This is a genomic window from Gabonibacter massiliensis (assembly GCA_001487125.1).
GTDB classification, from domain to species: Bacteria; Bacteroidota; Bacteroidia; order Bacteroidales; family Marinifilaceae; genus Gabonibacter; species Gabonibacter massiliensis.
In genome coordinates this window covers 173,014-230,684 of the sequence record LN913013.1, presented here as the reverse complement: position 1 = coordinate 230,684, position 57,671 = coordinate 173,014, and the positions used below count along the sequence as shown (strand labels likewise).

The window sequence follows — 57,671 nt, the reverse complement described above, 5'->3', positions numbered from 1 at the left end:
CATAAAAAGAATCGGGAGTTACGTTCAAAATCCCCATTACCACAGGTTCTGCCAAATTCAACTTCCGATCGCCGATTTCAATTAATTTTTTCATACTCATGCTAATTTTCAGCTTTCCGTTTTCAACTTTCAACTATTGTCCCTATTTTTACACATCAAAATAACAATTAGTTTTTTTAATATCATAATTTAAAAAATAGAACGAAGATGTCGGATACAACCCAACAATATGATAGAGTGATAGATACCTGTCAAGATATTTTTGTAAAAAAAATGCAAGACTATGGAACAGCCTGGAGAATTCTCAGACCGACATCCATCACGGATCAAATATATATTAAGGCCAACCGAATTCGCAGTATCGAGCAAAAAGGAATCTCGAAAGTAAACGAGGGTATCGTTCCCGAATTCATTGGTATTATAAACTATGCTATCATGGGACTTATACAGCTGGAGTTAGGTCCGGGGAATCGTAGCTCTCAGGAAGAGATACTCCGGCTTTATCAAGCCTATTTCCAAAAGGCCAAAGCATTAATGTTAAACAAAAACCACGATTACGATGAAGCCTGGAGAGCAATGCGTATCAGTTCCTATACCGATTTGATCCTGATGAAAATAAACCGTACGAAACAAATCGAGGATCATCAAGGAAATACCATTATCTCGGAAGGAATAGATGCGAACTATTACGACATGATCAACTATGCCGTATTCGGTCTGATTCGCCTTGTTGTTGAAAAAGAGATATGAAAATTATTCGAAACTGTTGCAGAATCATCGTCGGAATTGTATTTATCTATTCCGGATTTGTAAAAGGTATCGATCCTTTAGGATCGATGTACAAATTCACGGACTATTTCAATGCTTTTGGAATCGGGTGGGCAAGCACATGCTCTCTTTTTCTCTCCTTCGTGTTATCTCTCGCGGAATTTTTAGTGGGTACGGCATTACTATTCAACGCGTGCACGCGATGGGCTATAAAAGGAGCTCTTATCTTCATGGGAATATTCACCCCGCTAACTCTCGTTCTGGCCTTAACAAACCCGGTCAGCGACTGTGGTTGTTTCGGAGATGCGATCGTGTTAAGCAATTGGGCAACATTTTGGAAAAATACCATTCTCCTCCTTTTAACCCTCACGCTATTTCTAAATAGAAAACGATTTCACTCTTCGCTTCACTGGTTTAAGCAACTCTCTCTTCTTTTGCTATCAGGAGGAATGATGCTCTTTCTTTCATTGCATTGTTACCTGTATCTTCCCATATTGGATTTCCGTCCTTACGCCGTCGGAAAAAACATAACGGAAGGTATGCTGTTACCGGAAGGAGCAGAACCGGATCAATACGAAGTTATTCTGAAATACAAAAATAAGCAGACAGGCGAGATCAAACCGTTTACGGAACAAAATTATCCGTGGCAAGACACCCTTACCTGGGAATACCATAGCTCTTCCGAACGTTTGGTAAAAAAAGGATACACTCCTCCCATTCACGATCTGCTTATCGATCATCCCGATTTAGGAGAGATTACAGAAGAAATTCTGCAAGACAATAACTATACCTTTTTAGCCGTCCACTACAACATCAACCTGAGTTCCGCAAAACATCAGGAGGCAATTAACGAATTGGCCCGGTATGCCCGGGAGCAAGGCTACCGCTTTTACGGATTGACCTCCTCCTCTCAAGAAGAAGTCCGAACCTACAAGAACCGTTATAAGGTTCCCTACGACTTTTGTACGGCCGACGAGATCCAGTTAAAGACGATGATCCGTTCCAATCCGGGCCTTATTTTATTAAACAAAGGAACCATTTTAGGTAAATGGTCAAAAAATGATATTCCCCAAACCGATGAATTAAAAAATAAGGATCTGACAGCATTCTGTGTCTACAAACAACAAGAATTAAAGTCTAAATATTTGGTTTACTCCTTAATCCTTCTTTTCTTTGTAATGTATTTCCTATTTCTCGGAAAAAAAAAGAAAAAAGGCAGATCATACACATTTCAAAATATTAAATTTAAGATATGAGAAAGAAAATCGTAGCAGGCAACTGGAAAATGAACAAAACCTTTGCCGAAGGTATCGAATTGGCAAGAGAGGTAAACGACTATGTACGTTTCAAAGAGGGCGCAGAAGGTGTAACTGTCATTTTAGGTACTCCTTTCATTCATCTGGCAAAGGTAGCCAATAATCTGACAGAGCCCAGTATTTCGGTTTCAGCTCAAAACTGCGCCACGGAAAAAGCCGGAGCATACACGGGTGAAATATCTGCCGACATGATTGCTTCGACAGGAGCCAAACATGTCATTTTGGGACATTCCGAAAGAAGATCTTATTACGGTGAAACCAGTCCCGTATTGGTAAAAAAAGTAGCTCAAGCCTTAGATAGCAAATTGAATATTATTTTCTGTGTCGGAGAAGTACTCGAAGAGAGAGAACGTAACAAACATTTCGAGATCGTGAAACAGCAATTAACCGACGGGTTATTCAATCTTACCCCCGAACAATTCGCACATGTAGTTATAGCTTACGAGCCGGTATGGGCGATCGGAACCGGTAAGACGGCGTCCCCGGATCAAGCCCAGGAGATGCATGCCTTCATTCGCTCCGTTATCAAAGAGAAATACGGGGAAAGCATTGCCGACGAAACCTCTATCCTTTACGGAGGAAGCTGCAATCCTAAAAATGCAGACGAGATTTTTTCCCAACCCGATGTAGACGGAGGATTAATCGGAGGTGCTTCTCTAAAAGCTTCTGATTTTTTTGAAATTATCAAATCTCGTGCAAGACATTAATAGTAAAATATTTAATCTTTACAAATCTGTGTTTTCCAAGAAAGCACAGATTTTTTTTACAAAAAAATTCCATTTTGATGCAGCAAATTTTACTATTTGACGTCATATAGACAGAAGAGCACGATATGAGCGATTATAAAACAATATTACAACGCTGTCGAAAACGGGAAAAACGGGCCCAACTGGAATTTTATTCACTGTTCTATAAAAGTGTTTATAACAGTTGCCTTCGTATCTTGAGAAATCCTCAAGAGTCGGAGGAAGTCATGCAAGAGACCTTCTTAAAGGTCCTCGACAAAATAGAAAATTACGAAGGAGAAGCAGAAAACATGGAAAGAATCCTCAAAAGAATCGCGATCAATCATGCTATCGATTTATGCCGGAAACGAAAAATCCGGTTTGTGGAGATAACGGAAACAACAGATTGTTGCGAAGAGGAAGAGGAAAACAAGGGAGAGACAGAGTTACAATTAGAGGTTATCCACCGGATGATGCAACAACTTCCCCAGGGATACCGGATGATACTTAATTTGCATCTTATCGAAGGTTTCGATTACAACGAGATTGCAAATCAATTGGAACTCTCTCCTTCCACGGTTCGCTCTCAATTTGTCAGAGCAAAACAGAAATTAATCGAATTAATTAAAAAGAATTATTACTATGAGTCATTCGCTGGATGAACAAATTAAAAAACTTAAAGAAAACTGCGACGGAGCCTTGCCTACTCCCGGGCATTTCGAACGTTTTGAACAACGTTTGGAGCTTCACCGGAAAAACAAAAGAAAACTCCGCACCAGATGGATAACCGTAAGTACGGTTGCTGCCGGCACGATATTGTTTTTTTTAGCGCATCATTTTTATTTCCTCCAGCCTATCGATGATTCTCAGGAATCCATCGCGGAAGTTGCAGCTTATTATTGTCAACAACTGGAAAAAGAGATTGAAAAAATCGAACAACAAGCAAGCGATATGGACGAATCCGAACGCCAACGTTTGTTAGAGGACATCCAGAAAATGAAGAAAGAATCCTACAAACTGGAAAAAGAGGTCACGCTGATGTCGCACGAGGAACACATTGCACAAATCGTTCAATGCTATAACTTGCAAATAAAATCATTACAATCCATACAAGAGATTCTTGCAAAGGTCATGAACCCAATTAAATATTAACCGCTATCATTATGAAAACAAGATTCATTTTACTGACAGGCTTTATACTGCTATTCTTTATCGGCACCGTAAGTGCCAGGGACAGGGTTGAAAAACGAACGATTGAAAAACGCTTCAAAACAACCGGAGAAACCCATCTGCAAATCGATAACAAATACGGCTTTCTTGTCATCCAGGAATGGGATAAAGATGAGGTGGAATTTGCCATAGAAATCGTCTGTAGGGGCAAGAATCAAAAAACGGCAGAAGAGATGCTCAAGCGGACCAGTGTAAAACTCGAGCAATCCGATGATAAGATCTTCGCTACAACAAATTTCGCAACCAGTCCGAGCGAGAGCAGCAAAGGAAGCAGCACCACCGTAAATTATCTGATCAATGTTCCCACATCGACCTACCTTCATCTAAAAAATAAATACGGGAATATACAATTGGATTATGTTTCAAAGCCCATAGAGATCGAACTTGAGCACGGGAACATATACGCCCACCGTCTGGAAGGAGATAACAATAAAATCAGTATAAACTACGGAGTTATACAGGTTCTGAAATCCGGAAGCATGGAGCTGAACATGAAAAGAGGTGAAGCTCGCATTGACCAATTACCCGATCTTAAATTAACCGGTTACTATACTTCTCTATTTTCAAATATAATTAACAATCTTCAAGTAACATCAACGAAATACAGTCAATTAAAACTGGGAAGAGTCAACACCGTAAATTTCGGTTTCAGTACCCTATGGACGAGCATCGACATTCGACAACTCGAGCAAAAATTCGAAGGTGCCAGATTGCAGTATTGTACGGTTTCGATCGATACGATTTCTCCCAACTTCTCATCCATAGATATCGATGCGATGCATTCCAAGGTGACTCTGGGCATCAATCAAAAACACAATACAAAAATCGATCTCTCGGCACCTTACGGAGATATCGTTCTAAACGGGTTAAAAATAAATCATGCCGCTCGGAGTCATAATTCCCAAAATCCCTATCCCCTACAGACTACAGGATATATAGGAAGGACATCAAATCCGAGAGCCAAAATCAAAATATCGACTTCTTACGCAACTATTACGTTCAAAAATAAAGTTACCGATTAAACACCCAAACCTTTCAAACCTTTCTATCGAAGCGCTGTCTCTTACTTCTCAGGACAGCGCTTTTTCGTGTCCATACCGTATCTCAACATCTGTGACAGAAAATCATCCGGGTAATCAACAGTTACATCCGTGATCTTTCCCTCTTCCTCCACCAACGTGTATTCCGGATTGATAAAGCCTGCATAGGGAGCCACATTCAATTTCTGATAACGCTCCAAAACCTCCCGATGCAAATCCCGGTCAATGACAACCCCGTACCTCTCCACGAGATATTTAGCCCCCTCGTAATCACCTTCCGATTTTACCCGCTGTATCTCCGCCAACAACTTCCCGAACAAAACGCGCAAAGCATCGAAATCCCGGATCACAAAATAAGTCTTCCCTTCTTTATTTATTTTTTCAATCACACCATCCGCTTTTCCTTGTTCATACACCCACGAAGCAATCAACTGACGATTACGCATATGCGACTCTTCCAAATTACTCCCTAACTTTACCCGGGTCAATTGTACAAGCAAGCCGTTACGAATGTAACTGCAATACTCGCTTTTAGCCACCTCCAAGGAAGGAATAATTCCCAACTCTACCAATTGGGGGTCCATAATATAATAAAGAGCGAATAAATCCGCTCGTGTCTCCTCTATCGTTGAATAGTAATTTTTCAAAGCCTCCTGTCCGACTCCCGGTAACATCTTACCGGAACCGTGTCCTAAACACTCGTGCAGGTCCGTATGCACGTTACTCCCCTGATAACCGTATTCTTTAGCCAACATTTTTTCCTCGTCGGAATAGGTAAACTCATCCACCACTCCGGATCCCAAAGAAGCCATATGATAAGCATAAGTAATATTATCCAACGTGACGGATTTACTGCCGTACCGTTCGCGAATCCACTCAGCATTCGGCAGATTAATCCCGATAGGGGTAGCCGGATGACAATCCCCTCCTAACATGGCCACCTGCATTACCCGAGCTATTATTCCCGAAACCTCTGTTTTTTTGAAACGGTCGTCAATAGGCGCATGTTGTTCAAACCAAAGGGCATGTTCGGCCAATTTACGCGTACGTTCGCAAGCCTCCTCGTCCACAATTTGCACGACAGACTCCCAGCTCGCTTTATAAGCCAACGGATCTCCATAAACCTCGATAAAACCGTTGATAAAATCTATTCGAGCCCGATGTTCTTTCAGCCATTCGATGGAATAAACGTCAAAAGTAGCCAAATCTCCCGTCCGGTAAAATTCAATCAGTTTTTCAACGACTTTATGCTGCTGCTCGTTACCGACATACGCTAAAGCTTTCTGCAAATATTCCACAATACGTCCGATAATTTCCCCGTATTTTCCATTTACATACCAAACTTCTTCTTCCAGCTCCCCCTTACTGTTTTTTACTAACGTCGAATTCAAGCCGTAACTCACCGGATGTTTCTCCGAGCCTTTCATAGCTCCGTAAAAACGTTCGACCTCCCTCTGGGACACCCCTTCGTAATAATGATTAGCCGACGCCTGAATCAAATCCTTTCCTTCGTCCAACACAACCCGTTTAGACATGTACGCGGGATCGAATATAATTCGCTGCAATCCCTGAAATTCATTTTCCAATCCGACATCTTTCAACAATAACCGGAAATAGCATTCGGAGAAAGAAGGACTAAACTTCTCCATGGAATAGTGATGGTGAATGCCATTGGCAAAAAAAACTTTTTTGGCATAGATCACAAAAGACCGGTATTCCTCGCAAGATCGATCTCCCTTGTACTCCGTCAATATTTTCTCTAATACTTTTCGAATCCTAAGATTGTATTTATTATTCTGATCCCACAATATATCACGCCCGGCAATGGCAGCCCGACTCAAGTAATAGACAAATAATTTTTCTTTTAGAGGTAATGTCTCAAAAGCAGGAACCTCATAACGTAGTATCTTTATATCGTCAAATTGCTCAGAAAAAAACTCAAATGCTTTCATGCTACCTTCCTTAATAATGAATTACAAATATACGCTCATCTCTGTTTTTTGTTGGCATACTCCGCTATATATTATTAAGAATTAAAACGTTCCAATATTTGAGCGGAAGCTTTAACAGCATGTTTATACCAAGCAAACAAAACCCTGTACCGTTCCTCTTCCGGCATATGCCATTCGATATCACTCTTTCGAAGCCTTTGCACGACACTGTACATCAGCAATGCCGCACATACGCTAACGTTATAACTTTCGGTAAAACCGTAAATAGGTACCTTCACAAATTCATCCGCCTCAGCCAACACCTCATCAGATAAACCCGTCAATTCCGTTCCGAAGAAAAAAGCCATTTTCCCTTTATGCAGATCCATATCATCTATCAACTGATCTTTTTCATGAGGCGTCGTAGCCACGATCCGATAACCTTGCTCTCTCAACGCCCGAATAGCCGACATCGTATTATCCCTTGTATTACGGTAACGATGCAAGGTCAACCATTCCATAGCCCCCACGGATATCTCGGAGTTATCCTCAAATTTATTCTCATTTTCAATCACATGAATATTCTGAACGCCAAAACAATCACACGAACGTAAAACGGCACTACAATTATGCTGCTGATACAAATCTTCCAAAACGACCGTCAGGTAGCTCGTACGCTCCATACTCAAACGCCGGAATAAATCGTTCCGGTAATCTGTCACAAACCGGCTTAAATACTCTACTTGTTCTTTGACCGTATGCATATATTTTCCACTCTAAAACAAAAAAAGGGTGCTGAATCCAACACCCTTCTTTTTATGGTTCTCAATAATTATAAGCTTTCTGCCAATTCTGCACCAGCTTTAAATCTTACCACTTTCTTTGCAGGAATCTGAATTGTTTTTCCAGTTTGAGGATTTCTTCCACTCCGGGCACTTCTCTCCGATACAGAGAATGAACCGAAACCTACTAACGCAACCTTTTCGTCATTTTTCAAAGATTGACCAACTGTTTCAACAAAAGCTTCCAAAGCTTTTTTGGAATCTGCTTTACTTAAACCTGCTTTTACTGCAATCGCATCTATTAACTGAGCTTTGTTCATAACAAAAAATTTTAGGATTAGAATAATAATATAATCTTTATGTTTCGACAAATGTAGGTAATTTCTGCAGGAATACAAATTTTCTGATAAAAAAACAAAAGACTTTTAGTGTTAACCTGTTAATATATACTAAAATCGCCCTATTTAGAGAGTAAATACATCTACACATCCCTCCCCGTCCATAGCCGCAGATACGATCCCCCCGGCATACCCCGCCCCCTCTCCGCAAGGATAAAGACCTTCAATCTCCGGATGGACCATCCGTTCAGGCAATCTGGGAATTCTGACCGGAGCCGATGTTCTGGTTTCAACACCCAAAAGAAGGGCATCTTCATGAATAAATCCCCGGGATTTTCGCCCGAACTGTTCCAAACCGGCAAGCAAACGTCGATATACCGGTGAAGGAAGCCATTCCCTGAATAGAGTTGGCCGTAATCCGGGTTTATAAGAAGATTTAGGAAACGAAACACTCTCCTTATTCGTCATAAAATGAGTCAACCGCTGGGCGGGAGCTACTAATTTTCCCCCTCCCTCTTCCCAAGCACGATATTCTAAATCGCTCTGAAACTCCATACCTCCAAAAAGGCCGGTATACCGCAACTCTTTCAACTCTTCTTCCCCAATGGAAGTGACAATAGCAGAGTTCGCCCAAGCCGTATTCCGGCCCGAGGAAGACATTCCGTTCACTACCTGTTGTTCGGGTCCCGTACAAGCAGGAACAACAACACCGCCAGGACACATACAAAAAGAGTAAACACCCCGGCCGTTGATATTAGTCACGAAACTATATTCTGCGGCCGGTAAAAAATCACCGCGTCCGGCAGGATTATGATATTGAATCCGGTCTATGACCTCTTGAGGATGTTCCAAACGAAGTCCGACGGCAAATTCTTTGGTGAGCATTAAAACAGAACGAGCCTGCAACATACGATACACATCCCGAGCGGAATGTCCCGTTGCCAAAATAACCCGGTCTGCCAATACCTCACCCTCGTCAATCAAAACCCCCTTCATCTTATTCTCCTCGATCAAAATATCTTTTACACGACAATTAAAACGCACTTCTCCGCCGTATCGTTCAATGGTTTTACGAATATTAACAATTACACCGGGTAGTTTATCCGTCCCGATATGAGGATGAGCATCAATCAATATAGACTCAGAAGCACCATGATATACTAAAATCTCCAATATACGATTTACATTTCCCCGTTTCCTGGAACGAGTGAATAATTTACCATCCGAAAAGGTACCGGCTCCCCCTTCTCCAAATCCATAGTTAGAATCCATATTTACCGATCCTGTCCTATAAAGCTGATTCAAATCCTTCTTTCGTTCCTCCACACTTTTTCCTCTTTCCAACACGATCGGACGCAAACCTTTTTCAATCAACCGCAAGGCAGCAAAAAGACCGGCGGGGCCGGCTCCCACCACAACGACGGGACGAGCTTTCGACACGTCCTTGTACATCGGTATAAACTGGCGTTCACGCTGCTCCACTTCATCGATAAAGACCCTCAGCTTTAACTGCATCATCACTCGCCTCTGTCGCGCATCGATAGACTTTTTAATCACCTCGGTATGCTTAATCCGTACACGTTCCACATGCAACGTTCTTACCAACAAATAGAGTATCTTTTCCTTGTCGCAAGCCTCTTCCGGTGTTACCCTCAATTCTACCTCTTTATACATACATTATCCTATAAATGACCCAAACACTGAAGGTACGAAAATAGATATTTTATAACGAGAAACTTTCATAAAACTTTAAAAAAATCATACCTTCGCATAATTAAAACAAATATATACAATATATCATGAACAAAATAGCATTAATCACCGGAGCCACTTCCGGGATTGGAAAAGCAACCGCCGTAAAATTAGCAGAAACAGGTTTCGACCTTATTATTACCGGACGGAGAAGCGATCGTTTACACGCTTTGGAAGAAGAATTGCAAAAGAAAGGTGTTCAAGTAATATCGCTCCATTTTGATGTCCGGAATCAGATGGAAGTAAAACAAGCCATTTCCTCTTTACCGGAAGCATGGAAAAATATAGATGTACTCGTGAACAACGCCGGACTTGCCGTAGGAACCAATCCTATTCAAGACGGTTTGATGGAGGATTGGGAAAGAATGATCGATACGAATATCAAAGGTCTGCTTTATGTGACCCGTGAAATTGCACCCCTTATGATAAAGAATCAAAAAGGACATATTGTAAATTTAGCCTCTGTAGCGGGGAAAGAAGTATACCCCGGAGGTAACGTATATTGTGCTACCAAGCATGCCGTAGACGCTTTGTCTAAAGCGATGCGGACCGACATGTTAAAACACAACATCAAAGTAACCAATATAGCACCGGGAATGGTAGAAACGGAGTTTTCCATTGTACGTTACAAAGGAGACGAAAAAGCAGCCCAAAACGTATACAACGGGATGACACCTCTGACAGGAGAGGATATAGCGGATACAATCGTATTCGCGGTCACGCGCCCCGCTCATGTATGCCTAAACGACATTATGATTATGCCTACCGCCCAGGCAAATTCCAGGGATGTAAACAGAAAATAATAGAATCCCCGTAAAATAAAACGGGCCCTCTTTTTCTCGACATAGCCCGTTTTATTTTTTACAATATCATAAATTTTCGTCACCTTTTACGACATAAAAAGGTTGACGCAAAGTATTTCCAACCGCATCGACCAAATATAGGACATGATAACCGGGAGTTACATTAATTTCTATCTGGTGTTGGTTACGAGTCATTCCAACGTATTCGTCATCGATGTGCCAATACACTTTCATCGAAGGTTCCCGGTGAGCGATCTCGAAAACGACCCCTTTGGATTTTCCTCCCAAATCCTTAGGAATAAAAACCCTTAACCCTTTTTGCGGATAGATCATCTCCATCATTTCATCCTCCGACTTACAATCCCCTCGCTTGGGAGGCATCCGGAGATAATCCGCATGAGTTTGGGAGTAATACCACTCCTGAGCCGGAGAAAGCACGAACCAGGGGACCGTTTTCATTCGGTACACGGGTTCGCAATCGGCATCTACCCGAAAAGTCCCCGTCCGATCTAAATGAATCAATCGATGGTATGGACACAGGACGGTTTTCATCCCGTTTTCGTTGATCCACACGGTATCAACTTCCGGACATACATCGGATGCCCGGTAGCCGCTCTTACGACACGTAACAACAGGCATCATCTCCTCCAGCGGTTTATAAAACCGGGCTGAACTCCGCAATAAGGCTGCAACCTCGAATAGAACGGGAGCTGCAGTTCGTACCCCGATCAAACCGGCGCGACCTTCTCCGTCAGCATTCCCTACCCAAACCCCGACAACATAATCCGGCGTCACGCCTACCGCCCAAGCATCGCGAAAACCGAAACTGGTACCTGTTTTCCAAGCTAATGCCATCGACGAAGCAAAATTTTTCCAACCTACCTCCATATCCGGTCTTTCCACGTGCTGTAACGCCTGAAATGTCAACCAGACAGAAGCAGCATTCAATACCTCACACCTTCCCTCTTTCTGTACCGGAGGTCTATCCGACCACAAATGCAATCGAGCAAACTCGCCGGTATAATAGCTACCGTCATCCGCATTATAATGATGCAAGATAGAAGCCATTCCCCCGTATAAATTACATATATCCCACAAAGAACACTCGGCCCCTCCCAAAATCAGACTTAAGCCGTAATGACCCGGTTCCCGATACAATGTCGTGATCCCCATTCGTTTCAGGTTATCATAAAAATGTTCGACCCCATACCCTCGAAGCAAACGCACGAAAGGTATATTCAAAGACATGGCCAAAGCCTGATCGGCGGGCACGACTCCCTGAAATTCTTTGTTAAAATTAGAGGGTACATACCCTCCAAAGCGGGAAGGAATGTCCGACAATAAAGTTTTTGGCAAAATATCGCCGGAATACTGCATTAACGCATACAAAGCCGGCTTCAATATACTTCCGGAACTCCGGTTGGAAGTAATGATATCCACCTGATTACCTCCGTTTTCTCTTACCTTGGGACTATTCCCCACGTAAGCCCTGACCTCTCCCGAAGGTATATGCCCCACCAACACCGCCGCATTGTAAATATGATTGTGTTTCAAAATAGCGATATGCCGTTTAACAATCTCGTTTACCCGACCTTGCAACCCCGCATCGATTGTCGATCGACTTACTTCTCCCCTACGGTATTTATAAGCTTTTGTCAATACATGAGGAACAATACACTCCGTGTTATATATTTTTTCAGGCAAAGGTTCCGCTATCGCCAACTCCAAATCCTCCCGATCGAGGTTTCCCTTCCGGTATAATCTACGTAATAAATCGTCTCTTTTCTTCTTCAAAAGAGGCATATTCTTCCCGGGAAATATTAAAGCCGGAGCATTAGGCAGTACGGCTAACAAACAGGCCTCGGCCCAGCTTAACTCGTTTGGTTTGCGATTAAAGTATTTCAAAGCCGCAGCTTCCAATCCCACGATATTACTTCCGAAAGGTGCATGTGCCGCGTATAAATTCAATATTTCCCATTTCGTGTAACTCTGTTCTAACCGAACAGCCAACAACATCTCAATTATCTTTTCAGGAACCGTACGAGGAGGATTACGACGAGCCAAACGGACAACCTGCATGGTTAAAGTACTCCCTCCGCTCACGATAGAACCGTTCTTTATATTCAACCACAAAGCCCGAGCAATAGCAAAAGGATCGACGCCCCGATGCGACAAAAAACAGTTATCTTCAAAACTCAACAGAGCCGTTACGTATTTTTCGGAAATGCTACTCTTTCCCCGGATCCGGTATTGACCGTCGTCGGCAACGGTAATCCCCATCACCTCTCCTTCCCGATCTAAGACCACGGTGGAATAAGGAACCGTAAACAACGGATCCGGTAAAAACAAACACCAAAAGGCAACAAACGCTCCTCCTATCACTACGATAAGTATCCACGTTATTCGAAATAACTTCCGGCTTTTCATTATTCGTCTCATTGTCACACCGAACCGGTTCCATCGACCTGCTCTATAACAGATAATCGGCCATACGAAATCCCCTCAAGAATGCTTCGGTCGTCATTCGTTTCTTCCCGGAAAGCTGCAACTCTTTCACTTCGATATACCCCCCCTTCACATAGATCCGGATAAAATCTTTACCATCCGTATCGAGAGTTACCGGAAAATTATGTTCCAGTAATTTCCGTTCCGCTTTAAATAATTTTACCGATATGACCTCACCCGTAACCTTATGGCGTAATTCCGTCCATGCTGCAGGAAAAGGAGAGAGTCCCCGTATATGATTATAAATCCGCTCCACACTCCAGGACCAATTTATTTTCATATCCTCCTTAAATATCTTCGGAGCTTGTATGGGTTCCCGTCCCTGCAACAATGTCGTCTGATCCGTTAAAGGATAATGACCTTCAGCTATGGCCTCAGCGGTCTTTAAAAGCAAATCCGCCCCTACCTCCATTAAACGATCGTGTAGCTCCCCGGCCGTCATCCCCTCATCGATTTTCACTTTCTGCTGAAAAATGATATTTCCCGTATCAACCTCGTGTTTCAACAAAAAAGTAGATACCCCGCTATAATGTTCTCCGTTCATAATAGCCCAATTGATAGGAGCAGCTCCACGATAATCCGGCAACAAGGAGGCATGCAAATTCACCGTTCCGAATGGAGGCATATTCCATACGATCTCTGGCAACATCTTAAAGGCTACGACAAACTGCAAATCGGCCCGCAAACTTCGCAGTTGCTCTAAAAAGGAGGGGTCCCGGAAACGTTCCGGTTGCAATACAGGCAAACGATGAGCCACGGCATATTTCTTTACAGCCGATTCCTGAAGTTTTTGCCCCCGCCCCGCCGGTTTATCCGGATTGGTTACGACTCCGACGATCTGATGTCCTGCTTCCATTAATCTTTGCAAGGGAAGAACCGCGAAATCAGGAGTTCCCATATACACAATTCTCAACTTATGCATTTTTCTTCTTTTTAAAAAATCCCACGATTTTCTTTACAAAATTCGCATAGGCTTCCGTGCTCATTACTGCAGAATCGGTCATGGCCGTATAAGTCAGAAACGCACCTAACGGCAAAAGCACCACGGAAGAGATCCACATTCCTTGCCAAGGCTCCAATACTCCTTCTCTGGCCGCCCTTTCACCCATCATCCAAATAATATAATAGACGATAAACAAAAAAATAGAGACTACAACCGGCATACCTAATCCTCCTTTACGGATTATTCCTCCCAAAGGAGCTCCTATGAAAAAAAAGATAAAACAGGCAAATGAAAGAGTGAATTTTCTATGCCATTCGATCTGATGTCTCCGAATCGTCTCTTCCCGGGAAGAAAGATAACTCAAATCGTTCCAATGAAATTGTTTCGCGGCACGAGCAAACCCCACAGCTTCCTCCAACATCCTTTTCTGTTCCTTCGCATCGAAAGAGGCATATAAACTATCCAAGTCCTGTATCTTACCCTCCGTTTCCTCGCGCAAAACACTGTCCCGCTTGGCATTTCTTACCCGTTGTCTTACATAATTAGTAGACAACATCCGGTCGGCATCCATCTCCTTACGGGATTTCAACCCCGTTTGCAACGAATCTATCGCTACCTCGAGTTGTTTGATACTCAACATATTGTATCCACCCCTGAAGTTATCTTCGTTTGTCCTCGAAAACTCATTCCCTGACAAAGGAATAGAAAAATACTGTTTGTCAAAGTCTACACGCCGAAAAGGAAATGTAGTCCGGTTATTCGACTTCAACCCCTCATCTGTACTTGTATTGCCATGGAAAAGCTCCACCTCCATATATCTTCCGTCGGGACTCGCCTCCATGCGTCCGGAATCGGCAATGGTCACCTCGTAATTTTTAGATAAACCGGTATGATTATAAATCATCATGTTATACATCATTCCCGTCTCCTTATCTATCTTATCCACTTTGATACTATAATTCTCGATATCGTTTATAAATACCCCCTCTTTCAACGACAATTCCGGTTTCTGGCGTTTTATATCATACAGAAGACTCCCTGCTTTCAAGTTAGCGTAAGGCAACACATTATTCGAAAAGAAAAAAGCCGCAACGGTTAAGATAACGATCAATACGATCAAAGGCTGCATGATCCGGTACAAAGAAATTCCTGCAGCTTTTAAGGCCGTCAACTCGTAATTTTCACCTAAACTCCCGAAAGTCATAATAGAGGCTAACAAAACAGCCAACGGCAATCCCATAGGTACCAACGTCATAGAAACGTAAAACAACAAGTGAGCAATAACACTCCACTCCAATCCTTTTCCCACAAGATCATCGATATACCGCCATAAAAATTGCATGATCAGTACGAACATACTGATGAAAAAGGTGGCCACAAACGGACCAATAAAACTTTTTAACACGAACAGGTGTAACTTCTTCATCTTAAGCACCTTATTTTGATTCATTTATTTTTCTATCCGATACGCCCCCTAAAGGATTCACAAAGATAAAAAAATAACCGTCCATCCCCTCTACTTTTCTATTTTTCCTTTTATCACCTGTCAAGCCCCAATCGTGCGATGGAGCATTTCAATCTGTTTATTCCATAACTCAACTTCATCCGCTTCTTCCTCATTATCCACGAAATCAGTGATAATCAAAGCCACTTCTTCTGTCAGAGGCTCCACATGAAGCGAAAACTCGAGGTATTCATCAGGCTCTTCCGCATCCTCCCACACGAACCTTACAAATACATTTTTCTTCATGTCCACCAACTTAGCTTGTCTTTCAACACCATCCCACACAAATGTAAAGAGATCACCTTTATATTTCACATCATCAGAAAACCACTCGGATAATCCAGCAGCGGTACTGAGACGAGAGAATAAAACCTTTACCGATGATGAGAAAAGATACTCTAATTCGACTTTTTTCCTCATATCTGAATATATATTTGACCGACAATATATACAAATTTCATCACATACACAAATTCATGCTAATTTATTCGCCGAGAACTCTGCACGTATCGCTTTAGAAAACTGTTCTTTCCACTCCTGATCTTTACTCTCCTCTACCCTCGAAAGGTTCAGAATGATTTCCGCCACGGAAAGCCTGTGGAAATCAGAAGCGGGGTAGTAATAGTAATCGTCATCCTCTTTGGCTACCACAAGTATATGGCGATCCATCAACTCCTCCAGCACCAATCTCAATTTTCCGGTGTTCATCTTCATCTCTTTGTTTATCATTGTCAAACTGGGACCTCCCTCGTTGTTCACGTATACTTTCGCCACGTATTTTACGACCCGGATGGCATGTTCCATCGTCTCCATCCAACCCGTATCCCCGATCAACTCGCTCTTATACATAAAATGCCGATTCCTCAAAATATAACACAACTCCGTTCCCCACAGGACAACACACCAGCTTAACTGTAACCACACCAGCAGTAAGGGCAATGCAGCCAAACTTCCGTATATGGCATTATAAGAAGTCACTCCTATCTGAAAGCGAATGTAAAACCATTGCACTATCTGGTAAACAGTTCCGGCAACCATTCCGGCAATAAAAGCATGTTTGAATTTTACAGGTGCCGCAGGCATAAACATGTACAAAAATATAAATAACATCCATACCAACAGATAAGGTAAAAACTTGAACAAACGCAACAGGTAATCTCCTAAAACAGGAAATTCCGATTTCAAATCGGTTCCCATAAAAACATTCAAACTACTGATCAAAATAATCAGTATCGGAACAATAAAAATAATCGACAGGTAATCCGTAAACATCCGACGTATACTTCGCCCTTTACGAATTCCCCAAATCCGATTCATTGTCAGCTCGGTACTGTTCAGCACCTTGATGACGGACCAGAGAAGAATAACAATTCCAAAACCCGTAACGACCCCACCTTTGGCATTGGCAAGAGCACTGTTGGCATACTCTACGATCGTGGAAGCCAGACTCTCGTTATTGGAAAACTGTCCTCTGATCAACTCTTCTAACGAAGTCCCTACCCCGAACCCCTTGGCTATTGCAAAAGCCAGAGCAACAATCGGAATAAAAGAAAGGATAGAATAAAAAGTCAACGCGGATGCCGACACGTTACAAGCGTCCTTCAAAAAACGATTGATGGAAACGATCAATACGGATAAAGATTTTTGTAACAACTCCGCGATAATAAATCGATGTTGACGGTCTCGTCTCAACACGGCATAATGATAATCAAGATCCGATAAATTTTTAACATTACGCATGATCTCTCTCGCCTTTCTCCTCCAATCGTCAACTTGTACCCGATTCATATCTTATATTTCTACTTGTTCCTTCTGTATGTTTTACGATTTTCAAAATTATAAAAAAAAAGATATTCAAAAAAGACCTCTTTTGAATATCTTTTAATGTATTTACAGACAATATCTTATTCCTTTAAAACAGCAATTCGGATACCCTCTTTTTTACATCGGAAGCATCCGCATCAATCGGGAAAACGATATCGGGCTTTTGCAAAACAAGCGCATGCTCCTGCTTGTAACGTCCGATTCCTCCCCCCGTAATATTCAACATTATGACAGCTTCGTTCTCCACTCTCCTGTCACGCACGGCTTGAATCAAAGTTGCCGTAGCCACCGCTGCCGCAGGTTCTATATCGATTCCTTCCAATTTCTCAAAAATGGCTTTTGCCTCAAAAGCTTCTTCATTGGATGCCAACAATACATCTCCGCCCGTCGCTTTTAAAGCATCGTATAAACCACCCTTTAAAGAGTAAGGGGGTTTTCTGTTGGAAAGTACCTTGGCGCACATCTCCTCCACCTGTCCGCGAGCAACGTTTTCATCCAAAGGTAACATGTCCCGGGAGTCCGCCCTCCAAGCATCATATATGGGAGTGAACGGAATATTCTGGGAAACCATCAACTTCATCAGATTTTTTCCGAAACGACCGTCTCTTATAAATCTTTTGTTCGCTTCCCAAGCAGCGATAGCACCGGTTCCACTACCTACCGCTTGAAAATAGTAATCGGGGATCCTACCGATTTCCAACACGGCAGAGAGTACGGTAGTTCCCATACCGTCGCGACGAGCAACATTCTTAGCTCCCCCTTCCGGATAAAAATCCTCCAACTCACAAACAATATTAGAGAGACGTATTGAATCGAAATAATCACTTCCCGATTCCGTGCAGATCAATTTAACGCAACGATTCCACGGTTTATCCGCCCAAATAGCATCCAAATTATCCTCAGGTACACACAAAAGCAAAGGGATACGGTTGTCGGAACACACTCGACCGAAAGCACGAGCCGTATTTCCGGCAGAAGCCACAACCATCACCTTTCCCCCGTTCCGATTCGTTCGAGCGCAAACAGCATAAGCCTCACACTCTTTAAAAGAACCGGTATTCATCTGTGCTCCTTTTTCCGGCCAATAACCGTTAAACGTAATATAAAGATTCGATAACCCCAAGTATTCGGCCAACCCTTCGCTCCGATAGGTCACGGGAGCTCCGGAACCATCCAAAGTCCGACAAATCGGTAACCAATTAGCGTATTTATAGATACCCGGCAGATCACTCCTCACCTCCAATTGATTCTTCGCGTAATTAGCAAAAATTAAAGCAGCTCCGTCTTTATGCGGACAATCCAACTCCCATTGTTTGTCCTCGAACGTCGTTCCGCAGCATGATGATTCCAATTGATAACGTGTCATAGTTTTTTACCCATGAATTAGTATATTTCTTTCCGTGTACAAAATTAAAGCATTTCAATACTTTAAAATAGGGTATAAATACCACTTTTTTCGATTTTTTCCGGTTATAGTGATGAATAACAAAAACAGATTTGCCGAATCGTGTCAAAATTTTAGTAAAAGCAGGAACAAAATGTCTCGATTCGAGTTTTTAATGTGACGATATGGCAGGAAATATGACATGCAAAATAGAATTAAGAAAACAATTTTATGAAAAATAGTGACTTTTAGAAGATGGCACAACGTTTGATAAAAGATAGATGTTCTTTGAAACTATTCAAAGTGATGATACGATAAACCAAATACGAAATAATAACATTAATAATATTATAATTATGGGAAAGATAATTGGTATAGACTTAGGAACCACAAACTCCTGCGTTGCAGTGATGGAAGGTAACGAACCGGTGGTAATACCTAATAGTGAAGGTAGAAGAACGACTCCCTCTATTGTAGCATTTGTTGACAACGGAGAGAGAAAAGTTGGAGATCCTGCAAAACGTCAGGCAATCACAAACCCGACGAAAACGATATATTCTATCAAACGTTTTATGGGTGAAACCTATGACCAGGTAGAAAAAGAGATTCAACGCGTCACGTATAAAGTGGTAAGGGGCGACAACAACACGCCGCGTGTTGAAATCGGCGACCGCAAATACTCCCCGCAAGAGATTTCAGCCATGATTCTTCAAAAAATGAAGAAAACGGCAGAAGACTATTTAGGTCAGGAAGTAAACGAAGCCGTCATTACCGTACCGGCCTATTTTAATGACGCTCAGCGTCAAGCCACGAAAGAAGCCGGAGAGATTGCCGGATTGAACGTGAGACGTATCATTAACGAACCGACGGCTGCCGCCTTGGCTTATGGCTTGGATAAACAAGATAAGGATATGAAGATTGCCGTTTTCGACTTGGGAGGCGGTACCTTTGATATCTCTATCCTGGAATTGGGGGACGGCGTGTTTGAAGTGAAATCAACCGACGGTGACACTCACTTAGGTGGCGACGATTTCGATGATGTCATCATCAACTGGTTGGCCGATGAATTCAAGAAAGACGAGGGCGTTGACATCCGAAAAGACCCGATGGCACACCAACGTCTAAAAGAAGCCGCAGAAAAGGCAAAAATCGAATTATCAAGTTCGACTTCAACGGAAATCAATTTGCCGTATATATTCCCGGTTGACGGAATTCCAAAGCACTTGGTAAGAACCCTAACAAGAGCTCAATTCGAACAATTGACAGATCATTTGATCCAAGCAACCATCGACCCCTGCCGTAGAGCATTGAAAAATGCCAACATGACAGCATCCGATATCAGCGAAGTGATCCTGGTAGGAGGTTCGACCCGTATACCAGCCGTACAGAAAAAAGTTGAGGAATTTTTCGGTAAAGCTCCGTCCAAAGGAGTGAATCCGGACGAGGTCGTTGCCGTAGGTGCGGCAATTCAGGGAGGTGTATTAACCGGAGAGGTTAAAGACGTGTTATTGCTGGACGTAACCCCGCTTTCATTAGGTATCGAAACCTTAGGTGGAGTAATGACTAAATTGATCGAAGCCAATACCACGATCCCGACCAAAAAATCGGAGGTATTCTCCACGGCAGCCGATAACCAACCGTCAGTAGAGATTCATGTATTGCAAGGAGAACGTGCTATGGCTAAAGACAACAAAACCATCGGCCGTTTCCACCTGGACGGACTACCACCAGCCCCGCGCGGAATACCGCAAATCGAAGTTAGTTTCGATATCGATGCCAACGGTATATTAAAGGTATCCGCCAAGGATAAAGCTACCGGAAAAGAACAATCTATCCGTATCGAAGCATCCTCCGGCCTGTCCGAAAGCGACATTAAGAAAATGAAAGATGAAGCTGCTGCCAATGCAGAAGCGGACAAAAAAGAGAAAGAACGTATCGATACCATCAATAAAGCCGATAGTATGATCTTCCAAACCGAAAAACAATTGAAAGAGTTTGGCGATAAGCTACCCGCTGATAAAAAACAACCGATCGAGGCTGCTTTACAAAAACTGAAAGATGCGCACAAAGCACAGGATATAGCTGCAATCAACTCTTCTATAGATGAATTGAACAACGTATTCCAGGCTGCATCCCAAGAGATGTACAATGCTCAGCAACAAGCCGGAGCGCAAGGACAGCAAGGTGCTCCTCACACGGAACAACAAGCCCCGAATAACGGTGGAAAAGATCAGGAAGTAACTGATGTAGACTTCGAGGAAGTAAAATAAAGCTTAAATAAAGTTTCACCATTTAAAATCCCACGGTAAATGAAAATTACCGTGGGATTTTTATTACCGGCCTATCTTTCTTCTACCTGTCCTTTTCCGTGCCCAAACGGAGATCCGCACACGGAAGCCGGACAGTTATGGTTCCGATAGAAATCGTATAGGTATTCCCGTAAAGAAAAATCTATCGTTGCAACTCCTAACGCATCGAAAATGCTAAAGAGTTGCAACAACATAAAAAATTCATCCGTTGCATTATAGGGTAACCCCTATAATACCTTTCGAAGATTGCTCTATAAAATCCAATATGTACTGTATTTCCGGACCGATCGTTATCATTCTTCGTATTTGATTCAAAGCATTTTCAAGACTGGTCCCGCACTGGTATATCTGACGATAAGCTTTAGCGATATCATCGATGGTAGCCTCTGACAAATTACCCTCTCTCGCCAAAAGAATGGCATTGATACCGTAATAGGTAATCGGATTATGAGCCGCTACGATAAAAGGCGGTACATCCTTATTGGCACGACATCCGTCCCGTACAAGGCTCCAGCTTCCGATATGACACCCGTGCTTTATAATAACCCCGCTACCCAATATCGCACAATCGTCTACGATACAATTTCCGGCCGTTTTCGTGCCGTTTCCTAAAATACAATTATTCCCGATATGAGTATCATGAGCCAGATGCACGCCTTCCAAAAGAAAATTGCCATCCCCGACGATCGTACAATCCGTCGGGTAAGTTCCTCTATTGATGATCACCTTTTCCCGAATCGTATTATTATTTCCTATTTTCAAAATCGTATCCTCCCCTTTAAATTTAAAATCCTGAGGGGTGGCTCCGATAATAGCTCCCTGGTACACGGTATTATTCGTCCCCATTCGGGTTCCGCTTAAAATGCTGACATAAGGCATAACGGTACAACCGTCACCGATCTCAACATCTTTATCTATGTATGCAAACGGATGTATGGTAACATCATTCCCGATTTTCGCACGCGAATCGACATAAGCTAATGGACTAATCATAGTATTGTATTTTAAGTTAGTTTGTTCTTCCTCCGCCTAAAGCATGATAAAGATTCACGACTGCCTGCATACGTTGAAACTGATCGGAAACCTCCGAAAGTTGAGCGTTCAATAACGATTGCAGAGCGGTTAACACTTCCAAATAGGTCGAAGTCCCGAACGTCAGTAATTCTTGTGTATATTCCACTGATTTTTCAAGAGATAAGATCTGCTTGCTTCGATGAACCATCTTTTGTTCAGCCGTCGCGTATAAATTAAGGGCATCGCTCACCTCACCCCCCGCATTCAATATGGCCTGTTCGAAACTAAGCTTCGCCTCTTCCTGTTGAGCCTTGGCTATTCTTAAACGAGCAACATTAGCTCCCCGGTAAAACAGGGGTTGTGTAATCGAACCTATTGCAGAAGCTATCATTTTCCCCGGATTCACGATGACACTCCCCGCCTGATTCGTCCACCCCAACGTTCCGCTGATGGATAGTTGAGGATAAAAAGCGGAACGAGCTTCGTTAAGATTATAATAAGTACCCGCAAGGGCCATCTCGGCAGCTTTTACGTCAGGACGATTGGACAAAAGCTGAATAGGGACTCCGGCATTCAACAAAGCCGGTAACTGCTGATTATCTATTTTCCCCCGTTCTATACGCTGAGGAGCCTGCCGCAATAAGAGAGACAATGAATTCTCCGTTTCTCGGATTTGATTCTTTAAATCCGCAATGGAAGCAAGGATCATATAATAATTAGCTTCACTTTGAACAATTCCCGCCTCATTAACAACGGCTGCCTCCTTCAAGGCTTTCATGGTCTCCGTATTCTTCCTCCATAAGACAGCAGTCTCCTCCGTGATCGCCAATTGCTTATCAAGCATAAGCAACATGTAATAATAATTAGCGACGGCTGCTATGACCTGAGTCCGTACCGCTTGTTTATAGGCTTCGCTTTGCATAAGGGCCGCCTTAGCCGCACGCTTCGTGTTTAGCATTTTTCCGAAAAGATCAATTTCCCAACTTGCTGTCACCGGTAACGACCACGTCCAATTACCGCGATTTTTATCGAAACTGCTCACTCCTCCCTGCGGAGATAAACCCAAAGAGGGAAAATAAGCCAAACGGGAAGTCATCAAGCTCGCCTCCGCCTCTTTCACTCTCAGCATGGCCGTTTGTAAATCCGTATTTCTCTCCAATCCCATACGGATAAGAGTTTGTAATTGAGGATCAGTAAAAACCTGATCCCACGGTAAATTCCCCATATTCGTCGTATCGGACACCAACGTATCGTTAACCGCAATCGGATCCCGGTATAACCCTCGAGTATCCACTTCGGGACGAGTATACTTTTTATATATGTTGCAACTACTTAAAAGAGCCGCAATACATAACGGATAGATTATGATCTGTATTTTCATTTTATTTCACTATTTCGTATATTGTTCGATTTCAGATTCAATTTCCGTGTTATCCAAATCATGCCACTCTATCGGCTTAATTTTCTCCTGCAAATATTCAAAAGCCACAAATAAAGCAGGTACAATAAATACCTGGAAAATCATACCGATAAACATACCGCCGATCGCCCCCGTACCTAACGTACTGTTTCCGTTAGCTCCTACTCCATGTGCAAACATCAACGGCAACAATCCGATCACCATGGCCAAAGAGGTCATCAAAATAGGACGTAAACGAGCCGAAGCCCCGGATATAGCCGCATCCACGATACTCATTCCGGTTTTACGACGATCAAGCGCAAATTCCGTGATCAGGATGGCATTCTTAGCCAAAAGACCGATCAACATGATCAACGCAATCTGCATGTAAATATTATTTTCTACCCCCATCATATGAGCAAAAATAAAACTGCCCATCAGGCCGGACGGCACGGAAAGCAAAACGACCAAGGGCAATATATAACTCTCGTACTGTGCACTTAGCAATAGGTATACGAATACGAAACACAAGATAAAGATCATAGCCGTAGTACCGCTACTACTATTTTGTTCCTCCCGCGTCATACCGGAAAACTCGTATCCATATCCCGTGGGAAGTACCTGGGCCGCAACCTCTTCAATAGCCTTAATGGCCTGTCCTGAACTGTATCCATCAGCAGGAGCTCCGTTCACGCTCATAGAGGTAAACATATTGAACCGTTTGATATTATCCGGACCATATACCTTGTTCAAGGTCATGAACTGAGTAATCGGAGCCATCTCGTTACCGTTGCGCACCTTCACTCCCTGCAAGGATTCCGGATTGATACGGTATTTAGGGTCGGCCTGGATCATAACTCGATATAATTTTCCGAAACGATTAAAATTCGAAGCATAAATACCTCCGTAATACCCCTGCAAAGTTACTAAAATATCGTTCGGACTAATACCGGCCTGTTTACACTTGGCCGCATCTATATCTATCATGTACTGGGGAAACGTCGGATTAAAAGAGGTCTGTGCCGTAGCAATTTCAGGTCGTTCTACCAACTTAGCCAGAAAATCCTGTGCCACGGAATAGAACGTATTCAAATCTCCACCTGTCTTATCCTGCAAGTTAAACTCAAAACCGTTTGTAACACTATATCCGGGAATCATAGGAGGAGCAAATAGAAGAACCCGCGCATCCTTTACTGTCGCTTTCGCTTGCATATAAAGCGTACCGATAAGCGTATTGATATCCTGCCCTTTGGTACGCTCGTCCCAATCTTTCAATTTTATAATGAATGTCCCGTAAGAATTACCTTGTCCTGCCAAAAAGCTATAACCGGTAACCTGTGTCCGTCCTTTTACGGCTGGATTAACGGCAATCAGACTATCGACCTGTTGCATGGCATACAAAGTCCTCTCTTGTGCCGTACCAGGTGCCATATCTACAACGGCAAATATCGTACCGGTATCTTCATTCGGAACCAATCCCGTCGGAGTAATATTCATCAAAAAGATCAACAAAACGACTGATGCGATAACCGCTCCAAACGACAAGACCTTCCGATGAATGAAAAATTTCACTCCTTTTTCATACTTTTTCAAGGTCATATCATAAGCCGCATTGAAAGCTAAATGAAAACGATCCACCAAAGAGATCTTTCTCTTTTTTCCGTCCTTGTCATGCGGCTTTAAAAACATGGCACACAAAGCCGGACTCAACGTCAAGGCGTTGACGGCAGACAATCCGATCGCTATCGCCATTGTTAAACCAAATTGACGATAAAAAGTACCGGAAGTTCCCGTCATAAAGCTCACCGGAATGAACACGGACATCATAACCAAAGTAATCGATACAATAGCCCCGCCCAATTCACTCATAGCGTCGATAGAAGCTAAACGGGCGGATTTATATCCCTGATCCAATTTGGCATGTACTCCCTCTACCACCACGATGGCATCATCCACCACAATAGCGATAGCCAAAAGTAAAGCACACAAGGTCAAAAGATTAACACTGAATCCTATCAAATAAAGTCCAAAGAAAGTTCCGAGCAAGGCCACGGGAATGGCAATAGCGGGAATCAACGTCGAACGAAAATCCTGCAAGAAAACATATACCACGAGGAATACCAACACGAAAGCCTCTATCAACGTCTTGAGCACCTCACGAATGGAAGCGAACAAGAAATCATTGGCATCCAATAATACCTCCACCTTCACTCCGGGAGGAAGTGTATTATCAATCCTACCCAGATAGTCCTTTATATCGTTGATAATAGTCGTAGCATTAGAACCCGCCGTTTGGAAAATAATAGCAGTCACACCCGGATGCCCGTTTACATTATTATTAAAACCATACGTCAAACGTCCCAATTCGATATTAGCGACGTCCTTCAATCTTAAAATTTCCCCGTTGGAAGTGGCGCGTACAACAATGTCCCCGAATTCTTCCGCAGTTTGCAAACGTCCCTTGTATCTCATTACATACTGGAAGGACTGGTCTCCTTGCTCTCCGAATTGTCCGGGTGCAGCCTCTATATTTTGCTCCGCCAAAGCCGCAGAGATATCGGCAGGCATTAACTTATATTGAGCCATCACCTCCGGCTTCAACCAGATACGCATAGAGTAATCCGTACCCATCACCATGGCGTCACCCACGCCGGGAATACGCTTAATCTCCGGAATAACATTGATATTCATATAGTTCTCCAGAAATTCATTGTCGTACTTATCATCGGAACTATAAAAAGCAAAACCCAACAACATACTGGTCTGACGCTTTTGCGTGACGACACCGACCTTCGTAACCTCGGAAGGCAGGAATCCTTGAGCCTTGGTAACACGGTTCTGAACATTTACGGCAGCCATGTCCGGATTCGTTCCTTGCTTAAAATAGACCTCAATCGAAGCATCTCCGGTATTCGTTGCAGTAGAGGTCATATACATCATATCTTCCACTCCGTTGATTTGTTCTTCCAAAGGAGCAATAACACTATTCAATACGGTCTGAGCATTCGCACCGGTATAAGAAGTATTTACCCGAATGGTCGGAGGAGCAATATCCGGATACTGTGAAACCGGCAAAGATACCAAACCCAATCCTCCCAGTATAACGATTAAAATGGAAATAACCGTCGAAAGCACAGGGCGGTTTATAAATTTATCTAACTTCATCTTTTCGTTTATTACAGATTAATCTTAACGCCCTAATTTTGTTTCGGTCGAGTCATAGCTTTCAACTTCGCAGCCGATTCTTCCAAAGTAATCGGTTTGATTTGCATACCGTCTCTCAGTGTTCCAACCCCCTCGGCTACAATCTTATCACCGGGCTTTAAACCGGAAGTTACAACAAAGTTTTTCCCATCATTCAATTTAAATACTTCTATCTCCGTATTCTTCAACTTAGCATCCTCCTGCAAAACATACACGAACCTTTTATCTTGAATTTCATAAGTTGTTTTTTGAGGAATAACAAGTGCATTCTTCAAAGTCGAAGGAATAACCACAGAACCCGTTCCTCCGCTTCTCAACAAATGCCGGGGATTACGAAAGGCCGCACGTACACTCACGGCACCTGTGGTCCGATCTATTACCCCGCTAATGGTTTCTATTCTTCCTTGCTCGGAATAAAGCGAACCGTCAGCCAAGATCAAAGAAACCAATGGCATCCGTTCTAAAATTTCCTTAGAGGAACCGTCTTGCCGAATCAGATCTAACAACTCTTTCTCCGTCATTGAAAAATAAACATACATCTCCGAAATATCCGATACCGTCGTCAAAGGCGTAGCCGATGTGGGACTAACCAAAGCTCCCACCCGAAAAGGGATACTCCCCATAACCCCATCGACAGGACTCACCACACTCGTATATGAAAGATTTTTTTCCGCATTGACTAACTGTGCCTCTGCCTGTGCTAACGCTGCTTTTTGCGAAGCTAAGGCGTTTTCCGCCATCTGGTAATCATAGCTACTGATAATATTTTTCCTGGCCAACTCCCTTTTATTATCGGCTGTCAACTGAGCCGTAGCCACGCCCGCTTCAGCCACACTTACGGCAGCACGAGCTACATTTACCGCTTCCTCGTATTGCACGGGATCGATAATAAACAACGTCTGCCCTTTTCGCACGTTCGCTCCCTCGTCTACACATAATTTCGTAATAAATCCGCTGACATTCGGACGAATCTCAACATCTTGCCGTCCCCGAATAGCCGCCGGATAGGAAGAGGTCAACACGACATCCTGAGGCTCTACCGTTATTACGGCGTAATCCGGTACGGCTTGCTGACCCGATTGCTGTTTATTATTACAAGCCAAAAAAGTGATTCCCAACATCATCCAAATAACTTGTCGGGAAAAAATAATCATTAATCTCTGCATTTTCATATATTATATTTTATATAATTAAATTTTCTCTTCCAAGGTACAGGGTATAGACAAACACCATACCAAAAAAAACAATAAGAAAATTGTTTTTATGCCGCTCAGGTAAAAAAAATCTTAATTACAGATACAATCATCGATAAGAACCTCGGCCCCTCAGAAACTCAGGAATACTCCGATTCCTATCCCCCCCATAAAACTCCCCAAAATTAACAAATTTATTCGGACATGCATATCCTGCACATGATTTTAATCTTAATTTATAAAGCAAAAAAAATAGCAAAGTAGGGTGAGGATAGATTTATCCTCACCCTACTTTACTAAAAATTCGTAACTGAAATCAACTTGCTACCCGGTTCTCTCTTTCTCCTCGGTTCTTACCTTTTCTACCGGGAGCTACGAGTCACAACCGGTCACACGGTCAAATTTCTATATATAACCGCAATACATCCCAATAAAGTCACCATGTAGATCAAAAATAGAATAAATGCCAAGATTCCTCCTATAAAAGGAATAAAAGCAAAAACAACAAGAAGTATATAAAACGCAAGTCCCAAAACAAAATGAATACCAAATATAGTCCATTTATAACCATAAGTTGCCTGATTACTACGTATCATCGCCTCTCCCGGAGCAACTCCCTTGTCTAATAAGATATAAACGGCAAGAGACCAACCGATGGAGATAACAATTCCCGGAATAACGACAAAAAAGAGAGCCGGGATGATGGCAAGCGACATCAATCCGATCAAGGTAAAGAATTCGCCCATATATTTCCGGTATTTGGCCTCAAAAATAAACAGGGGAGAGATCATCTCTCCTTTGCTCAAAGCGACAGGAATGGTCATGATAGCGATGGTTGTTCCCACATTCAAATAGGGGATCCAAATGGTCAAAATCCACAAAAATACGGCAGCAATTAAGGATAACGTATTCTTCAAACCGATACCGACACCCTCTCGGAGTACGCCAAAAACAGTAATTCTTCTGATTATTTCCATCATTTCACAAATTAAGATTAATAAATAAAAACATCACACACGATTTGTATCTTTCTCTCAAATATATACAATTATTTAATTATATCACGGTTGTATGAAAAAAATAATCCCGATCGTAATTCACCCCTTCATTCTTTCTCCTTTTCCATGCTCTTATTAAAGCAATGCCGACAAATGGGCTCATAAGTATCTTGTTCTCCCAACATCACCAAGCTATCATTCGGTGTCAATCGATGGGAATGATTGGCCAAATTTCCACACCGGACACATATGGCATGTACTTTTGTTACATATTCAGCAATAGCCATCAGTTGAGGCATAGGTCCGAAGGGATTGCCTTGAAAATCCATATCCAATCCGGCAACGATCACCCTTACGCCACGATCCGCCAACTCCTTGCATACGGACACGATATTAACATCAAAAAACTGGGCTTCATCGATTCCAACCACATCCACATCTCCCGTCAACAAAAGAATATTACCGGAAGAATCTACAGGTGTTGATCGAATTGTGTTGGCATCGTGCGACACGACATCTTCTACAGAGTAACGGACATCCAGCTGGGGTTTAAAAATCTCTACCCGTTGGTTCGCAAACTTAGCCCGCTTCAATCGACGGATCAACTCCTCTGTCTTTCCCGAAAACATTGATCCGCATATTACCTCTATCCATCCTGCCCGATTAGCACTTTCCAAAAACATATTCACCACTTTTACATCTGCAAAGGTATAAAAAAAACGAAGAGGAAGCACGGTCCACGTGCTTTTACCCTATCTTCCCCATTCAACATCGTACTCTTCGCTTTTACATCTCCTTTCATTACTTTTTATTACCAAATTAACATAACCATAACATTATCAATAGATTTTTTAGCAGAAAATTTCCCTCTGTTTTTCTCGATAAACGTATCTTTGTAACAGAATATCGGAATGGAACTATGAGTCAACCTATCTCTTTTCGTCGGAATGAAGCATTAACTACTATTAGGCAAGAATGGAAAGGAAATCCCGTCGTCAAAGGAAAATTTATCAACCAGCAACACCATGTAAAACACGGAATAGGTAGTGTTTTAAAGTGGAGACTCTCTCCTAATCCACAGAGGAAAGAAAAACGAAGAGAAAAGTGGAATCCCGAAATAAGATTTCTTCACTCTTTGGAAAAGATAAAAGGAGATGCTTTGGTTTGGCTGGGACACAACTCGTTTTTCATGCAGTTCGGAGGCAAAAAATTGCTCTTCGATCCCGTTTTCGGTCATATTCCTTTTGTTCGCAGACGAAGCAACCTACCGGTTAACCCCCGAATCTTCAAAGACATCGATTACCTGCTGATAAGTCACGATCACTTCGATCACTTGGATAAAAAAAGTATCGCTCTTCTGTTTTCCAATAATTCCCGGATGAAGGTTTTTTGCGGTTTGGGCGTGGGAGAACTTCTCCGATCCTGGTTCCCTTCCATTCAGGTTATCGAAGCCGGATGGTATCAACAAATAGAAGACAACGGTCTTAAAATAACCTTTCTCCCTGCCCAACATTGGGGCAAACGCTCCTTCGCTGACGGAGGACAACGCCTATGGGGAGCTTTTATGTTAGAAAAAAACGGACTTTCACTATATTATAGCGGAGACACGGGATATGCCAAACACTTTTCCGAAATCAAGGAACTATTCGGTTCTCCGGACTATGCCTTGTTAGGAATCGGTGCCTACAAACCCCGCTGGTTTATGCAACCCAACCACATCTCTCCCCATGACTCAATCAAAGCAGCCACGGAAATGGGAGCCAAAACAACCATTCCCATGCATTACGGCACTTTTGACCTATCCGACGAACCGCTAAGCGACCCGCCTAAAGTTTTCGCAGAAGAAGCTCAAAAACACAAGGTAAACATCTATATCCCCGTCCTCGGCGAAATAGTTCCCCTAAAATAATCCACAGGGAAGGGTGCAATGTGCTATTTTCACAAACGCCGAATAATATTCAATCCTACTCCCTTAACCCGGACAAGCTACTGTTGACCGACACCCGGATATTGCTTCTTTTTTTTCCGTTCACGTACCGAAAATTCCATTCACTTTTTCCCTTTAATTTTTTATTCAACGATTCCCGCACTTCCCGCTCCGGGAAGCTACGATTTCGATCGATACCTCAATAGGGCAGGCAAAAAATATCACGCCCGGGTTTTAACATGTTCATTCAACGCTAAACGAAGGCGTGATATTATTTCAATCTAAGAGAGCTTTAGTTTTTCCAATGGAAAGCTTCCAAATCGATATTGAAGTTATCCTTGGAATATTGAACCAGATAAACGTATTTTTTCTTGATCAGCGGATACTGGTCACATAAAGCCGTGGCCTCTTCTTTCGTGGTTCCGGCAAACCAGCCCACGTATTTATAAAAATCCTGCTCTTTCGAGGGTTGCAACCGACTGTTACGCCAAATGTAACCCCATTCCCACATCAATTTGTCGTTGGTTATGACTTCCGCCTCGTAAGTACTCACCGAGTAAAACTCCTCGGGCAACACCGTGGTTTTGGCAATCAAACCGCTCGCCACACATTCGTGCAATTCCTGCATGGCCGCTTTCAACTTCGTCTTTGCCGGAAAAGAATAAACATAGTTGTAATAGCAAATTGTACCCGTGCCTTCGGGTTATTTATTCAATATTATCTCATAATATTTTGAATTAGTACAATATTTTCATATATTTATCAATATTATATCTTTATTGAAAAACAAAACACCAATATGAAATGAAATTAATCCTATTTATATTGATTCTTTTATATCTTATCTCTTGTTCTTCCAAAAAATACGGAGAATGCACCGAGAGGATAGACAAATTGCTTTTCGATAAGATAAACATTAAATGGGGTGAAATACATTTGAAAAAAGAATACAAACAAACCATAAAGGTATACAACCCTACTTCTCAAAAAGTCTCTTTCAGAATATATACAGATTTATCTGAATTTCAAGTGACAAAATTCAAAAGCGATTCTTTAAACTATATAACAACCGAAACAGTTCTTTCTCCACATTCAAGTGATACCTTAGTTGTTACATTTACACCCTGCGATACAAATTTATTAGGTAGTTACGAGAAGGGATTACATGTCATGATCAATAAAGAAATACTATTTGTCCCTCTTAAGATGCAAGCATATATTTTAGAGAATTTCGATTCGATATCTTTAGAAGAAAAACTACATCCACCTATAATAGAGATATATAACGACACATTCAATTTTAATAATACTAACAGAAATAAAAAAATTCCGGTCTCCTTTATAATCAAAAATACTGGAGAGAGAAATTTAATTATTCGAAAAGTGGAGACAGATTGTAGCTGTATTAATTCAACTCTGCAACAACGTATCGTTTATCCTGGTCAAACAACTACATTAAATGCAACATTTGTAAGTATGGGACATACCGGATTACAATATCGAACTATCAGATTATTCACCAACGATCCCGAACACCCCATGATCAAGCTTACCATAAAAGGATATATAGAATAATAATACAAATTTCACATTTATAAATCTAAACTACAATATCATGAAAACAAAAAAATATTCTCAAAGAATCGGATTAATGCTATTAAGCATTTTCACTTTTCTCCTCGGATGTGAGAAAATGGATTTTACTCCCGAACAAGAGTTTTCTCTTCGGGAAATATACCGTGATTCCGCATTTTTAGGTTTCGAAGGCAATTTACGTGTCGACAGCATACTTTTAAATAATCTAGAAATTTATCTTCCGGCATTTGAACGAATGCAACGCCATTTAAAAATTAAAGATAATCGTTATACTTGGGATTTTGAAAATGGGGTAGAAATTAAAATCTCAGAAAATATATACGACTTCATTACTTGGCTCTGGAAAGGCCAAAATAAAAGATTAGAAAGCGGAGATTATATCCTTAAAGCAACAGAATATGGTTTTTGTGTAATAGCTAAAATAGAACCAGAATATCCCAAAGCAAAAACAGGCCAATTTATTATTCCAGGAGCTCATGGACATAACGCAATAACTTTATATCAATTATATAAATATGCAGCAGCAGATCGTTATTTATCGGAATATATTGAAAATCTTTTAGATTATGACGTTTTTAGGCCTAGTCATTCTCATGTTGGAAAAACCAATAATATTCGGTGGACCTATTTCTGTGAAAACGCCTGTTTTTATTATGGCCCGAGAGGATTAAGATGTGAACATAATATAATCGGGTATAAAGATGATGACGTTTATCCTGGTGAACATTTTCAAAAAGTCAGAAACATATTTGGTGGAACCATAGTATCTCTAATGAATTACGAAAGAGTAATCCGTTATGGATTTCATTAATTAAAATCAAATACAATGAAAACAATACCTCTATTATTCATTAGTACATTCGTCATTATCCTGATGAGTTGTTCCTGTCCGAAGTTAAAACTTTGGAACGGGGAGGAAATATGTTATAAAGATTCTGTATTTTTAGGTTTCAAGGGTAATTTGGACAACGATACTCTCCTATCGAATCATCAGAATATATACCTACCGGCATTTGAACGGCTAAAAGGACACCTAAAAGTGGAAAACAATCGGTTGACCTGGAATGTCAGGAACGGAGCAGAGATCAAAATTTCCGAAAATATATACGATTTTATTACCCGACTATGGAAAAAACAAAATAAAAGATTGGAGACCGGAGATTTTGTGATCATGGAAAGCAAAGATCGATACTATCGAATTATATATAAAAGAGATACCGTGGGAAGGATAAAGGGGGATCTCTCTAACCTAAAATTAACCGATCCGAATTATACGAAAGACCAAAATAAAACAGAGATATCCGATTCCGATCAGATTACGTTAAGTTCTTCTTATCCGAAACTAAAGCTCTGGAACGAAGAGGAAGTATGTTATAAAGATTCCACATTTCTGAGTTTCAAAGGAGATTTACAAAACAACACCACACGCCAAACTTATCAGAAGATATACCTCCAGGCTCTCGAACGCATGAAAAGACATCTTAAAGTGAAAAACAACCGATTAATCTGGAATTTAAAAAACGGGACACAAATCAAAGTTTCTGAAAATATTTATAACTATATCATTCGGACATGGGAACGAGAAAATACAAGATTGGAAACGGAAATGTATGCGATCATGGAAGATAATAAACGGAATTATTATATCTTGTATAAAGCAGATACGCTAAAAATCGTTCGAAATACGGACGGCTTGGGTCATCTCAAAGCTACAAATCCGAATTATGACAACCAATAGAGTTAAAACTCTATTGGTTCACTCGGAATCGTCAATAAAAATATTAATTCCAAAATTATAGCACATTGTACCCGTCCTTGTGTGTTATAGAAAAAACAGAAGATCGATAAGCACTCAAATCTTCTGTTTTTTCTGTTCTAACTTACTACAAACTTCTTTTCTGTAACTTAAAACTTTCTGATTCAAAAAGTCTTAGTTTTTCCAATGGAAAGCTTCCAAATCGATATTGAAGTTATCCTTGAAATATTGAACCAGATAAGCGTATTTTTTCTTGATCAGCGGATACTGGTCACATAAAGCCGTGGCCTCTTCTTTCGTGGTTCCGGCAAACCAGCCCACGTATTTATAAAAATCCTGCTCTTTCGAGGGTTGCAACCGACTGTTACGCCAAATGTAACCCCGTTCCCACATCAATTTGTCGTTGGTTATGACTTCCGCCTCGTAAGTACTCACCGAGTAAAACTCCTCGGGCAACACCGTGGTTTTGGCAATCAAACCGCTCGCCACACATTCGTGCAATTCCTGCATGGCCGCTTTCAACTTCGTCTTTGCCGGAAAAGACTTCGATCCCGCACCTCCCCAGATGTAGCTATTAACTCCTATAAGACCGTAACGTTGCGTCTTTTTATTCTTCGTTTCCCATAAGGTGTCTGTCAAATAAATGCGGTATGGTAAAAACTCTTTCAACATCTCATCCGTGTACTTCACCAACACCTTTTCCTGTACAAAATCCAATAATTTTTCCGCATAGTCGGCATTTTCCGGAAAAGAATAGACATAATTATAATAAGAGTCCCAGTTCCAGTTTATCTCTGCATTCGTATACGAATAAGCAATAAATGTATCGTACTTCTTGTAGAAATCGGCAATCTTTTTATCCAATGAGGTCGAACTTGAGATTTCCGGTTCCACGTTAAAATCCAATTCGGGCTTAATATCGTCTTCCGAACAGGCGTAGCACATAAAAAACGCCATCAACAGGTATATAATCTTTTTCATCGCTATTACATTTTACTTTCAACAGATTTTCTTTCAGGACGATTATTCAATTGTATCGCCGTGTTATATTCACGTTCTTTACGAGGGATCTCCAACACGTATCCGGCATCCCCCTGTTCTAAAATAAAGGTTTCCTCCAATCCGCCGTTACTGATCAAAACATGTTTCAATTCGGGCATTCCCTGACGCCTCAGATCCCACCAACGATGAGTCTCTTCAAAACATAATTCCTTCCGCCGTTCAACCCTGATATCTTCCAACAACGAAGCTGCCGTATAATCACTCTCCTGTTTATCCGTGTAATCCTGAATACGATTTTGCCTTAACTCGTTCAACAACTCTACAGCCCGTTTCAGATTCGGTTCCTGTTTATCCAACACGTATGCCTCCGCCAAATTCAAATATACCTCCGCAACCCGCCAAGCCTCTCCTTTCCCTTGAGAAGGAGTACGAGCATATTTAATCGGTTCGAACTGATATTTCGCCACATTAAAAAATGCTTTCACCCGTAAGTCCTTATCCATATCGTATAATTTTAACAAAGCGTCGTCGGCAAACTGGGATACCTGGAAGAAGGGACCTGCATTAGCCCCGGAAATAGTGTATATATACCTGTACGAAGTCGAAACGCTACCGAAATTAAACAACACTTCCGGATTCTTGGTCGGACTGATAAAAGAGAAAGAAGATTCTCCAAAAGCGATATCTCCAGCCGTCAAATCGTATAACTTGGAAGACAATTTCAACAATTCTTCTCCGTATTTCTTCACCCCGGCCCAATCCTCTTGGAACAAGGCAATCCGGGAAGCCAGAATCAAAGCCGCCTCGTACGACACCTCAAACTTGTTATCCGGCGCGGAAGCCTTACCAAATAACTCCAACGCTCTTGCCATATCATCGTTAATCAATCGGTATACCTCGGCTATCGGCTTCCGGTAAAGACGATCCAGCGAAGGCTTGGTTTCCAACCATATACAAACACCCGGATCTGTGTTTACCGTCTCTTTATTATAAGGTTTCGCGTACCAATTTACCAGGCAGAAATAATTATAGGCCCGTAAGACCAAGGCCTGGGCTACCAACAGGTTGATATCTTCCTGTCCCCCTTTCATCTTCTCCATATCGTTAATAATCAGATTACAACCCAATATATTCTTATACCGGGCCGGGTAAGCCCCGTCGGTCTTACTCATCTCTTCTTCCAAATCCCGCTGCCAGGTGAAAACACCTTTATACTTGGCAACATCGGAAGTTTGGTCCTTGCTTTTATTTCCGACCCATATCTCCATATCGTCATCCATCAGTTTTATATAATCGGCATCACCCTGAAAGTTTTCCGGATACCCCTCTCCGATTAACAATTGCCGGTACTGTTCCACCGTCTCCGGAATCACCACGTCCTTATCCGAATACTCGAGAAAACTGTCGCATCCGGACAACATATAGAGAAGCACTATTCCTGTAAATACTATTTTATTTCTCATAATTTCATCATTTTGTGATACTTCAATAAATCTAATCTTTCAAAAAGTATTTATTTTCATTATCCATTCATTACATTTTTACTACCTGCCATCCGATCTCAGGTTCCTTCGTTTCCGCATGCTATCAAAAAACGACGGTTTAAAAAGTCAGGTTTAACCCCAAACTATAACTCGGTAATATCGGAATATTCGCTGTCGGTGTTTCCGGATCCAAATTATGCCACTCCTTCGGAGCCCAGACGGCTATATTATTTGCTTGAAAACGCACCGTCATCCCACGCAGATGCATCTTCTTCACAAAGTCGGAAGGCAACGTATAGCTCAGGGCTAATAAACGGAATCTTAAAAAATCGGTTTTGGCTACCCGGATATCACTCAAGTCATAAAATTCTTGAAACGTATACCCCACATCCGACCGATAATTAAATAGGGCCGGAATATTAGTAACCGCTTCATCTCCCTGTTTCTTCCAACGATTAGCAATTTCTTTCGTCACGTTTTCCGCGGGATCAAATACAGCTTTTTTGTCCCCGTACATCTTGGGCAAACGGGCTTTACCTCCCAATTGGAACGAAAATCCCAAGGACAAATTAAAACCTTTATAGGAAACATAGGTATCAAAACCTCCTGTTACGTCCGGATTGAAATTACCCGATCTCACGAAAGTGGCATTATCATAGTCCACGCTATAAGATTCGTTGCCCTCTTTATCTAAAAATAACGGATACCCGTTTTCCTCGCTTAATCGCACAAAATCAATCGAATAAAATGTTCCGATAGCTGTTCCCTCCGTGGTAATATTACCTTTGATCATATCTTTCCCCATCTCTTTTTCCGTCGCCTCGGGATATTGAGACTTTATAATTTTATTTTCGTTATGAGCTGCATTGGCTCTAAAGGTCCATTGCAAACCGTTATGTTTAACGATATCCACGGATATAGCTCCCTCGAAACCTTTATTCTCCATAATTCCGGAATTAATCGTCAGATAATTACGTCCGGTAGCCATTGAAACTTCTTTATTCATCAACAGATCCTCACTTCTCTTATTGTAATACTCCAACGTGGCCGAGAACCTTCCTCCCAATCCGAATTCCAACCCCACGTTAACCGATTTTGTTTTTTCCCATCGCAGATCGGGATTCGGTAACTGTTTTAGGGTAGCATATCTCAATTGAGTCAGATCCTGACGCCCCTGCAATTGTATAATCAAGTCCGGAGAAGAATTGTCTCCAATATTTCCCTGAACACCGTAAGAAGCCCTTAATGCCAAGTAATCCACCCATTCAACATTTTTCATAAATTGCTCCTCGTTCACGTTCCATCTTCCGGATACAGACCAGACAGGCAAAAAACGATATTTCGGGTTTGTTCCGAATTTATTAGAACCGTCGGAGCGAATGTTGGCATTAAAAATATAACGATTCTCGTAAGAGTAGTCGACAGAACCTATAAAAGAAGCAATTCGTGTTTCCCGGTCCGTAATCACGGCCGGCGCATTTCTCCCCACCAGTTCCCGAATCTTATCGTTATCCAGATTCGGCCAAGTCACCCGATCACCGCCTTCATTATCGTACCCGTACACGATAGCCGAATGTCCTTTATACTCTTTCATCGTGATTTCCTGAATAAACAATCCCCGAAGAACATGTTTATTATTAAAAACACGCTTGTATTCCAATCCGTTCTGTACCAGAATCGTATGGCCATTAGTGTAGCCATAAGACAATTCTCCCCCGTAGGGCAATTTCGATTTTTCCTCTTCCCGGCTCAAAGGAGGGAAGAAACCAAGATCATATCCACGGATATCGGCAATATAATAAGAACGCTCGGTAGCGATACTCTCCGTTCGTGCGTTCGAGGTGGCAAAAGCAAAAAGTCCCCTGTACTTCAAACCCTTATATAAATCAATATCCAAATTCAATTGGAGCTTCAACTCCTCCGAATGTCCTTTCGAACCGGTTTCAGCCAACTCGTTCAGTACATTGTAGGATCTCGGTTTTTCCGTGGTTCCCCGATTATAATAGCATAAACTTCCGTCTTCGTTATACGGAGAAAGTACTCTGGAAGCATGGTAAGCATAATCTTGCGGGTTAACTTGATAAAATCCATTGTTGTCCGATACGGAACCGGACATCTTAAATGTCGTATGCAACCAAGGAGCGATATCGCTCGTGATTTTCAACATGGCCGTGTACCGTTCACTATCGGAACCAATAGCTGCCCCTTTACTATTGTTATAACCCAACGAAACATAATACCGTCCATGTTCTCCACCTCCGGCAATACTTAAACTGTAATCCTGATACAGGGAATTACGGAACAGAATATCAAACCAATCGGTATTACGAGTTTCCAGTACCTTAGCCTGTTTTTCAAATTCCCGAGGAGTAATTTTCTTATCATACAGATCCATCACCAATCCTTCATAGCCCATCCGCCGGGGTACATTATAATACTCTAACCCGTCAGCAAGGATTTCCTGGGATAACCGTACTCTTTCTTGTGAATTCATTAAATTTAACCGACGATAAGAAGGCCTTTGATTTACAGAATAGTTCGCATTGAAATTAACGGATGGCTTTCCGCTTTTTCCCGCCTTCGTGGTAATAGCGATCACACCATTGGCTGCCTGAACACCATAAATAGCGGTAGCCGAAGCGTCCTTCAACACGTTTATACTTTCAATATCCTGCGGATTCAATCCGGCAATCCCGTTTCCGATCAAATATTCGGCATCAGGACCGTTGATATCGGACACGTTAAAAGGCAAAGCACTTTCCTGAATAACACCGTCGACAACCCAAATCGGAGCCTTCGTTCCGTTGATTGTCGAAGTACCGCGTATACGGATCTTCGGCGTTGCACTCGGCTCTCCCGAAGTCAAGGTCACCGACATTCCCGCAACCTTCCCCTGCAACATCTGGTCGATCGTCATAGCACCGGCAACCACCACATCTTCAGCTTTCAACGTGACTATAGAACTGGCCAACTCCCGCTTACTGAACTTTTGATAACCTGTCGTGACGACCACCTCTTCCATTGTTTGAATATCTTCTTCCATCTTAATCAGATACTCTTCTTTATTTTTCTCCAATTTCACATACTGTGTCTTCATCCCGATAAAAGAAACGACGATGGTGTCCACTTTACCCGTAAATTCCAAGGTAAATAACCCCTTCGTATCCGTTGCCGTTCCCAAGGTGGTTCCTTTCAGACGGATGGTCACGCCGGGTAAGGGAAGTCCTTTCGTATCGACAACCTTCCCCTTGATAACCTCTTTGTTTTCGTCCGAGATCCAGCCTTTCTCCCCTTTACGCTGCAATACAACCACATCGTTAATGATTTTGTATTCCAAATTAAAAGAAGGCAAAACCTTATCCAACACGGCCTTTACTTCTTCGTTCGTAATATCGAGAGAAATCTTTTCTTTCCCTTTCACGACAACCGAATTATAAAGGAATTGCATACCTGTCTGACTCTTCACCGCCGAAATAAACTCCTCCAACGTCGCTTGTTCCAACTTCAAAGACACTTTAGTTTGGGAATATACCCCAGCAGAAAGATTCAAACTAAACAAGAACAGAAAGACAGCACTTAGTTTCATAGTCATCCAAGTCTTTTTTTTACACTTAATAAGGCATGTTAACCTTAACAATGGTACTTTTTCCATACTTTTGCAACATATTAGTTATTAATATACTCTAACACGGATAACAAATTTCCTACGTCTGGTATCCGTGTTTTTTATTGATACAGAATCACCGTATTTCCACTTATCCTATATTTCAACTCACCCGTACCTTCCAGTAATTGGAGAAAAGAATTTATCGTATCGTATCGTTTGAGGTTACCCGTAAAACGCACCTCTTTCAAGTGATGCGATTGATAAAAAACAGTCACATCATACCATCTCTGCAACGTTTTCATAATATCTTCCAATTTCTGATCTTTAAACACGTACAAACCGTCTTTCCACCCTACATACTCGTCTACATTCACTTTTCGACATGCCACCTCTCCCGTCGGAGAAGCCATTACCTGCTCGCCCGGTTCAATCGCGAGTGAATCCCCATATCCGATATAAGCCACTTTTCCGCGAACCAATGTCGTCATCATCTTCTCTTCCGGATAAGCAGTAATCCCGAATGCGGTACCCAAGACCCTCACGTCTCCCAACTTGGAATGCACGATAAAAGGCCGTTTATCTTTCTTTATGTCAAAATAAGCCTCTCCTTCTATATATATTTCCCGTTTACCCTCTCCGAAACGAACGGGGTATTTCAGTTTGCTTTCCGCGTTAATCCAAATACAAGAACCATCTTCCAACGCCACGTAGCATTCCGCTCCCGCAGGTACGATCAATTCATCGTATTCGATTGCATCCGTAATCGTATCCAATGAAACATAAGTTAATTTCCCGGCTTCATACTGGATTTTCGTTCCCCCCCGCTCCTCTATTTTTCCCTCTTTATCCAACACGATCTCATTCGCCCGCTTCTCTCCCAATTTCAAATAGGCCTTAGCTATTCCCGGGCGGATAACCGTATTTTCAGCATACCGTAGTTGTTTTTCCTCCTGCCTATTTAACCATAGCCCTGTCCCGATTCCCAACAATATGAAGACAGTTGCAGCAACAGAACAGCGTAACAACCGTTTTCGCAACATTAATCTCTTTATCTGCCGTTGCTCGAATTTCCGGAAAGCTTTTTCTGGCGAATATAACCTATACTTTGCCAACTCCTCTTCTACATAAACATCGTCGGATATATCCGTAAATACCCGATATAAAAAAGGATTTTCCATCAACTTATCGAACTCTTCCCGTTCTTTTACAGTTAATTTTCCGGAAAACGCTTTCCGAAACAAAAAAACAATCCGTTGAAATTCATCGCCCATTTTCCTATATTCATTTTATATAGAAAATGCACGAACCGACTTTTGGTATGACAAAAAAGATGATTTTTTACTAATATTTTAGAAAAACGCCCGGTATTATCTTATACATAATAGGTTAGCAGAATAAAAAAAACGGAATCTTTCAATTTTTCCCGCAAAAATTTAAAACTCCTGTTTTTTTGAGTTTTCACCGTGTGTATCGTGATACCCAACTGGTCAGCGATCTCCTGCCCGGAGAACCCCTTAATACTGAGTAACATAATTTTCCGTCTGTCTTCAGGCAACTCATTAATATAACGATACAATTGCCTGAGTAATTCCTCGCGTACCGTATCGGCAAAAACCTCCTCTGAAAATTCTTCCTGGCATTCCCGTAACATTTGCCGTAAATGCTGTTCTTTACACTTCAAACTTCGAATATGCATCATGGCCTGATTATAAACAGCCCGATACAGATAAAAGGTAAAATCGCCCACCTGTTCAAACTTTCTATCCGATCGCCAAACGTTACACAACACGTCCTGCACCAAATCTTCTGAAACGACTACATCTTTAATCAACCGGTTCGCATAGGCACATAAAGCCGCATAATAAGAGACATAGACACTTTTCCATGCCTTCACGTCTTTCTCATTAACACCTTGAAGAATCTGTTCCGGATTTATAGACATAACACATCATCACAGAGTAAAAACCATGATAAACAAAAGTAAATATTAAATCGGATTACTCCAAACCTTTGCTCGTATCCACCAAAAAATTCCGAACGGCCTCCTGCAGCTCCTTCGGAGTACAAGTATAATGATTAATCAGTACGGTAAAAGCCAGTTCCTGCCCGTTTCTTGTTTTCAAAAATCCGGAAAGGGTACGCACACCGGTAAAGGAACCGGTTTTTGCCCGCAGGTTATTCCGCAAAACAGGATGATCGGCATAAATAACCAGTCCGCCATCCACTCCCCCTTCAGGCAAAGAAGCCCAGAAAGACTTTCCCAAATGCAGACGGCTCCATAACAAAAGATCGGTAAACACTTCCGCGGGAACAGCATTTTGCATAGAGAGCCCGGAAGCATCTTTTAAAATAATTCCGGCCGTATCAATCGCCATTCCCGCTAAACGCTCCTTTACCTCCTGTTCGAAACGGTCAGAACTGACCAACTTACCTAAAGCTTCCGCAAATAAATTTATGCTCCTCTTATTCGTGTAAAAAACAATCTCTTCTACGGTCGGAGAGATAAAAGTATGCAGAGGATGCACGGAATCTCCGGATACGGACGTATCGCCTATTGCTATTCCCTGTCGTCTCAACCGCCTCTTCAACTCATCACAAAAGGTTTCAGCAGGGCGATGCATGGCTCCCTTCACTTCAAAGGAAGAAGATTTCGCGGTTATATTTCCTTTTAACAATAGTTTCCCCGTGTAAGGACCGCCATAAATCCAAACCTCCTCTTTTTTCAGATCGGAAACCGTTACCCGATTTACAAATTCCACATTTATCGAAGGAACTACAGAAATAATTTTTGCCATTCCCGCAGTTCTTTCCGGTCTCAACGTAACAGTATATAAATTGTCCCGATAATTAAAAGAATGATAAAGCGCCCCGTAATAATTGGCTATATCTTCCCATAACCAAGACCCCGGAATTTCCACTCGAGCCTGTTCACGAATGACAACTGTCCCCTCTATCCGATGGATCCCCAATATCTTTATGGCTTGAATAAGCGTATCCATAAAACGTCGGGCAGGGAAGTAACGGGAATCCAAACAAGGATCTCCTCCCGCCTCAATCACAATATTTCCTTTCAGAATCCCATTTGCTAACTCTCCCGTATAGGTGACGGGGGTAGAAAAAGTATAGGCCGGACCCACCTTTTGCAAACTCAGAGCCGTACAGAACAACTTTGTAACAGAGGCAGGTATTAAGGCTGTTTCCGAACGATATGCACTTATGATTTTTTGATCGCCCACCCGCTTTACAGATATTCCGATAGCAGCATGCTTTAAACCGGGTGTAGAGAGTAATTTTTGCAATGCACTATCGACCTGAGCCGAAAGCGGAAAAACGATCAGCCCGCAAAATAATAAAGTATATAAAATCCGTCTCGGCATCCCAAAAATTCAAACTTCCATTGATTTCAAAATATTCTCTACCTCCTCCTCCGTCTCGTGCAACTTAGCTTTACAAAAAGCAATCAGTTGGGAAACCCGCTTCACCTTCTCTCCCAATTCATCTATATCTAATTTATTATCTTCCAACTTACTGACAATACTTTCAATCTCGGCCATAGCCATTTTATAGTTCAATTTCTCTTCCATACTCTTCTTTTTTGTTTTTTATTTCGCTCGTTATTTTACCATGATACAATTCCGTCTCGATCACATCTCCCGCTTGTAAACCGGTAATGTCTCTCACTGATTTTCCATTTATCCGGGTAATCGAAAACCCGCGTTTCAATACATTTTTCGGATTCATATACCTCGTTTGGGCCTCTGCCATCTCCAAACGATGGTTTTGATAAGAAAAGCAATTGCTCACTCGTTGTTCCAACTGCCTACCGTAATTCTCCAGCAACATGGTCTGACGCCCTAAACTCAACCGCACCTTTCCTTCCGCACGTGTTTTCCATTGCTCGAATCCGCCCAGTTGATTCCGGATAAACAACTTTGAACGATGTTCTGCCTTTTGTAACTGAAATACCAGGCTATTTTTCCGGTTATCCAAAAGAGCACGGGTAAACTGCCTGAAATTGGAGACCAATACGTATTGTTTATTTTTCTCCTCGGCCAACCGTCGATTTACATTCATCCTCCATCGTTCCCGCAAATCTTCTATTCCAGCTTCCCTTGCCTGAAACTGCTCAATCAAAAAGGCTGCTGCTGCTGTCGGAGTTTTCACGCTCTTAAAAGCGACCCTATCTACAATTGTCTCATCCTGTTCGTGACCGATTCCGGCAATAACAGGTAGCGGAAACTGAGCCACGTTTGCCGCCAATTCGTAAGAATCAAAACTCCCCAAATCGGTTTGAGAACCTCCTCCCCGAATAATCACGACCACATCGAACAAAGAGTCGTATTCATATACCCGTTCCAAAGCCGCAATCACAGACGCTGTCGTATTTTCTCCCTGCATCACTGCCGGGAATAACTTCGTATGGAAAGCATAACCGAAAGGATTCCGATGCAACTGATCTACGAAATCTCCATATCCGGCGGCTGTCGGAGAAGATATAACGGCAATAACTTTAGGTAAGGGAGAGAGTTCCAATTCCCGGTTCATATGGATAACTCCTTCCTGTTCCAAGCGATCCAGTATCTCTTTTCGTTTCCGCTCCACATCTCCTATGGTAAAGGTAGGATCTATATCGCGAATGTTCAAAGAATAACCATAAACTTCATGAAACACGACCTCCACACGAACCAACACTTTCATTCCCCGTTGTAAAGATTTTCCCGTGGTCGTTTCAAAATAAGGTTTTAACAAACGATACGTGAATGCCCAAATCGTCGCCCTGGCCGTGGCGATAATCGCATCATCCTCTTCCCGTTTCTCCACCAACTCGATGTAACAATGTCCCGAACGATTCTCTTTGATATCAGCAATTTCCGCCACAATCAATATCCCCTCGGTGAAACTCTCCTTCAAAGTCTGTTTCACCAAATTATTCAGCTGATATAGCCCTATAGGTTCCATCATCTCTTTATTCCAACTCTACCGTTTTATTCAATTCTTCGATGTAATCCAAAATTTCCATGCGACCGATCCCCTTTTCCGACGAAGTCAAAAAAGCCTTAGGCAGACTCTCCCATTGTTCGGACATGATTTTTCCGTATTCCTCTATGCAAGTTTTCTGGCGGGTTACGTTTAATTTATCGGCCTTCGTAAATACCATAACAAAAGGAACCCCATTCTCTCCCAACCAAGCCATAAACTCCAAATCAATCTTTTGAGGTTCATGACGACTGTCGATCAAAACAAACAGACAAACCATATTTTCCCGTTTCAGAATATAGTTTTTAATCATAGGTTCAAACTTGTTCCGTACCGATTTTGCAGCTTTCGCGTAACCGTATCCCGGTAGATCGACCAAGTACCATTCATTATTAATCAGAAAATGATTGATCAACTGTGTTTTCCCGGGAGTACCGGAAGTTTTGGCCAACTTACTATGGTTTGTAAGCATATTGATTAAAGAAGATTTTCCCACATTAGATCGACCGATAAAAGCATATTCATGCTTATCAGGAACGGGGCATTTATCCACCTCCGTATTACTCATTACAAATTTTGCGTTATATACTTCCATAATCTTTTATTTTAGACTTTCAAAAATACAAAAAAAGAGCCGTCCATAAAATAAATTTCCAGCTCTCTCTTTTTCTATATAAAACAAAAACGCTTGTTTTTATTAATTTCCCGCAGAAGAACGTCTGAAATTCCTCGGTTTCTTCGGATTACTTCCTGGTTTCCCTCGCCGTTTCCCCTCTACCTCCTTCTCACGTTTTCCGCTATCCCTACGTTCAAAACGATCTCTTCCGGATCTTCCGCTACGGCCACCCCGGCTTCCCCCTCTATCCCTATCACCACCTCTCCCACGGCTACTTTGGCCGCGATTGGATATCGCTCTGATGGTTAAAGGAATTCCATTGAATATCGCCCTACTGAAATCCGATGCGAAATCCGCAGCACTCTCCTCGTCGATTTCAAACTTCGTATCCGTATCGTAAATCCGGATTCCTCCTACTTCCACTCCTCTACGACGCGAATGCTTATTAATCAAGGCCATCAGATCTTTAGGAGTTAATCCGTCTTCCCGACCAATATTCAACGAAAAAGCACTAAAGACTGTGTCACCGCCACGTCCCCGGCGTTCGCCTCTTCCTTCCCGTCCTCCGCGTTCACTACGCTCTTTTTCCGTCAGGTTAAGATCCTCCGTATTTTTATACTTCTTCAACAATTTACCGAACTCGAAAGAGACCAAATGCTGAATCAACTCCTCCTTCGTATAATCGGCAAATTTATCAAACACGGTCTGCTCGAAATTCTCCAGGTTATCCTGTTGCTCTGCCGCAAGTATCTGATCGGCATAATAGGCTAATTGAGCTTTACAAATCTGATCTCCCCCGGGAACCTGTTGATAAACGAACGTTTTCTTCAACATGTTTTCGATACGACGCAACTTACCCTTCTCCTTGGAGTGAATGATAGCAATAGAGATACCCTCTTTTCCCGCACGCCCCGTTCTACCGCTCCGGTGAGTATAACTTTCGACATCATCGGGCAAATTGTAATTAATAACATGGGTCAGACAATCCACGTCCAATCCCCTGGCAGCCACATCCGTAGCGACTAACACTTTCAGTCTTTTGGAACGAAAAGCGGACATCACGTTATCACGTTGAGCCTGGCTCAGGTCTCCGTGCAAAGCATCGCAATCGATCCCGTCCCGCTGTAAATGTTTGGCTATCTCACTTGCATCATTTTTAGTCCGCGTGAAAATAATGGCATACATATCAGGGGCACAGTCGATTACCCGACGTAATGTTTCATAACAATCCTTCGCCCTCACCATATAATAGTGATGCGAGACCGTATCAGCTCCCTGGTTTTTCTTGCCTACGGCTATCTCTTTCGGATTGATCAAATAATTTTTAGCAATCCGCTCTACCTCCTTCGGCATTGTCGCCGAAAACAGATAAGTATTCTTATCCTTAGGAGTCTCCTCCAGAATAAAATTCAGGTCTTCCTGAAAGCCCATATTCAACATCTCGTCCGCCTCATCCAAAACTACGGCAACCACGGATTCGATATCTACAACCTTCCGTTTTAACAAGTCTACCAACCTTCCCGGTGTAGCCACGATAACATGAACGCCCCGTTCAATCTCTTTGATCTGCCTGCGGATATCCGTACCCCCGTAAACGCAAGCGATTCGAATATCCTTACGATATTTGGAGTAGTTTTTTAAATCATTTCCGATCTGCACACACAATTCTCGCGTAGGACTCAAAACCAGGACCTGGGTGTTTTTCCATTCCGGCTCGATTTTTTGCAATAAAGGCAATCCGAATGCTGCTGTTTTCCCCGTTCCAGTCTGGGCTAAAACTACTAAATCATTTTCTTCGCCCAAAATTACAGGGATCGTCTTCTCTTGTACAGGACTCGGTGTTTCAAAACCTAAATCTGCAATTCCCTTAAGAATTTCCCCGTCTAAACCTAATTCTCTAAATTTTTCCATTAATGTAATTAAATTAATTCCATGATGCCACTTGTAATCCTTTGTCCATAATCTCCAATCACAAACAACAAATTACGATTATTTTTCCGCATCATATTCTATCTATTTTTATTTGTCTCCGAGTATACGCCGGAGTCGTTTCCAATTCTTTTATCTTCTCTTGCGGCAGGTCCGGTTGCAAAATCACATCCGATTCCTTCAATATGACCTGCACGTAATCCTTCACGCCATCCTTTATTTTCCTCATCCGTTCCGGATCTTCTTCCGTTTCCGACATTGTTACGGGTATCCCTCCTTTGATAGGTGCGGTAAAGGTATTTTCCACATCAGTGGTAGAAAAACCGGTGGCAATTATCGTTACGGATATGGAATCTCCCAAAGATTCATCCGTACCGACCCCCCAAATGACAGCGGCATTATCTCCTACTTCCTTAATAATATAGGATGTTATCTCGCTCATCTCATCCATTGTAATTTCATCCGTACCGGAAGTAATATTCAACAAGATATTACTGGCTCCCAAAATATCACTCTTATTCAACAAAGGGCTGTTTAAAGCATCGACAATAACCCTTTTGGCCCGGTCTTCTCCCGAAGCCTTTGCCGCCCCCATGATAGCGATACCGCTATCGGTCATAACAGTTCTCACATCGGCAAAATCCACGTTTATATACCCCGGCAAAGTGATGATTTCAGCTATACCCTTTACGGCCGTATTCAATACATCATTAGCCTTGGCAAAGGCTGTTGACAAAGTTTGCGAACCATAAATCCGCTGAATCTTTTCATTATCGATAATGATTAACGAATCCACATAGCCCTTCAGCCTCCGTACTCCTTCCCTTGCTTGCTCCAAACGTTTCGGGCCCTCAAAACGGGAAGGGATGGTAACGATCCCCACGGTAAGAATCCCCATCTCCTTGGCAACCTTGGCAATTACCGGAGCTGCTCCCGTTCCGGTCCCCCCCCCCATAGCTGCCGTAATGAACACCATTTTCGTGCTGTTTCGCAATAACTCTTCTATCTCCTTAAAACTTTCATTGGCAGCAGCCTCTCCCACTTCCGGACGGTTTCCAGCCCCACGGCCTTCCGTCAAAGCTCTGCCCAACTGAATCTTTATGGGAACCTGACTATGTTCCAATATCTGATAATCGGTATTACACAACACGAAATCTACATCGCAAATCCCTTGTTTATGCATGTATTCGACGGCATTACCGCCTCCGCCACCTACTCCGATTACCTTAATAATCGTAGGGGAAATTTCGTTCTGGTTAAAATTTATCAATCCATCTACCATGATCATCCGCTATTACAATTCAGTATCTCTACTCATATCTTCACTAAACATTGTTCCGAGTTTACGTTTAAACCAACTGTCCACATCGGGAACCTCGTTTATGCCCCGCTTCCGGTTTCGATCCGGACGCTGTTTTTCCCGAACTTCTTCCTCGAAATCTTTCTCCTCCTCTTTTTCTATAGCTTCCATCTCTCTTCGTTGTCGCTCCCGTTGCAAACGTCGAAGCCGGTTCTCCTCCTGCTTCTGTTTACGCTGTCGCTCTTCTTCCTCCAACTTCTTCGGATCTACCACCTTCAACTCAAGGTCTTCTATCTCCTCTACCTTAAAAGAGATAGGCGAACGCTTCGTATCCACAGGAACACCATTAAAACCGGTAGCTATAACCGCCACACGTAATTCGTCTCCTAACGAATCATCCTTTCCGGCTCCCCAAATTACATTAACATCGTAACCGACCAACTCTTTCAGGTAATCGGTTATCAAAGTGATCTCATCCATCGTGATCTCCTTGTCCCCGTATAACATATTCAACAATATATTGGAGGCTCCCCGTATATCATTACTATTCAATAGAGGAGATTCCAAAGCCATTTTGACGGCATCCAATGCCCGATTCTCACCTTCCGCTTCCCCGGCCCCCATCAACGCCACCCCGCTATTTCTCATGACCACTTCCACATCAGCAAAATCGACATTAACAAAACCCTTTAGCGTGATGATTTCAGCTATGCTCTTAGCTGCAATAGTCAAAACATTATCAGCCATTTCAAAAGCTTTGGACAACTTCAAATCCCCATACATATCGCGTAATTTCTCATTACAGATAATCAGTAAGGCGTCCACGTATTCTACCAATTCATCCACCCCGGCCATAGCCTGTTCAACCCTCCTTTTTCCTTCAAAATTAAAAGGTATCGTAACGATTCCAATGGTCAATATCCCTAATTCTTTGGCCTGTCTGGCAATAATGGGAGCTGCTCCCGTTCCGGTACCTCCTCCCATGCCGGCTGTAATAAAAATCATCTTTGTATTACGCTCGAGAATCGTCTTTATGTAATCCAAGCTCTCCTCTGCCGACTGGCGTCCGCGTTCCGGCAAACTTCCGGCTCCCCGGCCTTCAGTCAACTCCTTTCCGATCTGTATCCGGTTCTTGACAGGACTAATCCGCAAGGCTTGTATATCCGTGTTACAAATAACAAATTCGACACCTCGAATTCCTTGTCTGCACATGTGATTCACGGCATTACTCCCGCCTCCTCCCACTCCGAACACCTTGATGATCGACTCCTCCTGTATCGGGGCATTTAACTCCAGCAAAGTACCTTCACTAAACATAACTGAAACCATTAATTCGTTAATCATTAAAAAGTTCTCCGAACCACCTCTTCATCCGACTTCCGGACTTTTTCTGTTCTTTCCGCTCGCATCGCAGCAAACCCAATGCCGTTAAATACTCCGGTGTCTTCAATAAAGCACCTTTTTCCGACGACACATTTACGGCCCGGGCAACTCCCACGCTATGACCCGACAATTTCGATAATAAGGTATCCACACCGACAACACGGCTTCCACCTCCGGTCAATAAGACTCCTTCATCGAGATCTTCGTAACAACCGCTCTGCTGCATTTGGAATATGGCCCCTTCTAAAATCTCTTCCAAACGACACTGTTCCACGTAAGCCAAATTATGACTCTCTATACAATATTTTGTTTCGGGAATAATAACTTTTCGATTCTTGCATTCGGCCCGAAGAGCCATTCCGTATTCATGTTTTAATTTTTTAGCCTTTTCGAGATCCCGAATAGAAAAAGCCACATTCAAATCCGATTCGATCGTACGGCATCCTAACGGCAATTCCGAATAAAACAAAACCATTCCATTCTGGAATACAACGATTTTCGTACATTCGGCTCCTAAATCGACAAGGGCAAAATTCTGATTCTCTCCTGGCTTGGTCACCAAAGCACTCGTCACGGCCCGAACGACCGAATAAATTTCCAAATGTTCGACACCTATACTCGAGAATAATATTTTCAACTCCTCTAACATCTCCTTCGATAGAATGAAAACCTGATAACGTACGTCCAAACGACGTGCCGAATATCCGACCGGATCGTTTACGACCTCCTTATCTATAAAATAAGCCATCGGAACGACATCCACAACGACCTCGTTTCCATTCTCCAAAGTATTCCTACACCTCTTCTCCAACTCAACCAAATCATGCTGGGTCACCCCCTGCGACTTGGCATATTTTAAACTTTCCCTATCCTCCAACACTTTCACCCAACTCCCCGAAAGCGCAAGGTTCAAAGAATCAATATGCACGGAATGTTCGCTTTCGAATCCATCCAACAATTGCTGTATGCAAGCTTTGGCCCTGAGTTTATCAATTATCTTTCCCCGTTTTATGCCTTGAGACGCAACACTCATGACACCTACAAGACGACAATCATCCCCGGTTTTCTCTGCCAAAGCCATCACCATGGTCTCCGACCCCATATCCAAAGAAGCTACGTATCCCATATCCTTTTATTTTATTTTCTAACACAAACTACCTGATCTTTAAATTTCAAATTTACCTCTTTATAGCGATTCCACCCTTTTTTGGCAATTCCTTGCTTTAAAAAAAGCATCAACTTGTCCATTCTCTCCTCGCAATCATCCACTTTTCCGAGGATAATTTTAAAATCACCTACTTTGGGTATCATTATAATATCTTCATTTTGAAGTACTACAATCTGTTCTATGTAAGCATCCCAAAATGAATGATCCCTCAGTTTTTTCACGAAAGGACATAATTTTTCGCAAGCAAATTTTTTAGTAATGTTACCAGTAGCAACAATAACCCTGGAAGTAAACTTAGAAGACAACGGCATCACTTTTCCGTCCGCATCAACGTAATAACCCTCACCTGTCAATACTCTAAAAACAGGTTCACGTTGTTCTATACCTACATGAAAATAACCATCTAAACTGTAGTAAACCTGAACCGATTTTATCATCGGATTTCTGACAAGTATTCTTTCCAAACTATCTTTATTTACTGTCTTAATACCCTGATTCAGAATTCCTCCATACCCATTCTTTATCATTTTCAAGATATCCTCTTCACCGACGAACACATTCATTGTGGTATCTTTGACAGTAACCCGTACCCCTCTACATGTTACCTCCCCCATTTTTGTCGCTGCAAAGGTAAACACAATTATCAGGTATGCAAGCAATATGATAAATATTATGTAAGGTACGATACGTTTCATGCTACATTTCTCTTTACAACCTAAACACTATACGTCGATTTTCTCCTATCGTTAAAGATTTTCGTAAAAATCGGTATAAAGCGATCGATATCGCCCGCCCCCATTGTCACGAATACTCCTTCTTTCACGTTCTCCTTCACGTATTCCGGAAAATCTTCTTTGGTAACCCTCTTTACGGGTACGGTTACCCGGTCCGCAATCAAAGCCGAGGTCACACCCGGAATCGGCTCTTCCCGCGCCGGATAGATATCCAACAAAATCACCTCATCGGCTAAGCTTAAGCCACGGGCAAAATCAGGATAAAAGTCATTCGTACGAGAATAAAGATGAGGCTGAAAGGCAACCGTCAATCGCTTATCCGGCCACATTTCCCGGATAGAAGAGAGAGCGGCCTCTATCTCCTTCGGATGGTGGGCATAATCATCGATATAGATCATATCCCGATTTTTCACGTGCACGTCAAAACGCCGGGCAACCCCTTTAAAAAGAGGCAAAGCCATCCGAATCTCGTCCGGGGTTACACCCGCCTGCAAAGCCACCGTAATAGCAGCTGTTGCATTTTCAACATTCACCCGTCCCGGAAAACAAAGTCTCAGCTCTTTTATCACACCCTCCGGAAACACGTAATCAAACACATAACTACCGTTTTCCACCCGCAAACGATCCGCATAATAATCCGTCTTTTCTCCTGCCGCGTAAAAACCGGTCACCGCTCGTTGCAAGGTCAGCCCTTTTCTTAAAAACAGAGGACCCTTTGTCTGGAGGGCAAAAGCCTCAAAAGCCTCCAACAGCTTCTCATGCGTTCCATATATATCCAAATGATCCGCATCCATCGCTGTAATAACGGCAACCTCCGGATGAAGGTGCAAAAACGAGCGATCAAATTCATCCGCTTCAATAACCACATAATCCGATTTTCTGTCGATCAGCAAATTCGTTCCGAAATTAGCAGATATTCCTCCTAAAAAAGCATTACACCCCACGTGAGAATGATTTAACAAAAAAGCCACCATCGTCGTCGTCGTCGTTTTCCCATGAGTTCCGGCTATGCACAATGCTTTTTTATCTTTCGATATCAAGCCCAAAACTTCTGCCCGTTTATGCAGAGAGTAACCGTTGTCCCGGAAATAAGAAAATATTCGGTTCTCTTCGGGAACCGCTGGTGTATATACCACTAACGTACTCTTTTTATCTTTGAATAAAGAGGTTATTTCCCGAACATCGTCCGTATAGGTAATGGAAAATCCCTCCTCCTCACTCATTTTTCGGGTCAAGGGTGAAGGTGTCTTATCGTAACCTGCAACCGCATAGCCCATAGCCTTAAAATAACGGGCCAATGCACTCATTCCGATTCCTCCGATTCCTACAAAATAAACGTTTTTCATACGCTCGAATTAAAACAATTTTATAATTTCTTTGGCTATGATCTCGTCCGAGTCTTTCACGGCTAATTTCAATATATTGGAAGATAACTCTCTTCTCCGCTCCTCCTGATTCAACAAGTCATATAAAACATTTCCCAGGCGATCCTCGACTTCCGCATCCTTTATCATGACTGCAGCCTCTTTATTCACCAAAGCCATAGCATTCTTGGTCTGGTGATCTTCTGCTACATTAGGAGAAGGCACCAATACGACAGCCTTTCCTAACAAACACAACTCGGATATCGTTCCGGCCCCGGCACGCGCCACTACCAGATCGGCACAAGCATAAGCCAGATCCATCCGTTTCAAAAAGGGTAACAATTTTACATTGGCCGGCCATTTCTCTCCTAATTGTTGTTTCAATGTTTCGTAATAATATCCGCCGCATTGCCACAACACCTGTACGTCTTTCCAATCGGAAATCTCTTTTAAATGTTTCACCACAGCCTTATTGATACTGCCGGCACCCAAACTGCCACCGGTAACAAGAATCGTTGTCCGGCAAGTATCCAAACCATAGAACGTTATCCCCTCGTCCCGTTCTCCCGACGCTTTCAACAGATCCTTACGTACCGGATTTCCAGTGAATACAATCTTGTCTTTTTCAAAAAAACGCTCCATTCCTTCATAAGCGACACATATTTTCTTTGCCTTTTTGGCCAAAATCTTATTCGTAACTCCGGCATAGGAATTTTGCTCTTGCAATACCAAAGGGATTCCGGCATTGGCAGCAACCCGCCCGATGGGACCACTGGCATATCCCCCGACACCGACAACGACATCCGGTTCGAACTCTTTAATTATCTTTTTTGCCTTGCGCAAACTCTTCCAAAGATTCAACAAAACCTTCACGTTTTCGAAAGTCAGCCGTCTTTGTAAGCCGCGTACCGGTAAACCTACAATTTTATATCCCGCTTCCGGGACCTTTTCCATTTCCATCTTCCCTTCTGCCCCGACAAACAGAATCTCGATCTTATTATCCAAATGTTTCAACGCATTTGCAATAGAAAGTGCCGGAAATATATGCCCTCCCGTTCCTCCTCCGCTTACGATTACTTTTCTTACCATTTCAAAATCCAATTTAAACTTCTATTTCTATTCATCCTGATAAACAGGCTCCCGTTCCCCGTACTCCTCTTCAATATCCTCCTCTATATCTTTTGCTCTTTTTCTCAGTTTCTCACTTTTCATTCTTTGTTTCTCGCGCTCTTCCCGCTCTCCCTCCTCCGAAAACGTATGGCTCACGCTTAAAATCATACCAAAAGCCGCACTCGTAAAGATAAGAGATGTTCCTCCCATACTCATTAAAGGCAAAGGTTGACCGGTAACGGGCATTAAGCCTACGCACACTCCCATATTAACAAGCGCCTGAAACACAATGCTAAGTCCCAAACCTGTTACTAAAATAGCGGGAAATGTCCGGGTACACCGGCGTACAATCACCCCGATCCGATACAGGATGATCAGGTACAAAAGCATAACGACCCCCGCTCCCAATAAACCGTATTCCTCGATAATAATAGCAAAAATGAAATCCGAATACGGATGAGGCAAGAAATTACGCTGTACGCTATTCCCCGGTCCTAAACCGACCAATCCCCCTTTTGCAACGGCAATTTTCGCTTGATCCGACTGATAAGAGTCATCGCTATTAACAGATTCCGGATTAAAAAAATTCACGATACGGCTCTTCACGGTAGCGATACGACCGATTTCTGCCACCTTGGGCACGGTGAAAGCCAATACCAACAGCACTACTATTGTCGCCACAAGAGCTCCGACCGACATCGCTATCAGTTTTAACCGCAATCTACCGACAAACAACATGGCCAAACAGACCAAGCCCATCAACAACGAGGTCGAGAAGTTGTCCAAAAAGATCAGAAAAATGACCGGTCCCGCGACAAACAAAATCTTCTTCAATGCTTCATCGTCACAGCAACGCTCATTCTGATAAAAAGCGATGACCCTGGCACAATACATGATAACCCCCAATTTCGCCATTTCCGAAGGCTGAAAGGTAAAACCTATTCCCGGAATAGTCACCCAACGACCGGCATCATTCAAAGTTGTCCCGGCAAACTTAGCCCATAACAAAAAAATGAACGACATCCCCAGAACAATCTTTGCAAAAGAAAGAAAGTACTTGTAATGAATGGATTGTAAGGTCAGAATAACTACCAAACATCCCGACATCAAAATAACTTGTTTGATCAGGAAATAACTGGTATTACCGCTACGGACACGATAAGCCAAACTACCCGTCGAAGAATAAACGACCATAACGGAAGCAAGCATCAAACCGATAATAACATACCAAAGTATCCTATCACCTTTAAAAGAGAGTTTTTTCCTTAAATCAAACCAGTTCATATCGTTTTATATCACTTTAGGGCTTTTACTTTCTCTTTAAACAATTCTCCCCTATGCTCGTAATTTTTAAACAAATCAAAACTGGCACAACAAGGAGAAAGTAAAACGACATCCCCGGCAACAGCCCTGCTGTAAGCCACGGCAATCGTCTCGTCCAACGAATGCGTATCCACGACCTCACATATACCGGAGAAACTATCTATCAATTTTCTATTATCCACCCCCATACAAATCAACAACTTCACCTTCTCTTTCACTAAATCGTTCAACACGCTGTAATCATTTCCTTTGTCCGTCCCTCCTGCAATCCAAACGACCGGAGCATGCATGCTATCCAAGGCATACCAGGCGGAATCCACATTGGTAGCCTTCGAGTCGTTAATATAAGTCACTCCACCGACTACCGCTACCGTTTCCAAACGGTGTTCCACTTGCGGGAAAGTGGTTAACCCTTTTCTTAAACTCTCGTCGCTCACTCCGGCTTTCAGCGCAGCCAATATTGCAGCCATCGCATTATACACGTTATGACGCCCCTGTATCGTAACAGCTCGTTTCTCTATTCGAAACACCCTGTTTTCCAGGCGAGCGACAATCGCATCGTCTTCTACATAAGCATTTAAACGGGCATCGGAAGAATAAGTGAATCCAACCGCCTCGGGTTCTATTTTCCCTTTTTCCACCCGTTCCCGGACAACGTCACAATCAGATCCGTATATAAACAGATCCGACGGCTTCATATTATTTACAATCCGAAATTTCGAGCCGACATAATTTTCGAATTTATAATCATACCGATCCAGGTGATCCGGAGTAATATTGGTCAATATCGCCGTATCGCATTTAAAACGGTACATCCCGTCCAACTGGAAGCTCGACAGTTCGACCACGTATATTTCATGTCGATTTTCCGCTACTTGTGCAGCTAAACTGTTTCCCACGTTACCCGCCAACCCGACATCCATTCCCGCCTGTTTGAGGATATGATACAACAATAAAGTCGTCGTCGTTTTTCCGTTACTCCCCGTAATGCAATACATCTTTGCATCACTGTGACGGCCGGCAAACTCAATTTCCGAGATAATCTCGATTCCTTTCTTTCTAATATTCTGTATTATAGGAATATGATCCGGGATACCAGGACTCTTCACAATCAAATCCGCCGCAAAAATCAACTCTTCCGTATGACGCCCCTCCTCAAAAGGGATCGCTTCTTTTTCCAATATATCTTTATACCTATCCGCCAATTTTCCTTTGTCGGAAAGAAAAACCCTATATCCCAACTTTTTCCCTAACAAGGCAGCACCGACACCGCTCTCTCCTCCTCCCAATACGATCAATTTTGTTTCCATAACTTCCACATTATCTTATTTTCAACGTCACAATAGTTAACACGGCCAAAGCTATCCCCACGATCCAGAATCGGGTAACGATTTTAGGTTCCGGGATGCCTTTCTTCTGAAAATGATGATGTA

Annotated in this window: 49 protein-coding genes (2 of these 49 only partly in view); 12 read left to right on the top strand and 37 right to left on the bottom strand. The window is 42.4% G+C overall.

What is annotated here, in order from left to right; genetic code table 11:
- On the bottom strand, positions 1-94 hold the 5' end (the start) of the coding sequence (gene folP / locus BN3283_RS05150; RefSeq protein ID WP_059025912.1) for a dihydropteroate synthase. It extends 752 nt beyond the left edge of the window; 94 of the gene's 846 nt are visible here — the first part of the coding sequence; the start codon lies at positions 92-94; its stop codon lies beyond the left edge, outside the window.
- A gap of 113 nt (positions 95-207) precedes the next feature.
- On the opposite strand from folP, the gene BN3283_RS05145 reads away from it, so the two are divergent.
- The 6 genes from BN3283_RS05145 to BN3283_RS05120 all read left to right on the top strand — a co-directional run bounded on the left by BN3283_RS05145 (position 208) and on the right by BN3283_RS05120 (position 5,061).
- A complete protein-coding gene (locus BN3283_RS05145; protein WP_059025910.1) occupies positions 208-750 on the top strand; it encodes a DUF1599 domain-containing protein in 543 nt (180 codons plus the stop codon).
- Positions 747-2,024, top strand: a complete 1,278-nt coding sequence (locus BN3283_RS05140; RefSeq protein WP_059025909.1) for a BT_3928 family protein — start codon at positions 747-749, stop codon at positions 2,022-2,024. The genes BN3283_RS05145 and BN3283_RS05140 overlap by 4 nt, the downstream gene beginning before the upstream one ends.
- On the top strand, positions 2,021-2,791 hold the full coding sequence (tpiA, locus tag BN3283_RS05135) for a triose-phosphate isomerase (RefSeq protein WP_059025907.1): 771 nt from the start codon (positions 2,021-2,023) through the stop codon (positions 2,789-2,791). The genes BN3283_RS05140 and tpiA overlap by 4 nt, the downstream gene beginning before the upstream one ends.
- A gap of 125 nt (positions 2,792-2,916) precedes the next feature.
- A complete protein-coding gene (locus tag BN3283_RS05130) occupies positions 2,917-3,471 on the top strand; it encodes an RNA polymerase sigma factor (protein ID WP_041503950.1) in 555 nt (184 codons plus the stop codon).
- Positions 3,452-3,961 (top strand): hypothetical protein, encoded by a 510-nt coding sequence (locus tag BN3283_RS05125; RefSeq protein WP_059025905.1) that lies wholly within the window; start codon positions 3,452-3,454, stop codon positions 3,959-3,961. The genes BN3283_RS05130 and BN3283_RS05125 overlap by 20 nt, the downstream gene beginning before the upstream one ends.
- Before the next feature lie 11 nt (positions 3,962-3,972).
- Positions 3,973-5,061: a hypothetical protein gene (locus BN3283_RS05120; RefSeq protein WP_059025903.1), complete on the top strand. Its 1,089-nt coding sequence runs from the start codon at positions 3,973-3,975 to the stop codon at positions 5,059-5,061.
- A 41-nt stretch (positions 5,062-5,102) separates the two neighbouring features.
- Here the strand turns inward: BN3283_RS05120 and BN3283_RS05115 are convergent, their stop codons facing one another.
- From BN3283_RS05115 to BN3283_RS05100, 4 genes are all read right to left on the bottom strand, one after another.
- On the bottom strand, positions 5,103-7,031 hold the full coding sequence (locus BN3283_RS05115) for a dipeptidyl-peptidase 3 family protein (RefSeq protein ID WP_059025901.1): 1,929 nt from the start codon (positions 7,029-7,031) through the stop codon (positions 5,103-5,105).
- Between the two features lie 74 nt (positions 7,032-7,105).
- Positions 7,106-7,774 carry a TrmH family RNA methyltransferase gene (locus tag BN3283_RS05110; RefSeq protein WP_059025899.1) on the bottom strand — a complete coding sequence of 223 codons (669 nt, stop codon included), beginning with the start codon at positions 7,772-7,774 and terminating at the stop codon, positions 7,106-7,108.
- A gap of 68 nt (positions 7,775-7,842) precedes the next feature.
- Positions 7,843-8,112, bottom strand: a complete 270-nt coding sequence (locus BN3283_RS05105) for an HU family DNA-binding protein (RefSeq protein ID WP_041503955.1) — start codon at positions 8,110-8,112, stop codon at positions 7,843-7,845.
- 144 nt (positions 8,113-8,256) lie between these two features.
- Complete coding sequence (locus BN3283_RS05100) at positions 8,257-9,804, bottom strand: NAD(P)/FAD-dependent oxidoreductase (RefSeq protein ID WP_059025898.1); 1,548 nt, start codon at positions 9,802-9,804, stop codon at positions 8,257-8,259.
- Between the two features lie 125 nt (positions 9,805-9,929).
- On the opposite strand from BN3283_RS05100, the gene BN3283_RS05095 reads away from it, so the two are divergent.
- A complete protein-coding gene (locus BN3283_RS05095) occupies positions 9,930-10,685 on the top strand; it encodes an SDR family NAD(P)-dependent oxidoreductase (RefSeq protein WP_059025896.1) in 756 nt (251 codons plus the stop codon).
- Positions 10,686-10,751: 66 nt separating this feature from the next.
- Here the strand turns inward: BN3283_RS05095 and pbpC are convergent, their stop codons facing one another.
- The 6 genes from pbpC to BN3283_RS05065 all read right to left on the bottom strand — a co-directional run bounded on the left by pbpC (position 10,752) and on the right by BN3283_RS05065 (position 18,827).
- A complete protein-coding gene (gene pbpC / locus BN3283_RS05090; RefSeq protein WP_147625542.1) occupies positions 10,752-13,112 on the bottom strand; it encodes a penicillin-binding protein 1C in 2,361 nt (786 codons plus the stop codon).
- Positions 13,113-13,155: 43 nt separating this feature from the next.
- Positions 13,156-14,112 carry a methionyl-tRNA formyltransferase gene (gene fmt, locus BN3283_RS05085; RefSeq protein ID WP_059025892.1) on the bottom strand — a complete coding sequence of 319 codons (957 nt, stop codon included), beginning with the start codon at positions 14,110-14,112 and terminating at the stop codon, positions 13,156-13,158.
- Positions 14,105-15,559 carry an LptF/LptG family permease gene (locus BN3283_RS05080; protein ID WP_059027176.1) on the bottom strand — a complete coding sequence of 485 codons (1,455 nt, stop codon included), beginning with the start codon at positions 15,557-15,559 and terminating at the stop codon, positions 14,105-14,107. Before BN3283_RS05080 ends, fmt begins: the two co-directional genes overlap by 8 nt.
- Positions 15,560-15,679: 120 nt before the next feature.
- Positions 15,680-16,057 carry an START-like domain-containing protein gene (locus BN3283_RS05075; protein ID WP_041503961.1) on the bottom strand — a complete coding sequence of 126 codons (378 nt, stop codon included), beginning with the start codon at positions 16,055-16,057 and terminating at the stop codon, positions 15,680-15,682.
- 54 nt (positions 16,058-16,111) lie between these two features.
- Positions 16,112-17,425 (bottom strand): YihY/virulence factor BrkB family protein, encoded by a 1,314-nt coding sequence (locus BN3283_RS05070; RefSeq protein WP_041503962.1) that lies wholly within the window; start codon positions 17,423-17,425, stop codon positions 16,112-16,114.
- Between the two features lie 124 nt (positions 17,426-17,549).
- Positions 17,550-18,827, bottom strand: coding sequence for a cysteate synthase (locus BN3283_RS05065; RefSeq protein WP_059025890.1), 1,278 nt, complete (start codon positions 18,825-18,827; stop codon positions 17,550-17,552).
- Positions 18,828-19,201: 374 nt separating this feature from the next.
- Here BN3283_RS05065 and dnaK point away from each other — a divergent pair, with 374 nt between their 5' ends.
- Positions 19,202-21,115 (top strand): molecular chaperone DnaK, encoded by a 1,914-nt coding sequence (gene dnaK, locus BN3283_RS05060; RefSeq protein WP_041504098.1) that lies wholly within the window; start codon positions 19,202-19,204, stop codon positions 21,113-21,115.
- A 252-nt stretch (positions 21,116-21,367) separates the two neighbouring features.
- On the opposite strand, the gene lpxA is transcribed toward dnaK, so the two are convergent.
- From lpxA to BN3283_RS05030, 6 genes are all read right to left on the bottom strand, one after another.
- The gene (gene lpxA / locus BN3283_RS05055) at positions 21,368-22,147 is read right to left on the bottom strand and encodes an acyl-ACP--UDP-N-acetylglucosamine O-acyltransferase (RefSeq protein ID WP_059025889.1); all 780 of its coding nucleotides are present in this window, start codon (positions 22,145-22,147) and stop codon (positions 21,368-21,370) included.
- Between the two features lie 16 nt (positions 22,148-22,163).
- Positions 22,164-23,549, bottom strand: a complete 1,386-nt coding sequence (locus BN3283_RS05050) for a TolC family protein (RefSeq protein ID WP_059025887.1) — start codon at positions 23,547-23,549, stop codon at positions 22,164-22,166.
- 9 nt (positions 23,550-23,558) lie between these two features.
- The gene (locus tag BN3283_RS05045) at positions 23,559-26,732 is read right to left on the bottom strand and encodes an efflux RND transporter permease subunit (protein ID WP_041503966.1); all 3,174 of its coding nucleotides are present in this window, start codon (positions 26,730-26,732) and stop codon (positions 23,559-23,561) included.
- 32 nt (positions 26,733-26,764) lie between these two features.
- Positions 26,765-27,943: an efflux RND transporter periplasmic adaptor subunit gene (locus BN3283_RS05040; RefSeq protein WP_059025885.1), complete on the bottom strand. Its 1,179-nt coding sequence runs from the start codon at positions 27,941-27,943 to the stop codon at positions 26,765-26,767.
- Positions 27,944-28,353: 410 nt separating this feature from the next.
- Complete coding sequence (locus BN3283_RS05035) at positions 28,354-28,944, bottom strand: hypothetical protein (RefSeq protein ID WP_236684956.1); 591 nt, start codon at positions 28,942-28,944, stop codon at positions 28,354-28,356.
- A 125-nt stretch (positions 28,945-29,069) separates the two neighbouring features.
- Positions 29,070-29,645 (bottom strand): thymidine kinase, encoded by a 576-nt coding sequence (locus BN3283_RS05030; RefSeq protein WP_059025884.1) that lies wholly within the window; start codon positions 29,643-29,645, stop codon positions 29,070-29,072.
- Positions 29,646-29,881: 236 nt separating this feature from the next.
- Here BN3283_RS05030 and BN3283_RS05025 point away from each other — a divergent pair, with 236 nt between their 5' ends.
- Positions 29,882-30,871, top strand: a complete 990-nt coding sequence (locus BN3283_RS05025; protein ID WP_059025882.1) for an MBL fold metallo-hydrolase — start codon at positions 29,882-29,884, stop codon at positions 30,869-30,871.
- Between the two features lie 310 nt (positions 30,872-31,181).
- Here BN3283_RS05025 and BN3283_RS05020 read toward each other — a convergent pair whose 3' ends face one another.
- Entirely contained in the window at positions 31,182-31,517 is a 336-nt protein-coding gene (locus tag BN3283_RS05020) for a hypothetical protein (protein WP_059025881.1), read from the bottom strand.
- Between the two features lie 308 nt (positions 31,518-31,825).
- On the opposite strand from BN3283_RS05020, the gene BN3283_RS05015 reads away from it, so the two are divergent.
- Genes BN3283_RS05015 through BN3283_RS05005 form a run of 3 tightly spaced genes read left to right on the top strand, consistent with a single transcriptional unit; the run spans position 31,826 to position 34,223 of the window.
- Entirely contained in the window at positions 31,826-32,464 is a 639-nt protein-coding gene (locus tag BN3283_RS05015) for a DUF1573 domain-containing protein (RefSeq protein ID WP_286137531.1), read from the top strand.
- A gap of 40 nt (positions 32,465-32,504) precedes the next feature.
- Positions 32,505-33,296 carry a hypothetical protein gene (locus BN3283_RS05010; RefSeq protein WP_059025879.1) on the top strand — a complete coding sequence of 264 codons (792 nt, stop codon included), beginning with the start codon at positions 32,505-32,507 and terminating at the stop codon, positions 33,294-33,296.
- 15 nt (positions 33,297-33,311) lie between these two features.
- A complete protein-coding gene (locus BN3283_RS05005; protein WP_059025878.1) occupies positions 33,312-34,223 on the top strand; it encodes a hypothetical protein in 912 nt (303 codons plus the stop codon).
- Positions 34,224-34,415: 192 nt separating this feature from the next.
- On the opposite strand, the gene BN3283_RS05000 is transcribed toward BN3283_RS05005, so the two are convergent.
- From BN3283_RS05000 to mraY, 19 genes are all read right to left on the bottom strand, one after another.
- Positions 34,416-35,222, bottom strand: coding sequence for a zinc-binding metallopeptidase (locus tag BN3283_RS05000; protein ID WP_059025877.1), 807 nt, complete (start codon positions 35,220-35,222; stop codon positions 34,416-34,418).
- Positions 35,223-35,227: 5 nt separating this feature from the next.
- Positions 35,228-36,706: a RagB/SusD family nutrient uptake outer membrane protein gene (locus tag BN3283_RS04995; RefSeq protein WP_059025876.1), complete on the bottom strand. Its 1,479-nt coding sequence runs from the start codon at positions 36,704-36,706 to the stop codon at positions 35,228-35,230.
- Positions 36,707-36,845: 139 nt separating this feature from the next.
- Positions 36,846-40,319 carry a SusC/RagA family TonB-linked outer membrane protein gene (locus BN3283_RS04990; RefSeq protein WP_286137529.1) on the bottom strand — a complete coding sequence of 1,158 codons (3,474 nt, stop codon included), beginning with the start codon at positions 40,317-40,319 and terminating at the stop codon, positions 36,846-36,848.
- Positions 40,320-40,453: 134 nt separating this feature from the next.
- Entirely contained in the window at positions 40,454-41,605 is a 1,152-nt protein-coding gene (locus BN3283_RS04985) for a FecR family protein (protein ID WP_041503972.1), read from the bottom strand.
- 101 nt (positions 41,606-41,706) lie between these two features.
- Positions 41,707-42,276 carry an RNA polymerase sigma-70 factor gene (locus BN3283_RS04980; protein ID WP_059025874.1) on the bottom strand — a complete coding sequence of 190 codons (570 nt, stop codon included), beginning with the start codon at positions 42,274-42,276 and terminating at the stop codon, positions 41,707-41,709.
- A gap of 55 nt (positions 42,277-42,331) precedes the next feature.
- Positions 42,332-43,711, bottom strand: coding sequence for a D-alanyl-D-alanine carboxypeptidase/D-alanyl-D-alanine endopeptidase (dacB, locus tag BN3283_RS04975; RefSeq protein WP_059025873.1), 1,380 nt, complete (start codon positions 43,709-43,711; stop codon positions 42,332-42,334).
- Between the two features lie 9 nt (positions 43,712-43,720).
- Positions 43,721-43,918 (bottom strand): exodeoxyribonuclease VII small subunit, encoded by a 198-nt coding sequence (gene xseB, locus BN3283_RS04970; RefSeq protein ID WP_041503975.1) that lies wholly within the window; start codon positions 43,916-43,918, stop codon positions 43,721-43,723.
- Positions 43,896-45,296: an exodeoxyribonuclease VII large subunit gene (gene xseA, locus BN3283_RS04965; RefSeq protein ID WP_070807454.1), complete on the bottom strand. Its 1,401-nt coding sequence runs from the start codon at positions 45,294-45,296 to the stop codon at positions 43,896-43,898. Before xseA ends, xseB begins: the two co-directional genes overlap by 23 nt.
- Positions 45,297-45,300: 4 nt before the next feature.
- The gene (yihA, locus tag BN3283_RS04960) at positions 45,301-45,906 is read right to left on the bottom strand and encodes a ribosome biogenesis GTP-binding protein YihA/YsxC (RefSeq protein ID WP_041503976.1); all 606 of its coding nucleotides are present in this window, start codon (positions 45,904-45,906) and stop codon (positions 45,301-45,303) included.
- A 102-nt stretch (positions 45,907-46,008) separates the two neighbouring features.
- A complete protein-coding gene (locus BN3283_RS04955; protein ID WP_059025871.1) occupies positions 46,009-47,838 on the bottom strand; it encodes a DEAD/DEAH box helicase in 1,830 nt (609 codons plus the stop codon).
- 91 nt (positions 47,839-47,929) lie between these two features.
- Positions 47,930-49,138, bottom strand: coding sequence for a cell division protein FtsZ (ftsZ, locus tag BN3283_RS04950; RefSeq protein WP_059027175.1), 1,209 nt, complete (start codon positions 49,136-49,138; stop codon positions 47,930-47,932).
- Between the two features lie 12 nt (positions 49,139-49,150).
- Complete coding sequence (ftsZ, locus tag BN3283_RS04945) at positions 49,151-50,473, bottom strand: cell division protein FtsZ (protein WP_059025870.1); 1,323 nt, start codon at positions 50,471-50,473, stop codon at positions 49,151-49,153.
- Between the two features lie 19 nt (positions 50,474-50,492).
- Entirely contained in the window at positions 50,493-51,665 is a 1,173-nt protein-coding gene (gene ftsA, locus BN3283_RS04940; protein WP_059025869.1) for a cell division protein FtsA, read from the bottom strand.
- Positions 51,666-51,676: 11 nt separating this feature from the next.
- The gene (locus BN3283_RS04935; protein ID WP_059025868.1) at positions 51,677-52,402 is read right to left on the bottom strand and encodes a cell division protein FtsQ/DivIB; all 726 of its coding nucleotides are present in this window, start codon (positions 52,400-52,402) and stop codon (positions 51,677-51,679) included.
- A 20-nt stretch (positions 52,403-52,422) separates the two neighbouring features.
- On the bottom strand, positions 52,423-53,787 hold the full coding sequence (gene murC, locus BN3283_RS04930) for a UDP-N-acetylmuramate--L-alanine ligase (protein WP_041503980.1): 1,365 nt from the start codon (positions 53,785-53,787) through the stop codon (positions 52,423-52,425).
- A 9-nt stretch (positions 53,788-53,796) separates the two neighbouring features.
- Positions 53,797-54,894 (bottom strand): undecaprenyldiphospho-muramoylpentapeptide beta-N-acetylglucosaminyltransferase, encoded by a 1,098-nt coding sequence (gene murG, locus BN3283_RS04925; protein ID WP_059025867.1) that lies wholly within the window; start codon positions 54,892-54,894, stop codon positions 53,797-53,799.
- Between the two features lie 27 nt (positions 54,895-54,921).
- The gene (locus BN3283_RS04920) at positions 54,922-56,199 is read right to left on the bottom strand and encodes an FtsW/RodA/SpoVE family cell cycle protein (protein WP_059025866.1); all 1,278 of its coding nucleotides are present in this window, start codon (positions 56,197-56,199) and stop codon (positions 54,922-54,924) included.
- Between the two features lie 11 nt (positions 56,200-56,210).
- Positions 56,211-57,548 (bottom strand): UDP-N-acetylmuramoyl-L-alanine--D-glutamate ligase, encoded by a 1,338-nt coding sequence (murD, locus tag BN3283_RS04915; protein ID WP_059025865.1) that lies wholly within the window; start codon positions 57,546-57,548, stop codon positions 56,211-56,213.
- Between the two features lie 10 nt (positions 57,549-57,558).
- Positions 57,559-57,671: the 3' end of a phospho-N-acetylmuramoyl-pentapeptide-transferase gene (gene mraY, locus BN3283_RS04910; RefSeq protein ID WP_041503983.1), read on the bottom strand. The gene runs 1,138 nt beyond the window's last position; 113 of the gene's 1,251 nt are visible here — the last part of the coding sequence; the start codon falls outside the window, past its right edge; it ends in the stop codon at positions 57,559-57,561.

Coding starts and splice junctions, on each gene's coding strand:
- BN3283_RS05045 (WP_041503966.1), bottom strand. CDS start 26,732: ATGAAGTTAGATAAATTTATAAACCGCCCTGTGCTTTCGACGGTTATT.
- pbpC (WP_147625542.1), bottom strand. CDS start 13,112: ATGAAAAGCCGGAAGTTATTTCGAATAACGTGGATACTTATCGTAGTG.
- dnaK (WP_041504098.1), top strand. CDS start 19,202: ATGGGAAAGATAATTGGTATAGACTTAGGAACCACAAACTCCTGCGTT.
- BN3283_RS05145 (WP_059025910.1), top strand. CDS start 208: ATGTCGGATACAACCCAACAATATGATAGAGTGATAGATACCTGTCAA.
- murD (WP_059025865.1), bottom strand. CDS start 57,548: ATGGAAACAAAATTGATCGTATTGGGAGGAGGAGAGAGCGGTGTCGGT.
- BN3283_RS05005 (WP_059025878.1), top strand. CDS start 33,312: ATGAAAACAATACCTCTATTATTCATTAGTACATTCGTCATTATCCTG.
- BN3283_RS05115 (WP_059025901.1), bottom strand. CDS start 7,031: ATGAAAGCATTTGAGTTTTTTTCTGAGCAATTTGACGATATAAAGATA.
- BN3283_RS05000 (WP_059025877.1), bottom strand. CDS start 35,222: ATGAAAAAGATTATATACCTGTTGATGGCGTTTTTTATGTGCTACGCC.
- lpxA (WP_059025889.1), bottom strand. CDS start 22,147: ATGATTAGTCCATTAGCTTATGTCGATTCGCGTGCGAAAATCGGGAAT.
- BN3283_RS05130 (WP_041503950.1), top strand. CDS start 2,917: ATGAGCGATTATAAAACAATATTACAACGCTGTCGAAAACGGGAAAAA.
- BN3283_RS05075 (WP_041503961.1), bottom strand. CDS start 16,057: ATGAGGAAAAAAGTCGAATTAGAGTATCTTTTCTCATCATCGGTAAAG.
- BN3283_RS04980 (WP_059025874.1), bottom strand. CDS start 42,276: ATGTCTATAAATCCGGAACAGATTCTTCAAGGTGTTAATGAGAAAGAC.
- BN3283_RS05110 (WP_059025899.1), bottom strand. CDS start 7,774: ATGCATACGGTCAAAGAACAAGTAGAGTATTTAAGCCGGTTTGTGACA.
- ftsZ (WP_059025870.1), bottom strand. CDS start 50,473: ATGTTTAGTGAAGGTACTTTGCTGGAGTTAAATGCCCCGATACAGGAG.
- BN3283_RS05025 (WP_059025882.1), top strand. CDS start 29,882: ATGAGTCAACCTATCTCTTTTCGTCGGAATGAAGCATTAACTACTATT.
- BN3283_RS05065 (WP_059025890.1), bottom strand. CDS start 18,827: ATGACACGTTATCAATTGGAATCATCATGCTGCGGAACGACGTTCGAG.
- xseA (WP_070807454.1), bottom strand. CDS start 45,296: ATGATGGAACCTATAGGGCTATATCAGCTGAATAATTTGGTGAAACAG.
- dacB (WP_059025873.1), bottom strand. CDS start 43,711: ATGCCGAGACGGATTTTATATACTTTATTATTTTGCGGGCTGATCGTT.
- BN3283_RS05140 (WP_059025909.1), top strand. CDS start 747: ATGAAAATTATTCGAAACTGTTGCAGAATCATCGTCGGAATTGTATTT.
- tpiA (WP_059025907.1), top strand. CDS start 2,021: ATGAGAAAGAAAATCGTAGCAGGCAACTGGAAAATGAACAAAACCTTT.
- BN3283_RS04935 (WP_059025868.1), bottom strand. CDS start 52,402: ATGAAACGTATCGTACCTTACATAATATTTATCATATTGCTTGCATAC.
- BN3283_RS05020 (WP_059025881.1), bottom strand. CDS start 31,517: ATGCAGGAATTGCACGAATGTGTGGCGAGCGGTTTGATTGCCAAAACC.
- BN3283_RS05120 (WP_059025903.1), top strand. CDS start 3,973: ATGAAAACAAGATTCATTTTACTGACAGGCTTTATACTGCTATTCTTT.
- ftsZ (WP_059027175.1), bottom strand. CDS start 49,138: ATGGTAGATGGATTGATAAATTTTAACCAGAACGAAATTTCCCCTACG.
- murC (WP_041503980.1), bottom strand. CDS start 53,787: ATGAAAAACGTTTATTTTGTAGGAATCGGAGGAATCGGAATGAGTGCA.
- BN3283_RS05095 (WP_059025896.1), top strand. CDS start 9,930: ATGAACAAAATAGCATTAATCACCGGAGCCACTTCCGGGATTGGAAAA.
- BN3283_RS05105 (WP_041503955.1), bottom strand. CDS start 8,112: ATGAACAAAGCTCAGTTAATAGATGCGATTGCAGTAAAAGCAGGTTTA.
- BN3283_RS04990 (WP_286137529.1), bottom strand. CDS start 40,319: ATGACTATGAAACTAAGTGCTGTCTTTCTGTTCTTGTTTAGTTTGAAT.
- BN3283_RS05100 (WP_059025898.1), bottom strand. CDS start 9,804: ATGTATAAAGAGGTAGAATTGAGGGTAACACCGGAAGAGGCTTGCGAC.
- BN3283_RS04985 (WP_041503972.1), bottom strand. CDS start 41,605: ATGGGCGATGAATTTCAACGGATTGTTTTTTTGTTTCGGAAAGCGTTT.
- ftsA (WP_059025869.1), bottom strand. CDS start 51,665: ATGGGATACGTAGCTTCTTTGGATATGGGGTCGGAGACCATGGTGATG.
- BN3283_RS05040 (WP_059025885.1), bottom strand. CDS start 27,943: ATGAAAATGCAGAGATTAATGATTATTTTTTCCCGACAAGTTATTTGG.
- BN3283_RS05035 (WP_236684956.1), bottom strand. CDS start 28,944: ATGATGGAAATAATCAGAAGAATTACTGTTTTTGGCGTACTCCGAGAG.
- BN3283_RS04920 (WP_059025866.1), bottom strand. CDS start 56,199: ATGAACTGGTTTGATTTAAGGAAAAAACTCTCTTTTAAAGGTGATAGG.
- BN3283_RS05080 (WP_059027176.1), bottom strand. CDS start 15,559: ATGAAGAAGTTACACCTGTTCGTGTTAAAAAGTTTTATTGGTCCGTTT.
- fmt (WP_059025892.1), bottom strand. CDS start 14,112: ATGCATAAGTTGAGAATTGTGTATATGGGAACTCCTGATTTCGCGGTT.
- BN3283_RS05010 (WP_059025879.1), top strand. CDS start 32,505: ATGAAAACAAAAAAATATTCTCAAAGAATCGGATTAATGCTATTAAGC.
- xseB (WP_041503975.1), bottom strand. CDS start 43,918: ATGGAAGAGAAATTGAACTATAAAATGGCTATGGCCGAGATTGAAAGT.
- BN3283_RS05125 (WP_059025905.1), top strand. CDS start 3,452: ATGAGTCATTCGCTGGATGAACAAATTAAAAAACTTAAAGAAAACTGC.
- yihA (WP_041503976.1), bottom strand. CDS start 45,906: ATGGAAGTATATAACGCAAAATTTGTAATGAGTAATACGGAGGTGGAT.
- BN3283_RS05070 (WP_041503962.1), bottom strand. CDS start 17,425: ATGAATCGGGTACAAGTTGACGATTGGAGGAGAAAGGCGAGAGAGATC.
- BN3283_RS05030 (WP_059025884.1), bottom strand. CDS start 29,645: ATGTTTTTGGAAAGTGCTAATCGGGCAGGATGGATAGAGGTAATATGC.
- BN3283_RS05050 (WP_059025887.1), bottom strand. CDS start 23,549: ATGAAAATACAGATCATAATCTATCCGTTATGTATTGCGGCTCTTTTA.
- BN3283_RS04955 (WP_059025871.1), bottom strand. CDS start 47,838: ATGGAAAAATTTAGAGAATTAGGTTTAGACGGGGAAATTCTTAAGGGA.
- BN3283_RS04995 (WP_059025876.1), bottom strand. CDS start 36,706: ATGAGAAATAAAATAGTATTTACAGGAATAGTGCTTCTCTATATGTTG.
- murG (WP_059025867.1), bottom strand. CDS start 54,894: ATGGTAAGAAAAGTAATCGTAAGCGGAGGAGGAACGGGAGGGCATATA.